This window comes from Mycobacterium sp. HM-7, from assembly GCF_053852335.1.
In genome coordinates, this window is record NZ_CM132657.1 from 5,159,248 (window position 1) to 5,216,918 (window position 57,671).

The window sequence follows — 57,671 nt, forward strand, 5'->3', positions numbered from 1 at the left end:
ATCTGATGCTGGCCGGATTGGCGATGCTGTGCGCGCACGCCATGTTCAAAGCGGCACTGTTCATGGTGGTCGGGATCATCGACCACGCCACCGGCACCCGTGACATCCGGAAACTGGCGTGGCTCGGCCAACGGAGCCCGGTGCTGTTGGGCATCGCCGTCGCCGCTGCCGCCAGCATGGCCGGCCTGCCACCGTTTCTCGGCTTCGTCGCGAAGGAAGCCGATTTCGAAACCCTGTGGCACAGCCCGACATTGGGCGCCGCGGCCCCGTTCGTGCTGGCGACCGTGGCGTTCGGGTCGGTGTTCACCATGATCTACAGCCTGCGGTTCCTGTACGGGGCGTTCGCCCGAAAAGGCCATGAGGAACCGACGATTCGCGTTGCCGAGATGCACCGCCCCAGCCTCGGTTTCCTGCTGCCGCCGGGCATCCTGGCCGTCGCCGGCCTCGGGTTCGGGTTATTGCCGAACGCGCTGGACCACGCCATCGCCGACTACACCGCCACCATGCCGGGCAGCACCGGGTACCACCTGGCGCTGTGGCACGGCGTCAACATGCCGCTGCTGCTGTCGGCCGTGATCCTCGCCGCCGGCGGAGCGGCATTCGGCCTGCGGCACCGCCTCGAGCGCATCCGGCTGCCGTATCTACCGCTCGGCAACGCCGACCGGATGTACGACGCCGCCATCCGCGGCGCGGACCGCTTCGCCGTGCGGCTGACGGCGTTCACCCAGCGCGGCTCGATCCCGACGACCCAGTCGATGATCCTGTCCACCCTGGCCGTGCTGCCCATCGCGGTGCTGATTCTCGGCCAGCGTGACCAGCCCGAACTTCGTTGGTGGAACTCGCCGATCCAGGTGGTCGTCGGCCTCATCGTGTTGGCGGCGGCGATCAGCGCGACGGTGATGCGCAACCGCCTCGCGGCGGTGCTCGTCGTCGGCGTCACCGGTTATGGCTGCGGCACGCTCTACATCTTCTATGGGGCGCCGGACCTCGCGTTGACCCAATTCCTGGTCGAGACACTGACTTTGGTGGTCTTCCTGCTGGTGCTGCGCACGCTGCCCGCCGAATCGGACGCCACCTACATGAAGCGCCACCGGCTCCCCCGCGCCCTGCTGGCCACCGCCGTCGGCTCGTCGGTCACCGCGCTGGCCGTCTACGCCATGGCCGCCCGCAACACGCGCCCGCTGGCCGAGCTGCTGCCCGACGCGGCCTATTACCGCGGGCACGGCGCCAACACCGTCAACGTGCTGCTGGTGGACATCCGGGCCTGGGACACTCTCGGAGAGATCTCGGTGCTGCTGGTCGCCGCGACAGGTGTGGCATCGATGGTGTTCCGGCACAGGCGTTTCGGCTCGGCACCCCGGGTACCCAGTGCATCTCGGCGAGCTCACCGGCCTGGTACCACCTGGCTGCGAGGCAGCGACCTGCGCGATCCGCGACACCGTTCCCTGGTCCTCGAAGTCGCGACGCGCATGATCTTCCCGCTGATCATGGTGCTGTCGGTGTACTTCTTCTTCGCCGGACACAACACTCCGGGCGGCGGGTTCGCCGGCGGCCTGACGGCCGGCCTGGCCCTCGTCCTGCGCTATCTGGCCGGCGGCCGGTACGAATTGGGCGAGACCCTGCCGCTGGACGCCGGCAAGATTCTGGGCGTCGGCCTGGCCCTGTCCGCCGGGACGGCGACGGCCTCGCTGCTGCTGGGTGCGCCGGTACTGTCCAGCGCGGTCGTGAAATTCACGCTGCCCCTGCTCGGTTCGGTGAAGGTGGTGACGGCGCTGTTCTTCGACCTCGGGGTGTACCTCATCGTCGTGGGCCTGGTGCTGGACATCCTGCGCAGCCTGGGCGCAAGAGTCGACGAAGAGTTGTACGCACCACGTGAGGCGGCCACCCGATGACGACCTATCTCGTCCCGCTCGTGCTCATCGGCGGCCTCACCGGTACCGGTGTGTACCTGCTGCTCGAGCGGAACCTGACCCGAATGCTGTTGGGCCTGTTGCTGATCGGCAACGCGGTGAACCTGCTGATCCTGGTGATGGGCGGCGACTCCGGCAATCCACCGGTGCGCGGCCGCACCAGTCACGGCCGGACGGGTATCGCCGATCCCCTGGCTCAGGGCATGGTCCTCACCTCGATCGTCATCACGATGGGTGTGGCCGCGTTCGTACTGGCGCTGATCTATCGGGCCTACCGCCTGACCACGGTCGAAGAGGTGGGCAACGACCCCGAGGACAGCCGCCTGGTCCAGTTGTCGTCCACCGACGAGCCGGCCGTCGACGAAGACCGCGGCGCACCGTCCGTCGTCACCGACGCCGACGCGCCGGCCGAACTCGACGCACTGCCCGCCGAACCACAGGAACAGGCGTGACGGCCGGCGCGGCGCTGGCACCGCTGCCCGTCCTCATCCCGATCCTCGGTGCCGCCGCGACGCTGTTCGCGGGCCGCCGTCCGCGGCTGCAGCAGGTCATCGCGCTGGTGGCACTCATCGCGGTGACGGCCGTCTGCGCGGCGCTGGTCTACGTCGTCGACCACAGCGGCACCGTCGCGGTCCACGTCGGCGGCTGGGGCCAGACCGAACTGGGGATGGGACCGCTCGGCATTGTCCTTGTGGTAGACCGGCTTTCGGCCCTGATGCTGGTGGTATCGGCAATCGTGCTGCTGGCCGTGGTCTGGTACGCCATCGGGCAGGGTATCCGCGACGGCGGTGACGAGCAGCCGGTGTCGATCTTCCTGCCGACCTACCTGGTGCTGTCTGCGGGGGTGTGCATCGCCTTTCTGGCCGGCGACCTGTTCAACCTCTTCGTCGGCTTCGAGGTGCTGCTGGCCGCGAGCTTCGTGCTGCTCACGGTCGGGGCCAGCGAGGAGCGGGTCCGGGCCGGCATCGGCTACGTCATGGTGTCCATGGTGTCGTCGGTGATCTTCCTGATCGGCATCGCGTTGATCTATGCGGCCACCGGCACGCTGAACCTGGGTGAGCTGGCGAGCCGGCTGGACGGCATCACGCCGGGCACCCGCGCGGCACTGTTCGCGGTGCTGCTGGTGGCGTTCGGCATCAAGGCGGCGGTGTTCCCACTGTCGGCCTGGCTCCCCGACTCGTACCCCACCGCCCCGGCGCCGGTCACCGCGGTGTTCGCCGGCCTGCTCACCAAAGTCGGTGTGTACGCGATCATCCGGGCCCACAGCCTGTTGTTCCCGGGCGGCGCACTGGACGGCGTGCTCATGGTCGCGGCGCTGCTCACCATGTTGATCGGCATCTTCGGCGCCATGGCCCAGAGCGACATCAAGCGACTGCTGTCCTTCACCCTGGTCAGTCATATCGGCTACCTGGTGTTCGGCATCGCGGTGTCCAACCGGATCGGGATGGCGGGCGCCATCTACTACGTCGCGCACCATATCGTCGTGCAGACCACGCTTTTCCTGGTGGTCGGACTGATCGAGCGGCAGGCCGGGGCGTCGACGCTGCAGCGCCTCGGCGGGCTCGCCGCGGCCAGCCCGCTGCTGGCGTTCGTGTTCATCATCCCGGCACTGAATCTCGGTGGTATTCCGCCGTTCTCGGGGTTCATCGGCAAGGTCGCGTTGCTGCAGGCCGGCGCGACGAGCGCGTCGGTCCTCGCCTGGGCCCTGGTCGCCGGCTCCGTGGTCACCAGCCTGCTGACGCTGTACGTGATGGCACGGGTGTGGACGCTCGCGTTCTGGCGGGCCCGCGCCGACGCGCCGGAGGGCATGCTGTCGACGGCAGCCCCGGCGGGCCTGTTGGAACCGGTGGCGAACGTGGCCGTCGACGACCGGCCGGACGTCGGCCGGATGCCCGTCAGCATGCTGGCACCGACAGCGGTTCTCATCGCGGTGGGCCTCGCCTTGACGGTGTTCGCCGGGCCCATCTTCGGCTTCGCCGAACGGGCCGCCGATCAGGTCGCCGACCGCGGCCAGTACATCGCGGCGGTGCTGACGCCATGAGGCAATGGTTACCGCGTGTCGGCATCCTGGTCTGGCTGACGGCCGTGTGGATTCTGTTGTGGGGCAACATCTCCGCCGCGAACATCCTCGGCGGACTCGCCGTCGGGCTGCTGATCACCGTGCTGTTGCCGCTGCCGCAGGTGCCCGTGGCGGGCCGGTTGCATCCGCTGTCGCTGGCGTGGCTGACACTCAAGGTCGCGTACTACCTGGTGCTGTCCTCTGTCCAGGTCGCCTGGCTGGCGATCAGACCCGGTCCCCCGCCGCTGACCGCGGTGCTGCGGGCCCGGCTCGCCCTCAAGTCCGACCTGGTACTCGCGCTGGCCGTCAACGTCATCAACCTCATCCCCGGCTCGATCGTGCTCGAGATCGATCAAGCCCGGCGGATGATCTACGTCCACGTCCTCGACGTGGGATCCGAGCGTGCGGTGCAGCAGTTCTACCGTCAGATCGCCGAAGTGGAGCGGTTGATGATCGCCTCGTTCGAGCGTGAATCCCATTGGCAGCCTGTGGAAGTGGACCCGCTATGAGCATCGTATGGATCGCCGCAGCGATCATGCTGGTGGCGGCCGCTGCCATCACGGTATTCCGGCTGCTGGCCGGCCCCGGCACCCTGGACCGACTGGTCGCGCTGGACACCATCGTCGCCGTCACCATGTGCGGCATCGGCACCTGGGCGGCGTACAGCCTCGACACCACCGCGACCTACAGCTTGACGGCACTGGCACTGATCACCTTCGTCGGCTCGGTCAGCGTGGCCCGGTTCCGCGTCCGCGATACCGATCAGGAGCCGCCGCAGTGAACGTATTCGATGTCGTCTCGGGCGCTTTGGTGCTCTTCGGTTCGGCACTCGCGCTGACGGCCGCGATCGGCGTCGTGCGTTTCCCCGACACCTTGACGCGGATGCACTCCGCCTCCAAACCCCAGGTGCTGGGATTGCTGCTGGTCCTGACCGGCGCCGCACTGCGGCTGCGCGGGCAGGCCGACGTCGGCATGCTGATCCTGGCCGGGTTGTTCACCCTCATCACCGCGCCGGTGGTGGCCAACCGCGTGGGCCAGCTCGCCTATCGTGAACAGAGCTTCCGCGACGACCTGCTGATCCGCGACGAATTGGACGACCATGGCGCGAACTGACGACGATTCTTGGGACATCACGGAAAGTGTGGGCGCCACCGCCCTCGGCGTGGCCATGGCGCGGGCCGCCGAATCCGCCTCGGAGAACCCACTGTTCGACGATCCGTACGCGCAGCTGTTCATCGACGCCGCCACCGAGACGGGCTGGTCCTCCCCGTTCTCCGGCGGTGCTGCCGGTTCGGTGCAGGCCGAGCGCGTTCGCATGGTGTGGGCATACGCCGCTGCCCGCACCAAGTGGTTCGACGAGTTCTTCGCGTCGGCCAGCGCCGACGGCATCCGGCAGGTGGTGATCCTGGCGGCCGGGCTGGACGCGCGCGCCTGGCGCCTCGCGTGGCCCACCGGCACCGTGGTTTTCGAGATCGACCAGCCGAAAGTGTTGGCGTTCAAGGAGGAAACCCTGGCAGCCCACGATATTCAGCCCGCTGCCCGGCACGTCGCCGTTCCCGTCGACCTTCGACAGGACTGGCCGGAAGCCTTGCAGCAAAAAGGTTTTGACGCGACCCAACCGACGGCCTGGCTCGCCGAGGGGTTGCTGCCCTATCTACCGGCAGCAGCCCAGGACCTGCTGTTCGAGCGACTGCACGAGCTCAGCGCGCCGGGCAGTCGGGTCGCGGTGGAAGGGTTCGGCGCGGGCTACTTCAGCGAAGAGAACCAGCGCCTGCGCAAAGCGCGGATGGATGCGATCCGAGCGGAAGCCGCCAAGGCCGGTCAGCCGATGACCGATGTCTCCGAGCTGTTCTACAGCGAGCCCCGAGAGGACGTCGCCGAGTGGCTGACCCGCCACGGCTGGCAGACCAGGGTCGAGACCTCGGCCGAGGTCACCGCCCGCTACAAGCCCGAGGTCGCCGGCGAGGTGCCGGACATCGGCAGCGAGTTCGTCGACGCCAAGCTCAGTTGAACTTGATCTTCACCTGCTCGCCGCTGACGTCGGCGGTGGTGCCGGTGACGTACGAGGTCACCGTGCCCCGCGTGGTGCCCCCTCGGCGGCCCTGGCCGCTGACCTCGTAGTGCACCTCGCCGGAAATGCGTACTTCCATGCGGTATTCGTCCAAGTCACCGACCTTGACGGCGCTCATGTCGGGCTGGCTCCAGGTCACGGTGCCGTCGACCAGTTCCCGGTCACTGATCTTCACCGGGCAGGGTGCCGGCGGAACCAGTGAGCGCGACGAGGAGCAACTGCCGTACGCCGCGTCCAGCAGCTTGGCGATGGTCTTGGTGCCGGAATCGTTGAGGGCGAACTTCGGCTGCAGGTACGAGCTCGCCGAATATCCCTCGATGGAGTCGAGCAGCAACGGCTTGCTGTTGGTCACCGACACGTACGGGCTGGTGCTGCCGAGGTCCAGGAAGCCCGGGAACACGTAGATCGCGGACTCCTCGCTGATCTCCTTGCCGAACACCGTCATCGTTTTCCGCGCGGCATTGTCGCTGCTGCTCAACGACGACAGATCGAGCTTGACGGCGGCGTGGGCCAGTTGCCACTTGCCGCCTTCTTTCTTCACCTGGATCGTGGCGTCGGAGTTCTTGTCGCCGAACTTGGCGGCCACATGGACCTCGGCGCGGCCGATGGACTCCATGGTCTTGTCTTCGTTCAGGATGCGGATGTCACTGATCGGCCATTCGCCGGTCTGCTTCTTCAGCACGTCGCTGGAGAGGAACTCTTTCGACGCCGGCTGGTCGTTGCTGAAGGACAGCGCCGCGTCGGCATTGCCGTTCGACAGCGCTTCCAGGTAGCCCTTGACGACCTCACTGGCCGAGCCCGAGGCAGCGCTGTCGCCCGAACCGAACGAGTCGTAGACGTAGTAGATGCCGCCACCCACAACGACGAGCGCCACCACGATGGCCGCGATGATCAGCGGCACCTTGTTCTTCTTCGGCGGGCTGACGAACGGCTGTGCGCCGTAGGCCCCGGGCGCTGCCGGCCCTCCTGGCCAGCCCATCGGGGCGGTACCGGGCGCGCTCGGGGCCTGGCCCCAGCCTCCGGTCTGCGGTGCGGCCGGCTGGCCCCAGGCCGGGGTCTGCGGCGAACCTGCCGGCGGCTGGCTCAGTGGCGGCGGCGTCTGCTGCGGTGCCTGCGGGGGCCAGCCCGGCGCGGCCGGCGGCTTGGTCTGGTGAATCGCCGTCTCTTCTTCGTCGGACGACCTGCCCGCGCCCCCACCCGGGTTGGGACCGTTGTAGTTGGGACCGTTGTAACCGCTCCCCTGCCAACCCGTCATCGTGCACCCTCCCCGTAACACAAGAAACTGTGTCCAGGATAAGCGGTGCGGCACCACCCTCGCTGCACTGAACGTGCCGGATACCGCTAGTCCTCGGAAAGCTGGAACTCCACCATCGCGGTGAGGCTCGCCACCGCTTCGTCGAGCGCGTCCAGCCGGGCCGCGGCATTCGGCGCAGCCAGCACCGAATACTTGTCGGCCTGACCGATCGGCAGTAGCGACGCCAAGGCGTACAGACGTTGTCCCACATCGGGTTTGACGGTCCTGGCCAGAATCGAGTCCCGGTCCCGCAGCCGCGCGCCCTGAATCGACGCGATGCGTTCGAACACCGCGATGATCCGGTCCTCGACCGCCACGATGGCCGCCTCGGGCACCACCGGCCCCGGCTCGTCGGGCCACCTCTCGATTTCGGCCCGCGGGTACGGATCGTCGTTGTGCCACTGCACGATTCGGATGCGGTCGGTCACGCTGCAGTTCAACATGTACCGGCCGACGCCCTGCGACTGACACCGGTCGATGTGCGCGAGCGCCCCCACCGAGCACCGGGCGTCGCCGCCGCCCACCTCACGGCCGGCCGAGATCAGCACCACACCGAACACCTGCTCTGTGGCGGCCATGCAGTCCCGCACCAATTCGCCGTACCGCGGTTCGAAGATGCGCAGCGGCAGTTCGTCACCGGGCAGCAGCGCGGATTCCAGCGGGAACATCGGCGTGATGGGCACGGCTACAACTCCAGCTCCGACACCAGCGCGTCGACGACTTGCAACAGGTCCCCGTCGGTCTCCTCGGCGACCCGGCGCTGCCGTTGATACGACCCACCCAGCGTGTAGATGTCCGCGACCCGCGCCAGCTCATCGGAGCAATTCAGCGATGCCGCAACGGGTTCCAGCCGGTTGAGCAGTTCGTCCAGATCTTCGGTGACCAGCCGCTCGTTACTGTCGGCGTCCAGGATGATCTCGGCGTCCAGCCCGTAACGCGCCGCGCGCCACTTGTTTTCCTGCACATGCCAGGGCGGCATGGTGGGCAGCTGCTCGCCGGCGTCCAGCCGGCGGTCGAGGTCGACGATCAGGCAGTGCGTCAGCGCGACCAGCGCGCCCAGCTCGGCGATGTTGGACACGCCGTCGAAAATCCGGACCTCGATCGTCCCCAGATGTGGCGACGGCCTGATGTCCCAACGGATTTCGTTCATGTGGTCGATGATGCCGGTCTTGCGCTGGTCGTAGACGAAGCGCTCGAAGTGCGACCACTTCTGGAAGTGGAACGGCAGGCCGGCGGTCGGCAGTTGCTGGAACATCATGGCCCGGTTGCTGGCGTAGCCGGTGTCCTCACCGTCCCAGTAGGGCGACGACGCCGACAGCGCCAGCAGATGCGGGTAATGGTTGAGCAGCGACGTGATGATGGGCATCACCTTGTGCGCCGACGAGATCCCGACGTGGACGTGCACGCCCCAGATCAGCATCTGCCGACCCCACCACTGGGTGCGTTTGATCAGCTCGGCGTAGCGCTGCCCTTCGGTGAGTTGCTGACTCTCCCATTCCGCGAACGGGTGGGTCCCGGCGCAGAACAGCTCCATGCCGCGTTCCCGCACGATCCGGCGTACCGGACCGAGCGTGGATCGCAGATCGTCCATGGCCTCGCCGACGTTGTCGCACACGCCGGTGACGACCTCAACGGTGTTGCGCAGCAATTCTTTGTGCACATGTGGCGTCTCGCCGATCTCGGCAATGACCTCGGCGGCCTCGTTGCTCAGGTCACGCGTGTCGGCGTCGACGAGGGCAAACTCCCATTCGACGCCGAGGGTCGGTCGTGGCGACCCGGCGAAATCGATCCGCGGCGGGGTGTGGCTGTCCGCGCTACCCGGCAGCGATGACACCGCACGCCACGCGCTTACCGGAGTCACCGGTGTTCATCGAAGCCTCGTCCGCACCCGGTGCGGCGCCCTGAATCTGCTGGTACCGATCAGCCGGGATGTTGCCGAAATTGTCGGCCTTCTCGTGGATGATCAGCGCGGTCTTGTTGCCGGCGAGCAGCTGCTCGGCGGTAAACGCGTCGGTGGTGGTCACCAGCGAGCCGGTGCCGTCGGCCCGCACCTGCAGCGACGCCAGGTCGCCGCTCATCGGGTAGCCGGTGTGGCCCGGAGCCTGGAAGTGCCCGCCGGCGGACAGGAAGTCGCCGGGTGCGCCACCGGCAGGCGCCACCGAGTTCGGCTCACACTTGCCGGCCGAGTGGATGTGCAGGCCGTGGAATCCGGGGGTCAGCACGCCCGTGCTGGTGGTCTTGACCGTCAGCGTGGCGAATCCGCCGTTGAACAGGAACTCGGCGGTCGCGACCGTCGTGCCCTCGGGGGTCTTCAGCTCGGTGACCAGCTTCTCGCCCATCGGGGCGGCCTGCGGGGCGGCCTTTTCGCCGGCCTTCTCACCGTGGCCCTGGGGGGCGTGCTCGACGCCGGTCCAGACCGCGGGCGTGGTGCCGGGCGTGGTCGCGGGCACCTGTCCGGGAGGGGCACACGCAGCGACGACGGGGGCGATGACCGCAGCGGCGGCAAGGAAGCGAATCGGAGCTGAGATCGGCATGCCGGAGAGCCTAACCGGTCACCAGAACGATGACGCCCGGTCCCTTGTCATTGAGCGCCGGGATGCGTGGTTCGACGGGCGCGTCGAGGATTTTGCCGACCGCTTCGGCGGCTTCCTTCTCCCCCGCGGCCTCACCGAAGTACACGGTCGTGGCCGCCGGCGGGGTGTCCACGCTGAGGTTGTCGGTCTCGGAGACGTTCCACTGCGCCTCGTGCAGCTTGTTCGCGACGGTCTGGGCGGCGCCGGCAACCTCAGAGATGTTGAACACCTTGACGTCGGCCTTGGCCGGCGCGGGCGTCGTCGACGTCGTGGCGGCCGTGGTGGCCGTGGCGCTGGTCGAGCTGCTCGACGAGTTCGACTCGGAACTGCTGTCCGAGCTCAGCGACTGGAAGGCCACGAGCAGGAAAACGACGCCGAGGAACAGCAGCACCATGACCATGGCGCGCAGGGGTAGTCCGGAAGACTCTCGCTGATTCATTGCTCCCCACCTTATCGAGGCGAACCCTCAGGGCAGAAAAGCTAGGTGATTTCGAAACCGAGACGACGCGCGGCCTTGGCCTTCTGCCGGCTGGCGCGCTGCCGGCGCAGTCGCTTGACCAGCATCGGGTCTGCGGCCAGCGCCTCAGGCCGGTCGACCAGCGCGTTGAGCACCTGGTAGTACCGGGTCGCCGACATCGAGAACAGCTCCTTGATGGCGTCCTCTTTGGAACCCGCGAATTTCCACCACTGACGTTCGAAACCAAGAATGTCGTGTTCGCGGCGGGTCAACCCGTCGGCGAGCTCAGAGTCGTCCCCGGATCGCTCAGTACGCGCAATAGCGCCGTCCATTTCGCCCCTGGACCCTTTCTCTGATCTCGGTATATGCCAGTCTGTTTCGTGCGTCACAACGGATCTGGGACGCATCAAGTGGTTCGGCGAACATTCAACCACGGCGAACGGTATTGAGCCGTGATCGTTACCCGCGAGTCGGATCACTAAGATTGCTCGTCATGGCTGTCCGTCCAATCTGCATCGTCGGTGACCCTGTTCTGCATACCGCGACCACTCCGGTGGCCGTCGGCGCCGACGGCTCCCTCCCTTCCGATCTCGCTCCTCTGATCGATGACATGTACGAAACGATGGACAAGGCCAACGGGGTGGGCCTGGCCGCCAACCAGATCGGTGTCGGGCTGCGGCTGTTCGTCTACGACTGCGCCGACGACCGCGGCCAGACCGCGCGCCGTCGCGGCGTGGTGATCAACCCGGTGCTGGAAACGTCGGAAATCCCCGAGACCATGCCCGACCCCGACTACGACGACGAAGGCTGCCTGTCGGTCCCCGGCGAGTCGTTCCCGACCGGCCGCGCCACGTGGGCCAAGGTCACCGGCGTGGACGCCGACGGCCGGCCTGTCGAACTGGAGGGCACCGGCCTGTTCGCGCGCATGCTGCAGCACGAGACCGGGCACCTCGACGGTTTCCTGTATCTCGACTGCCTGATCGGCCGCAACGCGCGGGCAGCCAAGCGGATGGTCAAGTCGAACAAGTGGGGCGTGCCCGGACTGAGCTGGATGCCGGGCGAGGTCGACGATCCGTTCGGGCACTGATGCCCACCAGCGGGCGCGTCGGTAGCCGCGTCTCGCTGCGCTACCGGTTGCCCCAGCCGGAGGCTGAAGCCTTCACCGATGTCGTCGGCCACATCGAGGCGCTCACGCCGCTCGTGGTGGTGCGGACGAAATCGGGTGATCGGGTCGAGATCAGCCCGGCCGATGTGATGTCGGTCCGCGAGCTGTCGCACGCCCCGGTCCGCAATTCAGAGATTCGGGCGGTCGAGCATGCCGCCGCGCTGGCCTGGCCGGGTACGCAGCAGCACTGGGTCGACGGCTGGCTGCTGCGAGCCGGTGGCCCGGACATGCGGACCAACTCGGCTGTGCCACTGCTCTTTTCGTCGGACCTGACGGCACTGCCCGCGATCGCCGGCTGGTACGCCGCGCGCGGGCTGCAACCGTGGGTGGCGCTGCCGGAGCGGCTGTTGCCCATCCGTACCGAGGGCGTCGAGCCCAATCGGATTCTGACCATCGAATTGCCGGGCGGCGCGGGTGCCGAACTGCCGTCGCAGCCGGACGCCCGGTGGCTGCAGATTCACGGACAGGCCGTGCCGGTCGAGGTGCTCACCGCCGTGATCGACGGCGACGTGGCGTTCACCACCGTGGACGACGCCGCCGTCGGGCGTGCGGCGGTGACCACGGCACCCGACGGCAGAGTGTGGGCGGGCCTGTCGGACGTCGCCGCGCTCGGGCCGGAGCGTCGGCGTGGACTGGGCCGCGCCGTGTGCGCGGAACTGATGGCCTGGGCTTCGGGGCGTGGTGCGACGCATGCCTACGTGCGCGTCCCCGACGACGATGCGGCCGCGATTGCGCTGGCCGAGTCGATGGGTTTCCGGCTGCATCACCGGTCTCGGTACGTGCTCCTGTAACGCCGAGACCACGGCTTCTCGCGCGACGTCGTCGGCGCGCGAGAAACCGTGGTCTCGGCAAACTGGTGGCTAGTGCGCGTCGGCACCGGCGTGCGTCGAACCACCTTGACTGGCAGCGGATTTCGCCGGAGCCGGCTTCTTCACGGGCTTCGGCTTCTCCGACTTCTCCGACTTCGGCTTGCTCGGCTTCTTCTCGGGCTTCTTGGTGTCGGACTTGGTCGTCTCGGACTTCGTCGTGTCGGACTTGATCTCGGACGTCTTCGTCTCCGACTTGGTGGTGTCCGGCTTTGTGTCATCCGACTTCTGGTTGTCGGTCTTGGTCGGCGTGGCCGGGGTGGCCGGAGTGGCCGGGGTCGCCGGAGTGGCCGGCGTCTCCGAGGTGGCCGGGGTCGCCGGGGTCGCCGGCGTTGCGGGCGTCGCCGGGGTGGCCGGCGTCTCGGACTTGGCCGGAGCTGCAGGCTTTGCAGGCGACTCCGCCGCGGTCGCCTTCACCTGCGTCACCGCCAACGTGGACTGCGGGATCGACGTGATCGAGTTGTCCGTCTCCGCTTTGGTCACCGACACCTGGGTGGCGGCCGCCGGAGTTGCGGCGGGCAGCTTCAGCGGATTACCGGTGCCACTCCAGCCGATGGCCTTGGCCAGGATGCGGCCGAGCGACACCATGGCGCCGATGGGCCCGATGCCCAGACCGTCGATCTGCAGGTCCGTCCCGATGATGTCGGCATAGACGGTCTGCCCGAGCGAGTTCAGGATCGAGCCACCGAGGCCCATCTGGTCCCAGCCGGTCGATCCGGCGGTGAACAGTCCGCCGAACTGGATGTTGAGCGCCTTGACGACGGCATTGTCGCTGAGCGGAATGGTCTTGTTGATCAGCTTTGCCACGAGGTCCAGGTTGAGGTTGGCGCCGTTGAGGACGCCGTTCACCATGGCAGCCGGGATGTTGATGGCGGTCTGCAGCGCTTTCGCCGCGTCGCCTTGCGACAGGGACGCACCGATGCTGGTGAGACTGTTCGCCAGCGCCACCGCCGGGCTGATCGCCGGTCCTGCCAGGCCGATCAGGACCCCGCTCAGCGGCGATGCCAGGAAGTTGAACACTTCCTGCACGACCCGGTTGGCCATGGCGTTCGAGGCCGTCGGAAGCAGCTTCGGAATCACCTGAAGCAGGATGAAGTGGAAACCATCGTTCGAGTCGACGGACTGCGTGTTGTTCCCGGGGTCGGTGCCCAGCAACGTCGCGGCGGTGATCGCCGACTGCACGTTATGCCCGATCTCGCCCAACACGGTGCCGATGTTGCCGGGATTCTGCAGGATGGCCCCGACGTGGCTGATCTGATTCGCCAGGAACTGCTGCAGCAGCACCGCAGGTGCCTCGGAGATGGCGTCACCGAGGCGTCCCGCATTCGCCGCGGCGGTCTTGAACGCGTCCTGCCACGGCTGCAGCGGGTTGTAGGCCGCGGTCAGCTGCACCGCGGCGGTGCTGACCGACGGCAGCGCCGGCAGGTGGGTGGCGGCGGGTGCCGACGCCAGCAGTGGACTGACCACGACGGCCGCCGTGGTCACTGCGCAGATACCCGCCTTCGTATGGCGACGGACCGCTGAATCCATGAGAACGACTCCTCTTTCCGAGTGATTGGCTTGATTTGGGCAGGACAAAATGAGGTCGGTATGTCGACGGAGAGTTTCCGACGGGAATCGGTGGGCCTCCCCCGAGCAGGGAGACCCACCGACTGCTGACTACTTGCTCGACGCGCTCGAGTGAGTCGAACCACCCTCGCTTGCAGTGGATTTCGCCGGTGCCGGCTTCTTCACGGGCTTCGGCTTCTCCGACTTCGGCTTGCTCGGCTTCTTCGACTCGGACTTCTTGGTCTCAGGCTTCGCCGTGTCCGACTTCGTGTCCGACTTCGTCGACTCCGACTTGGTCGAGTCGGTCTTGTGGCCATCCGACGTCTGGTTGTCGGACTTCGTCGGGCTCGCCGGTGTTGCCGGAGTTGCCGGAGTCGCCGGGGTGGCAGGCGAAGCCGGAGTCTCCGAGCCGGCCGGCGTCGCAGGCGTAGCCGGGGTGGCGGGCGTAGCCGGAGTGGCCGGAGTGGCAACCGTCTCAGACTTGGCCGGCGCCGTCGTCTTCGCGGGAGTCTCGGGCTTATCGGCAGTCACCTTCACCGGCGTCACAGCCAACGCAGGCTGCGGGATCGAGGTGATCGAGTTGTCCGTGGCCGCCTTGGCCACCGACACCTGCGTGGCAGCCGCCGGAGTCGCCGCAGGCGGGTTCAGCGGATTACCGGTACCGCTCCAACCGATGGCCTTGGCGAGCAAGTGGCTGAGATTCACGAGTGCACCGATCGGCCCGATGCCCTGGCCATCGATGGTCAACGGGTCGTTCGGGGCAAGCGACGTGAGGGCGGTGAGCCCGAGGGAGTTCAGGATCGAGCCACCGATGCCGCTGAGATCCATGCCCGTCACGCCGGCGGTGAACAGACCACCGAACTGGATGTTGAGTTTCTGCAGCTCGTTGCCGGCCGGCATGGTCTTGGTGATCAGCGGCGCCAGCACGTCCAGGTTGAGATTGGCTCCGTTCAGGAAGCCGTTCACCATGGCGGCCGGGATGTTGATGGCGGTTTGCGCCGCGGTCATCGCGTTACCGGCGGCGAGCGAGGTGGCAATCTTGGTGATGCTGTTGACCAGGGCCACCACCGGGCTGATGCCGGGACCCACCAAACCCATCAGGACGCCGCTGAGCGGCGACGCCAGCACGTTGACCACCTGCGTGACGATCGCGGACGCCTGCGGGTTGCCCGCCGTCGGGAGCATGTTCGGGATCATCTGCGCGACCAGGCCGTGCCAGATGTCATTCGAGTCGGCGATGGTCCAGTCTTCTGGCTTGGTCCCCAGCAGCGTGGCAGCGGTGATCGCTGATTTCACGTTCTGCCCGACGTCCTGGATCACGGCGCCGATGTTGCCGGGGTTCTGCAGGATGGCCCCGACGTGGCTGATCTGGTTCGCCAGGAACTGCTGCAGCAGCACCGCCGGCGCTTCGGAGACGACGGCGCCGATTCGCTGCGCATTCGCCGACGCGGTGTTGAAGGCGTCGAGCCACGGCTGGAGCGGGTTGTACGCCGCAGTCAGCTGTACCGCGGCGGTGCTGACCGACGGGAGCGCCGGAAGCTTGGCGGCGGCAGGCACCGACGGCAGCAGTGGACTGACCACGAGGGCCGCCGTTGTCGCTGCGCAGATACCCGCCTTCGTATGGCGACGGACCGCAACATTCATCAAGTGACTCCTCAGTGTGGGCTGCTTACTGGCGGGTAATTTACCGACGAGTAACTCAGTTAATCCAGAGTTTTTGACGAAGTCGTAACGAATTGATAGCGACGTCGTGCGACTCACAGCCCACACCAAGGCGGTTTGCGTATTAGCCGGTAAACCGCCGTTTATGGGCCGGCCAACCACCCGGCAAATGGCCAGTCGGCAAACCCATTTAGGTGGCCGAGCGACCGCCCAGCACGCCCGCCGGAAAGCAGGCGGACCAGCTCGATATATTCCGATTAGTAATGCTCACACGTTATTTTTTCGTTATGGCCCAGCCCACAGACCGCGGCCATCGTGACTCACATCTCACAACCGGCGGCGGCTGCCAGTGATCTTGACTGGGACACCCCGTACCCGCGTGGGGCAAATCGGCCACGGTGCAGATCGCCGTCCCGGCACAGTTGCTGCGGCGGCCCATACGAGCGGTGGCCGACGCGCCGGCCAGTGTCCACATACTGAGACAACATGTGGGACGGGGCGTCCCCGGCAATAACAGCAATCGCCGTTCTGGTCCCCGCGGGGCCCGACCGCCGACGCCGACCGACACTTCGCCAAGTATCTTGGACCGGCGGTGGAACGCACCGAAGTGTCAGGCTGGTCAGGGGTTGCGGGTGCAAGAGAATGCGGCGCTGTCGGCCGCCGAGTTGCTCGAACTCAACCGTGACGTTCAGGGCTCGCGCGCGGTCCGGCTGCTGGCCACCAACAACCTCGGCGTCTATGCCACTCTCATGGAGCGGCACCTCAGCGACGGCATGATCTCCGAAACCGACCTGGTGGTCCGGCTGGAACGCGATCTGGCGGCCCTCGGCGAGACCGACGACCAGCTCGGACAGTCCGGCCTCGCCCTGATCAAGTCGTGGGCCAGCCAAGGCTGGGTGCACCGGGTCGTGGACCAACGCAGCGGCTCAGGCGATTTCGCCCGCAACGTCTGTTACCTGACCCAGGACGCCCGGCGCGCCCTCGACTTCGTCCGCGGCATGCGCCGGGGCGACAGCATCGCAACGGGCGGCTCGATCTCGGGCATCGCCTCCCGCATGCGTCAGATAGCCACTCGTGCCGGCAATGACCCCGACCGCATCAGGGCAGGCATCGAGGCCGAGATCGCCGAGCTGCACCGCGAACTGGACGAGTTGGAAGCCGGCCTGCGGCCCGAACCCGACGTCACCGACATGTACGACGAGGCCCGCGCCATCGCGATTCAGATGGAACGGCTGATCACCGACATCGGCCTCTACGGCACCATGATCGAACAGGCCACGCAGGCGCTGGACGATCCGATCGACACCAACATCGAGTACCGCGACCGGCAGCGCCAGATGTACGCCGACTACCAGGCGGCATGGGATTCGGCAGGCCGCGATTCGCACCGCGCGTTCCTGCGGATGATCAACGACCCGGACCAGCGCGCCGAGTTCGAGACCGACATCGCCACCGTCGCGTCGGCGCTGCCCGAGCTGGACCCGGCCCTGCGCAAGGTGATGGCCGGCTTCTTCGAGTTGATCGGCCACCAGATCGACGAGGTGGAACGCATCCAGCAGCGCTGCGCGCAGCGGGTCAAGCGGTTCACCGCGTTCGGCACCATGGAGTCCAGCCGCGGTGTCGCCCGCCAACTCAATGAGGCCATCGGCGCGGCCCGGACGCTGCTGAAGTCGTCCCTCACCGATTCCCGGCTGGACATCGAGGTCCCCCTGGCGCGCCACGCCATCAGCTCGATCGGCGCGCTCAGCTTCAAGATCGGCGACCTGTCCGCGCCAAAGCCGGCCGAGGCGGCGCAAGGCGACGTCGACCTGTCGAGCTTCGCCGCATTGACCACCCAGGTCGATGCACCTGCGATGTCCGAGATGCTCAATGCCGCGGTCGCGCGCCGTCCGGTGTCACTGGCCGAGGCCGTCGCACTACTCGATTCGGCGTACCTGGGCCACGTCATCGTGTTGTGGTCCTGGGCCCTCAAGCAGCCCGCAGGGCCAAGCGACCCGCGTGACAACACGATGTCCGTGCGATTCCGCTCCCTCGATGGCCGGGACCGCGAGATCGAGGTGCCATATCTGATGTTCACCGAGCCTGTTGCCGTGGCGGGAGCCCTTCATGACTGACTCACCTATCGATTTCGCCTCGCTACCCGAGGTCGACGGCGCCAGCCGGGTCGCCGGGCAGCGTCGACCCCGGTTCGACGGCGACGTCAGCGCCATGCCGGACCGGGCCTGCTGGGCACTGCAGCATCTGCTGACCCGCCGCTACATCAGCAGCGAGTCCGACCGCGACATCTACAGCTGGATCCTGGAGTACCGCAACGAATTATCGGTACGGCTGTCCGAACTCGATCTGCAGCTGCGCATCTCGGAAGGCGTCGACATCGCGTTCATCGAGCAGGCCCGCTACGAGTCGGCCAAAGGCATCAAACTGCTGCGCCGTGAGCCCCTGGGCACCTACGACTCGATTCTGGCGTTGCACCTGGCGCAGATGATGCGCGCCGGTGGGGACCAGAGCTTCCTGATCACCCGCGACGAGATGCACGGCATGTTCACCGGAGTGCTCAACGAAACCGACCGCGACGCAGTGACTTTCGTCGCCCGCATCGACGCCGCCATCGCCCGCCTGACGGGTCTCGACATCCTGCGCCGCAGCCGCGACGACGAGGACAGCTACACCGTGAGTCCCGTCATCACCGCCGTGATGACGGCTTCGGTGATCACCGAGCTGCAGCAGCAGTTCGAACAACTCACCGGTGGAGGGGCGGAAACCGATGTCTGAGCAGTTCCATCTGTCGCGGCTCCAGATCATCAACTGGGGCGTGTTCGACGGCTACCACACCATTCCGTTCAGCGCCGGCGGTTCGCTGGTCGCGGGCGCTTCCGGCAGCGGTAAATCGTCACTGCTGGATGCCATCTCGCTCGGCTTCCTGCCGTTCAACAGACGCAATTTCAACGCTTCCGGCGACAACACCGCGGCGGGCTCGAGCGCGGGCCGCCGCACCGTCGACAAGTACGTCCGCGGCGCCTGGGGCCAGCGCAGCGAAGCCGGCGCCAGTCAGGTCATGTACCTGCGCGGCGAAGGCACCACCTGGTCCGCGGTCGCGGTCACCTACACCAGCAACACCGGCCGCACCATCACGGGCCTGGTGCTCAAATGGCTTACCGGAGAATCGCGTTCGGACTCGTCGAGCCGGTTCGTCATCGGCGACGGCGACCTGGACATCGAGGACGTCTGCAACCGGTGGGCCGCGGGCCGGTTCGACACGGGCGTGTTCAAAGACAGCGGCTGGCGCTTCACCACCAAGGTCGAGTCGCAGTATCTGGCGCAGTTGTACGCCTCGATCGGCATCCGCGCCTCGGACGCCGCACAGCAGTTGCTCGGCAAGGCCAAGTCACTGAAAAGTGTTGGCGGGCTTGAGCAATTCGTCCGTGAGTTCATGCTGGACGAACCGGACAGCCTGGCCCGGCTGCCCGAGGCCCTCAAGCAGATCGACCCCCTCGTCGAGGCCCGGGAACTGCTCGCGGTGGCTCAGCGCAAGCGCAAGATCCTCGGCGACATCGAGGCCATCCAGGTGCGCTACGCCTCCGAGTCGACCGACCTCGGGATCATCGATCTGGTCGACCTGCCGATGGTGCGGGCCTACACCGACCACGTCCGGCTGCGGCACTGCCCCACCGAGATCGAGACGCTCGACGCGACCATCGACCAGCTGGAGCACGAGCATTCCGACCTGACCCGGCAGCTGAATCTGGCCAAGGCCGAAGGCGATTCACTCAACGCCCAGATCAGCGGCGCGTCGGCGAACGTGGGCCCGCTGCAGGCGCAGGTCAACGCGGCCGAGGCGCAGGCCGACGACGTGGCCCGGCGGCGTGCGGGCTACGAAGAAATGGTCGCGGCCCTGGGCGTCGAGGTGCCCGACACGGCCGACGAATTCTGGAACCTGCGCGAGGAACTCACCCGGCAGGCCACCGAGATGCTGGGCAAACTGGAGTGGGGGCGCGACGCGTCCACCGACGCGGAGTACGCACAGAAGTCGGCGCGAATCCTGCGCGACAACGCGGCCAAGGAACTCAAGCGAGTCGAGCACGTCGGCTCGGCGCTGCCCGAGTCCGCTGTGACGATGCGCGACCAGATCTGTGCGGGCGTCGGCATCGACCCCGCCGAACTGCCCTATGTCGCCGAGCTTTTCGATCTGCAGCCCGAGCACAGCCGGTGGCGCCTGGCGGTGGAGAAGGTATTGCGCTCGGTCGGCCTACGGCTGCTGGTGCCCGACCAGCATTACGCCAAGGTCCTGCGATTCGTCAACGAGACCAACATGCGCGGACGGCTGGCACTGCACCACGTCCGGGCCGGCGCTTCTGGCCGCGAAGCCGAGCCGAACACGTTGGCGGGCAAGCTGTTCCTGGTCAAGCCGAAGCACGCCTGCGCCGCCGAAGCCGCCGATGTGATCGCCGCGGCCGGTGACCACATCTGCGTGGACACTCCTGACGTGTTCGTGCGGTTCCGCCGCGCGGTCACCGATGCGGGTCTCTACAAGGACTCCGACCGGCTGGCCATCAAAGACGACCGGCGCCCGATCAAACCCTCCGAGTACATCTATCAGGGCGACATCGGCGCCAAGCTGGAAGCGCTGCACGCCGAACTCACCGAGGCCGAGGAGGCCTTCAGCAGCGCCCGGCGCGCCGCCGATGAGATTGCGGCACAACGCCAACGCTGGCGCGACCGGGCCGCCGCGTGCAAGGCGGTCTACGAGCAGTTCCCCCAGTGGAGCCAGATCGACACCGACACCGCCGAGGGCCACGCCGACCGGCTCCGCGAACAGTACGAGCTGCTGCTGGCCGACCACCCCGACATCGAGGCACTGTCGGCCCGCGCCGAGGAGTGCTGGGTCGACATCCAGACCCTGATGACCCGGCGCGGCGCCATCCAGACCCGGCGCGACGATCTCGACGCGCGTCGGACCAAGCTGATGGACCTGCAGGACCGCCTGTCCCCCGCCGCGGTGTCGGAGCAGGCGACGGATCTGTTGCGCCGCTACGCAGCTGAGGTTCCCGTGCCGCTGGAACTGCTCAATCCCGAGCCGCACCGCGAGGCGCTGTTCGCGGCGATCCGCCGCGAACGCGACCAGCTCACCGAGAGCCGCAGGCGTTCCTACGACGAGCTGTCCCGCATCGTCGCGACGTTCGACACGTCGTTCCCGGACGCGATCCCCAACGACTCGGACGACTTCGACGAGCGCATCTACGACTACGTCGCGGTCTGCCGCCACATCGACGAGCGCGAGCTGCCCGACGCCTATGACCGCATGATGCGACTCATCACCGAGCAGGCGCCCGATGCGATCCTGACCCTGCACCGCGTCGCCGAGCAGGAGACCCGGCGGATCAGCGAGCAGATCGATCGCGTCAACACCGGTTTGGGCGCAGTGGAATTCAACCGCGGCACCCGCCTGACACTGCGCGCCAACCCGCGCAGCATGGTCGCCGTCTCCGAGCTCACCGACATCGTCAAGGCCATCTCCCGGCGCATCGCCGAGGTGGGGCTGGGTGACAAGAAGGCGATCCTCGACCAGTACGCCGACATCCTGCGGTTGCGAAACCGGTTGGCCGGCAACAACCCCGAGGACCGGACCTGGACCCGCGATGCGCTCGATGTGCGTAACCGGTTCACCTTCGACTGCGCCGAGTGGGACGTGGCGAACGACGAACTGATCCGCACGCACAGCAACGCCGGTGACAACTCCGGTGGCGAGCAGGAGAAGCTCATGGCCTTCTGCCTGGCCGGGGCGCTCAGCTTCAACCTCGCCAATCCCGAAAGCGGCGACAACAAGCCGGTTTTCGCGCAGCTGATGCTCGACGAGGCATTCTCCAAGTCCGACCCCCAGTTCGCCTCGCAGGCGCTGCAGGCGTTCCGCAAGTTCGGTTTCCAGCTGGTGATCGTCGCAACGGTGCAGAACGCCACGACCATCCAGCCGTACATCGACGGCGTGGTGATGGTGTCCAAGTCCGAGGCCACCGGCCGCAACGCCCGTCCGGTCGCGAACGTCGCCACCAAGACCATCACCGATTTCACCGCCCTGCGCCGGGAACTGAAAGTCCCCGAACCTGTCTGATCGGAGCGTCATGCGTATCGCCACCTGGAACGTCAACTCCATCCGCACCCGGGTCGACCGGGTCACGGACTGGCTGTCCCGCGCGGACGTCGACGTGCTCGCCATGCAGGAGACCAAGTGCAAGGACGAGCAGTTCCCGACCATGCCGTTCGCGGCACTCGGTTACGAAGTCGCGCACGTCGGACACAGCCAGTGGAACGGCGTGGCCATCGCGTCCCGCGTCGGACTCGAGGACGTGCAGATCGGTTTCGCCGGCCAGCCGCAGTGGCAGGACGCCGATGAGGCCCGCGCGATAGGCGCCACCTGCGGCGGGGTCCGGCTGTGGAGCCTGTACGTACCCAACGGCCGGACGCTGGAAGACCCGCACCTGCCGTACAAGCTGAAATGGCTTGCCGCTCTGCGGGACACGGCGACCGGCTGGCTGGCCGACGATCCGTCGCTGCCGCTGGCGTTGATGGGTGACTGGAACATCGCACCGACCGACGAGGACGTGTGGGACATGGCGGTGTTCGCGAACTCGACGCACGTCTCGGAGCCGGAGCGGGCAGCGTTCCGCGCCATGAACGACGCCGGATTCGCGGACGTGGTGCGCCCGTTCACGCCGGGTCCGGGGGTCTACACCTACTGGGACTACACCCAGTTGCGCTTCCCCAAGAAGCAGGGCATGCGCATCGACTTCGTACTGGGCTCACCGGAATTCGCGGCGCGCGTCGAGCACGGCGAGATCGTCCGTGAGGAACGCAAAGGCAAGCAGCCCAGCGATCACGCGCCCGTGCTCGTTGAATTGGCGAAGTAGATGGCAGCCCTACCGGTTGTCTACGCCGCCGGGCCCACGAGCCGCCGCGCCCGCGTCATCCACTTCTTCGCGAATCTCCTGCTGGCCCGCATCCTGATTCGTGCCCTCACCGCGGCGGAGTTCGAGGCCACGTCTCTGCGCATCGAGCGCGTGGGACGCCGGGTGAACGGGATCGCCCGACTACAGCGGGTCCGGCCCTACCGGAAGTTCCGGCTGGTCGCAGAAAGCTGGAACGGCCTGCCGGTCGAGTCGGTGTCCCTTCTGAAACTGCCTGCCTCGACGGCGGACGGCGTCATCCTCTACTTCCACGGCGGCGGTTTCGTCCTCGGCGATCTGAACACCCATATCCCTGCCGTCGCCACCCTGGCCCGGGTCACCACGTTGCCGGTGGTGCACGTCGAGTACCGGCAGTACCCCGAAGTCGATCTGGAGACGTCCATCCAGGACTGCCTCGGCGCATACCGGCACCTGTTGAGCCAGGGCATCGATCCGGCGAAGGTCGTCATCGCCGGCGACTCGGCCGGCGGTTTTCTGGCGTTCGCCACCGCACAGCGCGCGCCCGAGCACGGCTTGCCCACTCCCGCAGGGGTTGTCGGTATTTCGCCGTTGCTCGAATTGGACAACGCGGCACGCCGGGTACATCCGAACGCCGTGACGGACGTGTTCGGGATCGCCACGGCCCTGCCCGTCATCACCGCACGGGTCTGCGCCACAGAAGATCTGATTGCGCGATTGGAACCCATGTCGGGACCCATGGAGACGATGCCGCCGTCACTCATCGTGGCCTCGGCGTCGGAGGCGCTGCTGTGTGACGCCATCCGGATGCAAGAGAAGCTGAGCCAGGCCGGACGCACATGCGAGGTCGCGGCCTGGCCGCGCCAGCTGCACGCGTTTCCGGCCATATTTCCGGGGCTGCCCGAAAGCCGCCAGGCGTATGCCCGGATCGCGCGGTTCATCTCCGGCTGCCTGGCCGACTAACCGTTCAGGAGCTGCTCCACCGACTCGACGAGCGCTTCCTCGACCCTGCGCAGCGGCAGTTCCGACCGGGTCGCCTGCGCAACGATGATCGCGCCTTCGACGGCGGCGACCGTCAACGTCGCCTGCCGGGCCGCCTGCTCGGCCGTCAAACCCGCGGACTCCAGCCGGGCGGCGATGCGGTTCTCCCAGTCGACGAAGACCGCACCGGCCGCGTCGGCCGCCTCAGGAGCCTCGCTGCGGCCCAGGGCGGCAGCGACGATCGGACAGCCGATGGCGAAGTCGTTGCTGGTCAGAGTGGCTATCCACATCTCGACGAAAGCCCGGACCGCGCCAATGGGCTCGCGATCTTTCATCAGGCCGTCGATGACATCGGCCATCATGCGACCCGCGGATGCGGTCGCATCGGCGACCAGTTCGGCCTTGCCGCCGGGGAAATTCAGATACAGCGACCGGCGCGCGGCGCCACTGCGTTCGAGCAGCTGACTGAGCCCCATACCCGAAACACCCTGGCGCCGAATCAGATCGATGGCTGTGACGACGAGCCGATCGCGGGCACTCATGTGACGTAACTCCCTGTCCTACAGCATTGTTTGCATACCGATTGGTCTACTAGCGTCTGCCCTCAATAGTAGACCGAACGGTGTAGTTCGGGTCTCGAATCGAGGGGGTCCGGGTGGGACACAACAGCCGGTTTTTCGGCACCACCAGCCGTTTCTGTGCGAAATGGGCGTGGTTGATCATCGGTTTCTGGGTGGCGTTGGCCGGCCTCCTGAACGTGACCATCCCGCAGCTCGAGCAGACCGTCGCAGCGCGCTCGGCGCCGTTCATGCCGACCAACATCAAGGCGGCGCAGACCCTACGTGAGATGTCCGACGCCTTCGGCGTCCCCCGGTCGTCCGCTGTCGGCAGCGTGGTGCTGGTCGATGAGCACGGCATCGACGCGGCCGACGAAGCCCTGTACCGGAACATCGTCACCACCCTGCAGCGGGACAAGACCAACGTCGCCTACGTGCTCGACACCTACGACAATCCGCAGTTGCGCGACATCGCGCTCAGCCCGGACCACAAGGCGATCAACCTGGTCCTCGCCGGCACCGGTGACGTCGGATCGACCAAGGCGCACAAGAACACCATCGATATCCGCGATCAGCTCAACGCGCTGCCCAAACCACCCGGAGTCGGGGTGTATCTCACCGGGCCGTCACCGACGCTGGCAGATCTGTTCAGCGCCATGGATTTTTCACTGCTGATCATCACCGCGGTGTCCGTCCTGCTGATCACACTGGTACTGCTGATGGTCTATCGGTCCCTGCCCACTGCCATGGTTCCGTTGCTGACCATCGGCATCGCCCTCGGCGTGGCCCGCCCGATCGTGTCACTGCTCGGCATGACCGGGGTCCTCACCGTCTCTAACTTCACCATCTCCCTGATGACGGCGATGCTGCTCGGTGCCGCCACCGACTACGCCATCTTCATCCTGGCGGGCTATCACGAGGCCCGGCGTAGCCAGGTGCCCGTCACCGATGCGATAGCGCAAGCCGGACAGCGGGTTTCGGGCATCCTGATCGCGTCGATGCTGACCATCGCAGCGGCCGCCACGGCGATGGGGTTCACCGAGCTGGGCATGTTCAAGGCCGCCGGTCCGCCGATCGCCATTGCCATCGTCGTCGGCCTGGCCGTCTCGATGTCACTGCCCTACGCCCTACTCTCGCTTCTGGGAAGGCGTGGCCTGGCCGAACCCCGGCCCCTCAACGACCGCCGGTGGCGCCGGATCGGATCGACCATGATCCGCCGCTCCGGAGTGCTGGTGACGGCGTCGATGGTGCTGTTGCTCGCTGCCGCATCGGTTCTCACGACCTTCCGGGTGAACTTCGACGAGAACTCCATGCAGCTCGACAACACCGAGAGCGCCATCGGTTACCAGAAGACCTACGCGCACTGGGGCGTCAACGAGGCGGCGCCCGAATACCTGATCGTCTCAGCCGACCACGACATGCGGAACACCGACGATCTGGCCGCGCTGGACCGGGTCGCCGGACGCCTCGCCGGCATGCCCGAGATCGCGTACGTCCGCTCGATGACGCGGCCGGCCGGAAAACAGTTGCCGCAGACCACCATCGGCTACCAGGCCGGCATCGTGGCAGACCGGCTCGGCGACGCCAAGACTCAGGTCACCAAGGCTGTCCCCGACATGCACCGGCTGGATTCCGGCGCCGCCCAGTTACGCGACGGCGCCGCCTCCGCGGTGACCCAGATTCCTCAATTGGTCTCGGGCATAAAGCAAGTCACCGGACTGGCTCATCAGGTCCTGGACGGATACCAGGCCGCAGGCGCGGGCCTCGCCACTCTGACCGACGGCACCGTGGACGTGCGCTCGGCCTTGGCCGATCTGAGTTCGTCCACCGGATTGCTCGATGCGGCATTGCAGGCCATCGACGGCAACGCGCAGGTCGCCGACGCCGGCCGACTGGTGAGTTCGGCACTCGGCTCGGCACTTTCGCCGGAGCCCGGTCCGGACTGTCTGCTGAACCCGGTGTGCAGCCGGGCCCGCGCGGACATCGCCGACCTCGACGCGATCTCCAATGGCGCGGTCAGCCGAGCGCTGCTGCAGGCCCAGCACCTCTCCGCGATCCCGCAGGTCACCGTCGACAAGGTTCGGGCCGCCGAGCCCGCCATCCGGGATGCGTTGGCCACGTTGCAGAAAATGGTGTCGAACCTGCCCGGCGGCTCACCGGCGCAGGCCCGTGTCCAGCTGACCGAGCTGGTGCGCGGCGCCGATCAGCTCAGCGCCGGGATGACCCGCCTCGCCGTCGGGCTCGACCAGGTCAAGGGCGGCGTGGACCGGGTGGTCGACATGTCCGGCCGACTCACCGACGGACTCGGCCAGGCGACGGACTATCTGACGACCTTGAGCACGCACACCGCCGAGGGCCCGGCGAGCGGCTTCTACCTTCCGCCACAGGGCTTTTCCGACCCGAAGTTCCGGGCCGCCCAGGACCTGCTGTTCTCCCCTGACGGCAAGACAGCGCGCATGCTGGTGATCTGGAAGATCAATCCGTACAGCGCCCAGGCGCTCGACACGTCCCGCGCACTGGCCCCGGCCGCGACTCAGGCCGCCTCCGGAACCTCCTTGCAGACAGCACGTTTCGCCACCACCGGTCTGGCCACGCTGTCGGCCGACATGCGGGACCAGGTGTGGCACGACTTCGCCCTGTACGGCATCGTCGCGATCCTGGGCGTGCTACTGGTGTTGGTCGTGCTGCTGCGCAGCATCCTCGCGCCGGTGTTCATGGTCGCGGTGGTGACGCTGTCATTCACCGCCGCCGCCGGAGTCAGTGTGCTGGTGTGGCAGCACATCATCGGCGTCGACGTGGACTGGTCGGTGTTCCCGGTGTCCTTCATGGCGCTGATCGCCGTCGGCGCGGACTACAGCATGCTGTTTGCCGCACGCATCCGGGACGAGTCCGGCGACGGGATGATCCGCGGGATCATGCGCAGTTTCGGCAGCACCGGCAGCGTCATCACCACCGCCGGAATCGTCTTCGCGCTCACCATGTTCGCGCTGATGAGCGGCCGGGTGATCAACCTGCTGCAGATCGGGTTCACCATCGGCATCGGCCTGCTGATCGACATCACCGTGGTGCGCACCGTGCTGGTCCCGGCGGCCATGGCCATGATCGGCAACCGCATCTGGTGGCCGAGCAAGCCCAGCGCGCACCCCTAGGCGATCCTCGACGGTTAGGTGGGCTCGGCATTTCTTGCCGAGCCCATCCCGCCTTGGGCTACAGCACTCCCCCGTCCGCGCAACGATCCTTGACGATTAGGTCGACTAACCGGTACGTGCCGGTCCGACTGTCGCGGTCCGTGGATTGTTCGGTGGGCCGTCCTCCCCTGGCGGGTCGCCCCGAGGCCTGGGTGGCTAGCCGAGCTAACCGTCGACGATCCAGCCCCACCCTTCCCGCAGCGGTCTGTCGGTTCCAATCACGCTGCGCCCCTTCTATTTAGACACCCTAACCGTCGGCGATGACACGCTCGCCGCGACCGCCATTTCATGTCGGCGGGCGAGCGTATGTTCGAACACATGAGCGAATCATTTGGTGGTCCCCACGCCGCGGCCGCGGCGGTCGACGCGATCACCCTCTCGACCCGGGAGGAGAACGCCGCCGGCGCCCGCCGACTGGCGGCGATCGGTGACCTGTGGGAGCTGCGAGCCCCCGACGATGACATCGAGAAGAGGTATTGGGCGATCGACGGCTATGCCGGGCTGGTGGTCGAGGTTGCCGCCGCGTTGGGGGTGTCCCGCAAGCGGGCGCAGGCGCAGGTGGATCGGGCGGTGATGCTGCGCACCCGCCTGCCCAAGGTGGCGGCCGTCTACGCCAAAGGCCTGATCGATGCGGTGATGGTCGCGATGATCGTCGCCCGCACCGACCTGATCATCGACGACGACGTCGCCGGGCAGGTCGACGCCGACCTGGCCGCCAAGATCGTGGCGTGGGGGCGGTTGTCGAAACCGAAAATGGAACAACGCATCGACGCGATCATCGCCGCGTCCGACCAGGCGGGCGTGCACGCACCTCGACCACCGTCGCAGGCCCGCTACCTCGACATTCGCCCCTGCGGCCCGGGGGCGGCGAGCATCTGCGGAACGGTCGATGCCGCGACCGCCGCCGTGCTGGACGCTGTCCTGGATGACTTGGCCCGCGGGGTCTGCACGGACGATCCGCGCAGCCATGATCAGCGGCGTGCCGCGGCCATCGACGTCCTCGCCCGCGGCGGTCGGTTGCGGTGCGAGTGCGGGCAATCCGACTGCCCCGCCGCGGCGGTCGCGGCCGAACCGCTGGGCCCGACCGTCGGCACCCGCGCGGTCATCCACGTAATCGCTACGCCTGGGGCAGCGGATGGGCAGGCCCCAGGGTTCCTGCCCGGGTACGGGCAGATCCCCGCCGAGCAGGTGGCGCGGCTCGCCGAGGGGGCGACCATCCGCGAGGTGGACCTACCGCCGGATGCCGCCGAACCCCGCTACCGGCCCTCGGCCAAGCTCGCGGAGTTCGTGCGCTGCCGGGACCTGACCTGCCGGTTCCCGGGCTGTGACCGGCCCGCCGAGGCCTGCGACCTCGACCACACCGTGCCATATCCGGCCGGTCCGACGCATCCCTCGGACCTCAAATGCCTATGCCGGTTCCACCATTTGTTGAAAACGTTCCACGGCTGGAGCGACCACCAATACCCCGACGGAACCGTCGTCTGGGTCGCCCCCACCGGGCACACCTACATCACCAAACCCGAAGGCGCCCACTGGTATCCACAACTGGCCATACCCACCGGAACACCCGAGATCGCCGAACAACCGGTACGCACACCCGCGCGCGGCTACTGCATGCCCAAACGCCAACGCACTCGGGCCCAAGAACGCCAACAACTCGTCAACCAAGCACGCATGGTCAACGAAGAACGCATCGCCGGCGAGGAATGGCGCCGGTGCCGCGAACTCGAAATGGCCTTGGCCGCAGAGGAATGGGATGAACCCGCACCATTCTGATTGCAGAAATGCAGCCGCTCACAATCGATTTCACTACGGGCACCCCAAGAATTGGCAGGTCGCGTTGGTGTTCTCGCCCGCGACGGTGCGGTAGTGGGGGTGGCCGCCGTACCAGCCGTCTTCCGCGGTCATGCCAACGACCTGAGGTGGCGTTCCGCGATGTACCAAGTTGTACCGGTGGCAGGTCGTCCAGTCCCAGTCGACCTCGGTGAAGCCTCCGGGGACCGGCTGGCCCGGACACCAGGTACCCGAGGAGGGTTCTGCTTGGGCGGTGCCGGCGCTCAATCCGAAGGCGGCCAGACTCATTCCGCCGGACAACAGTGCCGCCGCGGCCAGTCGTGTGATTCGTCGCGTCATGTGACTCGACCTCTCTGTTTGTTCGGCGACACTGTCGTCGATCTGCTGCTTTGTGGTGAATGAAGCATGCAGCCCGGCGCTTGGGACATTCTTGGTCTGCACGCCGCCGGGGTCAGTGACCTGGTGTGCCACTCACCGTCGCTCGAGAACAAACGTCTCGATTTGCCGGTTCCCGGCCCACTCCCGTTCCTTGGTGAGGCCGGGGTAGAGATCGATACCTCTCGCCCAGATTTCTTCGCGCTCGCCGGGCCTGGCCAGGCGGGCGGTGGCGTCCCAGGTATCACCGTCGAGCGTCACCGTCGCGGCCGCATTCGCGTTGAGGTTGTGATACCAGCCGGGGTGTCTGGCATCGCCGTAGTTGGCCGCGACGACGGCGACGCCGTCGGAGTGTGGAATTCCCAAAAGTGCTACGGTGCGCGGCTTTCCCGACTTTGCGCCGGTGGTGGTCAGGATGACGGTCGGCAGGCCCGCCGCAATCCCGGCGAAACTACGCTTGCCACCGGTCAGCTTGCTGACCAGCTGGTCCAGGTGATGCGCCGTCGGCCGGAACAGCACCCGGCCGGCCTTTGTGGCCGCAAGACCGCGCATCGCCCGGTGCAGCATGTTTGCATCGTCGAAAGACTCGACTGGCATGTCAGCATTGTCTCCATGTCGACGCCGTCCGATTCCGCATTTCGCAATATTGGCGCGAGGCGGCCACTCACACGGGTTCACCGTCGTGAGCGGCCGTCGTCGCCCAGGTAGTGGCTAAACGAGTTCCGGCACCCTCAGATGAGCGAAGGCCACGTCGAACTCAGCCTCGTCGAGTTCGTCGGCGCCCGCTTCTTTCATGCGCATCTGCTTCATCGTGCGCGCCCCATCCCGGTTGCGCTCCATGGCTTCTCGGCTGTCGAACGTCGTGCAGCCCACGCCGCGGCCGGTGTTCCGATCGACCAGCAGGCTGGTACTGCAGAAGCCCTCGAGCGCCTCGCTGTCGGGCACGATGTTCATCTTGAAGTGGTCGATGGCGGCGTCGGCGTGGGCCGGGTCGACATGTCCCCATGTCACCCGCGCACATGCGCCCTCCGGGATCTGACGAGCGCGGTGCAACACGGCGATGTCCCACTCGTCGACGGTCGCGGCGCCGCCGAACATCTCGATCGCCTGTTCGCGGATCGGCCGAACCTGCTCGGCGACAGCGTTCATTTCCTCTTCTGACTGCCACGCCGTCACCGCGATGCAGCGGCCAGACTGATGGTCGGTGAGCAGCGACATGCCGACGAAGCCGTCCAGCTCTTGGAGTTTGGGCATCACTTCATCGCGGAGGTGAGCCACTCCCGCGTCGATGGCCGAGGGTTGTGCGTGAATAGTGGTAGAGCGTGCGTACACGGCCCACCCCCTCTATATCGGGGCAGCGCCCCAGCGGCGCCGCCGGTCCACCGAATACGTTCCTCCGATCTCCAGCGGGTAGCAATAGCCGATCGGCACACCTCATCGCTTGAGGTATTTCCTTGACGCCCAAGGCAAATTGCTGCCGAACTATGCCTCGGATACCCGGGTAATTCTGGCGGCCGACTGACCGTGATCGTAAATTTCGACGACGGCACCATTGGCCACCATGTTCAGGTAACGACCAGCCGCGGCACGGAACGCCGGAAGGGCTACCCGAATCGCCAAGTAGCCTGGCGAAGGCAGCCGACGGCGCCGTTCCTGAATCGGACGCTCCGGGGGATGGATCGACGCCACATCAATGCCTCTACGTCTGACCGTGATTGACTCACCACTTGCGGCAAGTTCGAGATAATACCTTGTGGCACTGCGCAGTTGACCGATGCCGATGGTGCGGTTCATAGCCGTTCGCCGCCAGGCCTGTCAGCCGAACACGCCGGTCACGGGGACCAGGGATCTAGTTGCGGGCGTCTCCACATCAGCCAATGACGTTCCCCTATTCCCTTGGCGCCGTTGACACCCCGGCAGCAGTATACCGATCGGTCTACTCGCTACTCGACGCTAACGCCCCGCCGCAACGGTTGTCAATGGGGTTGTGCTAGCTCCGCTTGCCGCCGGGTATCCGGTCGACGAACCACCCGAGCCGAGCCACCGTGTTGTCGAGGGGCTCCACGACTTCGGCGAGTCGCTGCAGGCTCGGCAGGGTCGCGGCAATCGAATTCGCGCCGAACGCGATCTTCTCGGCGGACGTGTCGATGCCGGCCGCGGCCTCGGTCAGGGTCGTGATCTGGCTGGCGATCAATTCCGCGTGCCGGTCGATACCGGCAGCACTCACGCTCAGAGCAGCGATGTTGTCGGCGATGTATTGCGACGACTTCCGTAGCTCGGCGACGTCATCCATCAACGCGAACACTGCTTGGACGAGTGACTTCGGTCCGCGTCGCTTCCGTTTGCCGGACTCAGCCCCAGCTTCGTGTGCCCCTGCCATGACTCACGCCTTCCGTTCGGCAGGAGCCCCCTGATCCTTGGCCTCCTGCTGGTACTGCCGAAGCTCGGCCCGCACCGCTTCATCTAACGCGCGGTCAAGGCTAGCGTGGGCAGATCGGCGAGATACGCGGCGCATGGCGTCGATGAGATCGGCGGCCCAGGCAAGCTCGACGTCGTTGCTGGGGTACCAGCCCGGCCCCCGCTGCCGGACCACCTCGGTGTGTCCGGCCCGGGTCATGGCCCGGGCCGCGTCGTCGAGCTTCTTGTCGACCGCCGTAGTGGTCTTCAGGATCGCCGCCAATGGCATGCCGCGGGAGATGAGCCTGGCGAAGTCGTCGATCACGCGGCGGTCGGGGACCAGGTAGGTGTCCTTGTCGTCCGTGGACTCGATGATCCGACCGGCGACCAGCCGGCGGATGGTCGCACCGTCCAGCCGGCCGAGCTGCATCTCCAACTCTTGGCGCGTCATGGTCTGTGCCTCGGGATTCGACCACGGCGCGATAACCAGCTCCTCGAGCTCGGCCAGGTCCAGCACCTCGACGAGCCCCTCACCGCGCTGCAGGCCGGTGAGGAACTTGAGGATGTGTTTGACGGTGAAGCCCTCGCTGAGCAGGCGGACGATCGCCTGCAACTGGCTCAGGTGCCGGTCGGTGTAGATCGCGACCCGGCCCCGGCGCTGAGGCCGGGGCAGCAGGCCGCTCTCCTGGTAGACGCGGACGTTCCGGGTTGTCGTCCCCGCTTCGCGCGCGAGGTCGTCGATCCGGTACTCAGCCACCAGCGGATTCTATGCGGTCAGGACTGACGCACCGCTGGTCTGTTCAGCAGTGATCTTGAAGTCGTGCAGATTGACGCTCTTCAACTGGTTGACGTACTGGGTGGCGAACCCGGGGAACATCGTCGCGTTGAAACCGTCGTCGGTCAGGTACCAGCTCTGGCAGCCGGAGTTCCACGTCGTGGATTGCAGCCGCTGCTGGATGTCCTCGTTGTAGCTGGCCTGCACCTCGGGCCGTACGTCGAGCGCCTTCCAGCCGAACTGCAGCAGCTTCGAGATGGCCTCGACGATGTAGTCGATCTGCGCCTCCATGTACACCAATGCGGAGCTGTGGCCGGGGCCCGAGTTGGGTCCGAAGGTGAAATACAGGTTCGGATAACCGGATACCGCGACACTGCGGTAGGCGTACGCGCCCCGGCTCCATTCCGCGGCCAGCTCCCTGCCGTCGATGCCGATGACGGGGAACGGGGTGCCGGCCTTGGACACCTCGAAGCCCGTGGCGAACACGATGGCGTCGAATTGGTGCTCGACGCCCTCCACAGTGCGAATTCCCTTGGGCGACAACCGGGCAATGGGCCAGGTCACCAGCTTGCAGTTGTCGGCCTGCAGTGCCGGGTAGTAGTCGCTGGTCATCAACAGCCGCTTGCAGCCGGCCGAGAAGTCCGGCTTCAGCTGGCGACGCAGCCACGGATCCTTGACCTGCATACGCAGGTTCGCCAGGCTCAGCGCCTCGACCACCCGCGTGAACGGGCTGTCCCAGACCACGCCGAGCGCGACCGACTCATGGCCCCAGAACCAGGCAGAGCGGGCAAGCTTCTCGGCGAAGGGCACGTCTTTGTAGATTCGCTTCAGCCAACCGGAGGTGGAGCTGTTGGCACGCGGGATCACCCAACCCGGGGTGCGCTGAAAGACCTTGACCGACTTGGCGACCTTCACCAGCTCCGGCACGATCTGCACACCACTGGCGCCGGTGCCGACGACCGCGACCTTCTTATCGGTGAAGTCGTAGTCGTGATCCCAACGGGCACTGTGGATCTTGTGACCCTCGTAGGTCTCGATACCGGTGATCTTCGGGAAGCTCACGTTCGCCAGCGGCCCCGAGGCGACGATGACGGTGCGCGCCCGGACCGGCTCGCGTCCCTCGAAGTTGACGGTCCATTCCCCCGCCACCTCGTCGTACTCCACACCGGTGACGTTGTGGCCGAAGCGGATGTGCGGCGCGATACCCGCGGACTCGACCATCGTGTCGATGTAGCCGAGGATTTCGGCGCTGCCCGAGTAGGTATGTGACCATTCGGGGTTGGGCGCGAAGCTGTACGAGTACAAACGCGACGGAATGTCGCACGCCGCACCGGGATACGTGTTGTCACGCCAGGTGCCGCCGACCCGGGTACCGCGTTCGAAGATCTCGAAGTCGCTGATGCCCTGCTCTTTGAGCCGGATGGCGGCGCCGATGCCGGCGAACCCGGCACCGATGATGGCTGTCGAAAGTGTCATTGCTGTATTCCTTTACGCGACCGGCTCGTAGGTCATCTCGTTCGACCAGCTCGGCGTGTTGCGCACCAACGGCATCGGAATGGCGCCGGTGACCACCACCAGCGAGTCAGCCAGCCAGTGGTACTTCGAGGTGCGGTCGATCACCTTCTTTGCGTGCCATGAGACGAACCGGTACATGGGCACCCGGCGCGCGAAAGCGCTTCGCTCACCGACACTTTGGAAGCGGCGCATCGCCTGGTACAGGCGCTCCTCGTCGACGCCCATCGCGACGATGTTGTCGCGCATCTTGTTGAGCAGGGGGAAGTAGCTCAAGGTGCCGACGACCAGCGCCGGGTTCATCCAGCTGCCGACGAAATCGACGGCCAGCTTGCGCATGCCCGAGTGCCCGATGATGTCCATCACCTCGAAATCGACGGCGAGGTGGCGGGATTCGTCGGAGTTGATCCGCTTGAACACTTCCTGCGCCACCGGATCCTTGACCTCATCGGTGATGAATTTGATGAGCGCGCCGTCCAGCGCCACTTCGAGCATGGGGATGACGGTGCCGAGGATCGACAGCGACATGCCGTCGGAGAACTTGTCGAGCCAGGTGATCACCAGCTGCACGTTGACGCTCGGCGGCGGCACCTCGTCGTTCTCGAGCATGCCCCAGCGCCGCATCAGCGCCAGCTCGGCGTTGGCGTGCTTCTGCTCCTCGGCATGGAAGTGCTCGTAGATGCTCTTGAGCGTCGGCGTCGGGGCCTTCTTGGCGAGCGCGGCGAAGCCACGGGCACCGACGTTCTCGATCCACATCAGATCGGTCATGAACGGCTTGAGCTTGGCCCACAGTTCGGGCTCGATCAGCTCGGCTCCCGGGGCATCCCAGTCGATGTCGGCCAGGGCCCACTGCTTGTCTTTGATCCGCTGCAACATCTCATCGAGATCCATTGCCATGATGTGTCCTTTCAGTTCTCGGGAAGAAGTCGGCCGAGCAGTCCGGCGCCGCGGACGTACAGGGCGGGGAAGTGTCGCTTGAGGTGCCAGATGACGGTGGCGTCGAGTTGGGGCACCACGTACAGGCGGCCGCCGTCGTGCGCGTCCAGGGTGCGGGCGGCGACGTTGTCTGCGGACAGGCCGGTCCAGCGGGCCAGCTGTTGGCTCAGGCTCATCGAGCCGGGCGTGATGCGGCCGTCGGTGAAGACGTTGGTTTTCACGAAGGTTGGGCACAGCACGGTGACGGCGACGTCCGTGCCGTCGAGTTCGGCGGCCAGGGTTTCGGACAGCGACATCACGCCGGCCTTGGAGACGTTGTAGGCCGCCATCGACGGCGCGGCGGCGAATCCGGCCGCCGAGGCCACGTTGATGATGCCGCCCTTGCCGGCCTCCCGCAGCAGCGGAGTGAAGACCTCGCAGCCGTAGACAACGCCCCACAGGTTGATGCCGAGGGCCCAGTCCCAGTCCTCGAAGCCGATGTCGCCCACCGGTTTTCCGCCGATGCCGACACCGGCGTTATTGATCACCAGGGTCGGTGCGCCGCCGAAGATCTCCTGCGCCTGCTTGGCCAGCAGTTCGATGGCGGTGCGGTCGGACACGTCGCACTGCACGGCGTGACCCTTGCCGGTCGGCAGCTGCTCGATCAGCGCGACGGTCTCGTTGGCGCGCTCCATGCTGATGTCGGCACAGATGATCTCGCCACCCCGCCGCGCCAGCTCCAGGGCGAACGATCGCCCGATGCCGCTGCCGGCGCCGGTGACCACCGCCTTCGCCTTGTCCGAGCGGCGTTGGCCGCGAAAGACATTGAGGATCGTATCGAGGCCGATCATCAGCTCACCTCTTCGAGTTTGTTGGATCGTCTGTAGGCATCGGCAATGAAGGCCGCGGCACGGCCCAGAGCCGGTGCGGCTTCCGGGGCCAGATGCGGCAGGGCCTGGAAGACGTGCACCATGCCGGGCCAGACCTCGAGCGTGCTGGCGCCGCCGACCCGCCGCAGCTCCGCATCGAGGTAACGGGCGTCGGCGCGCAGCATCTCGAAGCCACCGACCTGAATCAGAATGGGCGGCAACAAGTCCGCTTTCGTGAAGTCGAGTCGCAGTCGCGGATCAGCCAGGTTCTGGCCTTCGGTGTACAGCCCGACCATGCGGGCAGCCGCGCTCGCCGACATCGCCGGATCGCGGTACGTCGCCTTCTCCTGTTCCAGGGCGAGCCCGAGCGTCACGTCGATCAGTGGCGAGAACAACACCACTCCCGCAGGCCGGAAGTTCGCGTCGCCGGCATGCGCCAGCAGCATGTCGCACGTCAGGTGGCCACCGGCCGAGTCGGCGCCCATCACGATGTCGGAGGCCGCATAGCCTTCCGACAGCAGCCAGCGGTATCCGGCTTCGACGTCTTCGGCCGCAGTCGGGAAGCGGTGTTCAGGGGCCAGGCGGTAGTCCACCACGAACATCGGCAGGCCGGTCGCCTCGGACAAGCGCGCCACCAGCTTGCGGTGGGTACGTGCCGAGCAGATGACGTACGCGCTGCCGTGCACGTAGTAACCGGCACGGTTGCCGAACTCCACGCCCGGGCCCAACACCCATTCGCCCCGCATCGCGGGCGTGCGAACGGGGATGATCCGGGTGCCGCCCGGCATGGACCCGAAGGTTTCCATGATGGTGGCGATGAGCCCGCGCCCGAACCACACACCGGGCTGGTTCATGGGGATCACACTGGTCAGATTCCCCAGCGTCCACCGGGCCACCGTGGCCGAAACGGTCGCACGCAGCGACGCACGGGTAGGTACTTCGGGCAACGTTGCCCGATCGGTTTCCGTCACGGCAAAAGGACACCATCGACTGTGCCATTTGTCAATGGCACAGTCAGCGGCGACAATCTGACCTGGCCCTACGACGGAAGGAATTCCCATGACCGCAACGCACGAGTTGACCGTGGTCGAGGTGATCACCGAGACGCGCGACGCCGTGTCGCTGGTCCTGGCCGCCGCGCACGATGCCCGTGAACACTTCGCCTATCAGGCCGGGCAGTTCCTGACACTGCGTATCCCGGCGTCGGACGGCGCGGTCTCGCGGTGCTACTCACTGTCGAGCAGCCCCACTACCGACGAGCACCTGAAAGTGACTGTGAAGCGCACCTCGGGCGGGCTCGCATCCAATTGGCTGTGCGACCACGCCACGGCCGGAATGACGCTGGAATCACTCACGCCCGCAGGCGCTTTCACTGTCCGCCCCGCCGAGACCGAGCTGATTTTCGTGGCCGCCGGCAGCGGCATCACGCCGGTCATCTCGATGATCCGCGCCGTACTCCTACAGTCCGCCCGCCGGGCGACACTCGTCTACGCCAACCGCGACCGTGATTCGGTCATTTTCGACGCCGAGTTGTCGGAACTGATTGCCGCGCATGCGGACCGGCTGACCATCGCCCACTGGCTCGAGTCGGAGTCCGGCCTTCCCACCGAGGCCGGGCTGCGCGCATTGCTGCCCGAGACGCCGGGCGCAGGTACCGCGGCGTATCTGTGCGGTCCGGCCGCATTCATGGATGTGGCCGCGGCAGCCCTGCACCACGCCGGCGTCGCCCGCGAGCACGTGCACCGCGAGGTTTTCGTCTCCCTGACCACGGACGCCTTCGCCAACCCAGAACGGAGTCCTTCGAGCGCCGCCGCAGAGTCCGCGGCCGCGACCGTCGAAATCGACGGCGAAACCCACGAAATCACGTGGCCCAAGACCGAAGTGTTGCTCGACACCCTCCTGGCCCGCGGCATCGACGCACCCTATGCATGCCGTGAAGGCAACTGCGGCGCCTGCGCATACACCGTCCGCGAGGGTGAGGTCAGCATGCGGATCAACGACACCCTCGACGACTACGAACTCGGCATCGGGGTCCGGCTGGCGTGCCAGTCGATACCCGAATCCGATTACCTGTCAGCCATTTTCGACCGCTGACCGGCGTGACGGAAACTAAGCCTGGTTGTCGGCGCCGGGCTCCGTCGCGTAAGTGCCCGGGTTGAACATCGACGCGACCGCGCCGAGCAGCATCATGACCGCCGCCGCGCCGAACACCACGACCAGGCCGGAGTGGAACGGTTCGGTGATCAACTGCGGGAAGAAGCTCTGGCCGGTCAGCGTGGCGGCGTTGACGCCGGGCTGTTGCAGGGCGTGGAACGGGGCCAGCAACTCGCCCACCGGGTTGTAACCCAGGAACGCCGCGAACAGGCTGCCGACGGGCGGCAATTCCGCCACCTGCTGCGCGACGTCAGCCGAAACCCCCTGCTGCTGAAGGCCACTGGACAGCGCGGCCGGCAGGGTACCGGCCAGCCCGACGACCATCAGTGAGAAGAAGATGCCGATCGACAACGAGCTGCCGGCGTTGAAGAACGTCGACCGCACACCTGAGGCCGCGCCCCGCTGATCGGCCGGCACGCTCGACATGATGGCCGCGGTGTTCGGCGCGGTGAAGATGCCACCGCCGACGCCGTTGAGGAACACCAGCAGCGCGAATTCCCAGTACTCGAAATTGACCGGGATCAACAGCAGCGCAACGAAGGTCACCGCCATGAGCAACATGCCGCCGACCGCCAAGGGCCGGGCACCGAAGCGGTCGGACAGGGTGCCGGCGACGGGCGCCGCCACCAGGAAGCCGATGGTCGCCGGCAACAGGTAGATGCCCGCCCACAGCGGGGTCGATTCGAAGTCGTAGCCGTGCAGCGGCAGCCAGATGCCCTGCAGCCAGATGATCAGCATGAACTGCAGCCCACCGCGGCCCACCGAGGACAACAGCCCGGCCAGGTTGCCCATGCCGAAGGTCGCCGACTTGAACAGTCGCATGTCGACCATCGGCGACTCGACCTTGAGCTCGACGAAGCAGAACGCGACCAACAGCAGCAGCCCGACGCCGATGGACCCGAGCACCGCGGGGCTCCCCCAGCCCGTCGGCGAATTGCCGTACGGCTGAATGCCGTACGTGATGCCGAGCAGCAGCACCGTCAGGCCGAGCCCGAACGTCACCGTGCCGGCCCAGTCCAGCTTGCCGGGCGACCGCGAGCCCAACTCGCGCAGTGAGCGGTAGCTCCAGACGGTGCCGATCACGCCGATCGGGATGCCGACCCAGAACACGGCCTTCCACTCCCACTCGGAGAGGAAGCCGCCGATCAGCAGACCGAGGAAGGACCCGGCCACGGCGGCCACCATGTTCACGCCGAGCGCCATGCCGCGCTGATTAGCAGGGAAGGCGTCGGTCAGGATCGCCGACGACGACGCCATCAGCATGGCGCCACCGACGCCTTGGATGACCCGCCAGGCGATGAGCCAGATCGCGCCGCCACCGAGGTGGAACGGATCGAACGACAGCGCGACGGCCGCCAGGGTGAAGACGACGAAGCCGAGGTTGTAGATGCGGACCCGGCCGTACATGTCCCCGAGCCGGCCGAACGGCACCACCAGGACGGCGGTGACCACGAGGTAGCCCATCAGCATCCACAGCAGGTAGCTGACGTTGCTCGGCGCCAGCGGGTTCAGCCCGATGCCCCGGAAGATGGCGGGCAGCGAGATCAGCACGATCGACGCGTTGATGGTGGCCAGCAGCGTGCCCAGCGTGGTGTTGGACAGTACGACCCACTTGTAATGCGGGTGGTCGTGGTCCATCTGGACGCGGCGGCGGGCGGTTGCCGCGAGCGCGGTGTCACTCTGCTCGGTGAGCTCGGTTTCAGTCGTCATCAGTCGGGTTCGCTCCAATATCAGAAAAACATATGTTAGCTATACAAACGACCTCATGACAATTCGATTCCCGGTATACGGGCATCTCAAGCTGTGCGTTACGTACGAGTTGGTGTGACGCAGGAAACCATCCGTTACGGTGGACCTGTCCGCGCGGGAGCGCACACCTTGGTGCGCTGAGAGGACGGCTGTATGGCGCCGTCGACCGTATGAACCTGACCGGGTAATGCCGGCGTAGGGAGTAAGCAGATGTCCACAATTGCTGTATTCAACGACCTTTCCTGCGGCCCCATCCAGGGCAGCACCAAGGTTTACCGGGAGCTTCCCGACGGCGGGAAGGTCCCGTTCCGGCGGGTCAACCTGACCACCGGCGACCACCTCGACCTGTACGACACCTCGGGTCCGTACACCGACGAGACCGCCACCATCGACCTGGAGAAGGGCCTGCCCGCCCGCCCCGGCGTCGTCAAAGACCGCGGCACCCAGCTGCAGCGTGCCCGCAACGGCGAGATCACCGCCGAGATGGCCTTCATCGCCGAGCGTGAGGGGGTGCCAGCCGAATTAGTTCGGCAAGAAGTTGCGATCGGCAGAGCCATCATTCCTGCCAACCACAACCACCCCGAGCTGGAGCCGATGATCATCGGCAAGGCCTTCGCCGTGAAGGTCAACGCCAACATCGGCAACAGCGCCGTCACCTCCTCGATCTCCGAAGAGGTCGACAAGATGGTGTGGGCCACCCGCTGGGGCGCCGACACGATCATGGACCTGTCCACCGGTAAGGACATCCACCAGACCCGCGAGTGGATCCTGCGCAACTCCCCCGTCCCGGTGGGCACCGTGCCGATCTACCAGGCGCTGGAGAAGGTCAACGGCGATCCCACCCTGCTGACCTGGGAGCTGTACCGCGACACCGTCATCGAGCAGTGCGAGCAGGGTGTCGACTACATGACCGTGCACGCCGGCGTGCTGCTGCGCTACATCCCGCTGACGGTCAAGCGCGTCACCGGCATCGTCTCCCGCGGCGGCTCGATCATGGCGGCGTGGTGCCTGGCGCACCACCAGGAGTCGTTCCTGTACACACACTTCGAAGAGCTGTGCGAAATCCTGCAGCGCTACGACGTCACCTTCTCCCTCGGTGACGGTCTGCGTCCCGGCTCGATCGCCGACGCCAACGACGAGGCCCAGTTCGCCGAGCTGACCACCCTGGGCGAGCTCACCAAGATCGCGAAAAACCATGGCGTGCAGGTGATGATCGAGGGCCCGGGTCACGTCCCGATGCACAAGATCGTCGAGAACGTGCGCCTGGAAGAGGAACTCTGCGAAGAGGCCCCGTTCTACACGCTGGGCCCGCTGGCCACCGACATCGCGCCCGCGTACGACCACATCACCTCGGCCATCGGCGCGGCGATCATCGCCCAGGCCGGTACCGCGATGCTGTGCTACGTCACCCCGAAGGAACACCTGGGCCTGCCCAACCGCAAGGACGTCAAGGACGGGGTGATCGCCTACAAGATCGCCGCGCACGCCGCTGACCTGGCCAAGGGGCACCCCGGCGCCCAGGACCGCGACAACGCGCTGTCGCAGGCCCGCTTCGAGTTCCGCTGGCACGACCAGTTCGCGCTGTCGCTCGACCCGGACACCGCCCGCGAGTACCACGACGAGACGCTGCCCGCCGAGCCCGCCAAGACCGCGCACTTCTGCTCGATGTGCGGCCCGAAGTTCTGCTCGATGCGCATCACTCAGGACATCCGCGACGCCTACCCGGACGGGGTCGCACCCGATTACGCGGATGAGATCGCGCAGGGCATGGCCGAGAAATCACAGGAGTTCGCCGACCACGGGAACCGCGTGTATCTACCCTTGGCTCCGTGATGTCGAAGTGAACTTCCTGCCCTTGACCCCGCCGGGCCAGACGCCCCTGCGGGTGATGACCATTGCCGGTTCGGATTCCGGCGGTGGCGCCGGCATCCAGGCCGACCTGCGCACCTTCGCGATGCTCGGCGTGCACGGGTGCGTCGCCGTCGCCGCGGTGACGGTGCAGAACTCGGTGGGGGTCAAGGGTTTTCACGAGCTGCCGCTGGACATCATCAGCGGCCAGATCACCGCAGTGGCCGACGACATCGGCATCCAGGCCGCCAAGACCGGCATGCTGGCCTCGGCCGAGATCATCGGTGCGGTCGCGGACACGTGGCAGAGTCTCGACGGCGATATCCCATTGGTCGTCGACCCGGTGTGCGCGTCGATGCACGGTGACCCGCTGCTGCACCCGAGCGCGCTGGATTCGGTTCGCACCCAGCTGTTTCCGATCGCCACCCTGGTCACCCCGAACCTCGACGAGGTGCGGCTGATCACCGGCATCGACGTCGTGGACGAGGCCAGCCAGCGCGACGCCGCCAAGGCCCTGCACGACCTGGGCCCGAAATGGGCCCTGGTCAAGGGCGGGCATCTGCGGTCCAGCGATCAGAGCCCGGACCTGCTGTACGACGGCAGTGACTTCCACGAGTTCACCACCGAGCGCATCGACACCGGTCATGACCACGGCGCCGGCGACACGCTCGCCGCGGCCACGGCTTGCGCACTGGCACATGGTTTTTCGGTGCCCGACGCGGTGGCGTTCGGCAAGAGCTGGGTGACCGAATGCCTGCGGGCCGCCTATCCGCTGGGTCACGGCCATGGTCCGGTCAACGCGCTCTTCCGGTTGCAGCAGCGATGAGCGCTCGCGCGAAGAGCATCCAGTCAGCGCTTGAGACCATCGCGGGCGTCGCGCACGAGCCCTCCGGCACGCCCAAGGGCACGGTCCTGCTCACCCACGGCGCCGGCGGCAACCGCGATGCGCCGCTGATCATCCGGCTCTGCGACGAATGGGCCCGCCACGGCTGGCTCGCGATCCGTTACAACCTGCCCTACCGGCGCCGCCGCCCGAAGGGGCCGCCGTCCAACTCGGCGGCATCGGATCAGCAGGGCATCATCGAGGCCATCGAACTGGCGCACACGCTGACCGATGGGCCGGTCATCGCCGGCGGCCATTCCTACGGTGGCCGGATGACGTCGATGGTGGCGGCTCAGGGCGCCGACCTGGCGGCGCTGACGCTGTTCTCCTATCCCTTGCACCCGCCCGGCAAGCCCGAGCGCGCGCGCACCGAGCACCTCGGCCAGATCGAGGTCCCGACGGTCTTCACGCATGGCACGGCGGACCCGTTCGGCAGCATCGACGAGCTCACCGCCGCGGCCCAGCTGATCCCGGCGCCGACAGAGCTCATCGAGATCACCGGGGCCCGGCATGACCTGGGATCCAAAACCCTGGACGTCCCCGCGCTGGCGGTTGCCGCGGCTCTTGTGTTCGTGGCGCGAAGCGGTACCTGAGGTACCGTCTGACTATGACGACGCAGCAGTTCGACGCGGTCATCGTCGGCGCAGGGTTTGCCGGTATCGGTGCGGCCATCCAGCTCAAACGACTCGGGATCGAGAACTTCACCATCCTGGAGCGCGAGGACGACCTCGGCGGCACCTGGTACGTCAACCACTACCCCGGCCTCGCGGTGGACGTGCCCACCACCACCTACTCGTACTTCTTCGAGCCCAACCCGAACTGGTCGCGCCTGTTCACCCCGGGCCCCGAGATCAAGCGGTACGCCGACGACGTCGCGGCCAAGTACGACGTGCGCCGGCACATCCAGTTCAACGTCGTCGTCAACGGCGCCCGCTGGGACGAGGAGGCCTCGCTCTGGCGCATCAGCGTCGCCGACGGCGGGACCCTCAGCGCCCGCTATCTGATCACTGCCACGGGCTTCCTGTCGCAGCCGAACATCCCGGCGATTGCGGGTATCGAGAGCTTCGACGGCCGTGTCATCCACACCACCGACTGGGACGACGACTACGACCCGGCGGGCAAGCGCGTCGCGGTCATCGGCACCGGCGCCACCGCCGTGCAGTTGATCCCCGAACTGGCCAAGACCGCCGCCGACCTCACGGTGTTCCAGCGCACGCCGATCTGGGTGGTCCCCAAGATCGACCCGCGCTTCGGCGCCCGGGCCAAGAAGATGTTCGCCCGATTCCCGTTGACGCAGCGCGTACTTCGCTGGCTCACCGACTCGATCTACGAGGTCATGGTGTCCGTCGGGGTCCGGCACTACGGCATGTTCCGCGGCCGCTTCAACATCTCGGCATCCGACCTGTCGAAGATGCACCGGTTCTTCGTCATCCGCGACAAGGAGCTGCGCCGCCGGCTGACCCCGGACTACGACTTCGGTTGCAAGCGGCCGACTTTCAGCAACGGCTACTACCAGGCCTTCAACCGGCCCAATGTGCACCTGCAGGACGCCGGCATCGACCACATCGTCGCCGACGGCATCATCGGCAACGACGGCGTCAAGGTCGAGATCGACACCTTGGTGCTCGCCACCGGTTTCGACCTGTGGGAGGCCAACTTCCCGGCCATCGAGGTGATCGGCCGCGAGGGCCGCGATCTCGGAAAGTGGTGGCGCGAAACGCGTTTCCAGGCTTATCAGGGCGTTTCGATGCCGTACTTCCCGAACTACCTGAGCCTGGCCAGCCCGTACGCCTTCCTGGGGTTGAACTTCTTCAACACCATGGAGTACCAGATGCGGCTGATGGACCGGCTTTTCACCGAGGTCAAGCGGCGCGGTGCGACGACGTTCGAAGTCACCGAGGAAGCCAACACGACATTCCTCGACCGGATGACCGAACTGCTCGGCGACTCGCTGTTCACCCTCGGCAACTGCGCCAGCGCCCACTCGTATTACTTCAACCCCGCGGGCGAGCCCACGCTGCTGCGGCCGTCGTCGACCGAGACGGCGATCCGCGAAGCATCCGAATTTCCGTTGAGCGACTACAAGATTTCGTGATCAGAGAGGACCACAGTGACCGACGCCGCTAAGAACACCGCTGGGAAGAAGGGCCTGCTTGCCGGGATCGGCTTGGCCCTGGCCGGGCTGGCGCACTTCGTCAAGCCGGAGCTGTTCCAATCCATCACCGCGACGGCGTTCCCGCAGGACATCGACAAGCACCTCAAGATCAACGGATCGATCGAGACGGCGCTCGGCGTCGGCCTGATCGTGCCGCAGACCCGCAAGGTCGCGACCGTCGGCGTGATCGGCTACGTCCTCTACCTGGCTGCCAACGTCTTCCGTAACCGCTAAGCGCGGGCCGGCAGGTGTTTGGACCAGCCTGCCGCGCAAATCACGGTGCACACTGCCGCCAGTAGACCGACCACGGTGAGCATCGCCGGGTAGCTGACGTAGTGGGCCAGTGCGGCGAGCACCGCCGGCAGCAGGAAGCCCACGTACGCCAACGAGTAGTACACGCCGGACACCCCGGCCAACTCGTGGGGTTTGGCGATGCGCTGAATCTCCAGCAGCCCCGACACGATGGCGATGCCGTAGGCACTGCCCAGCAGCATGGCCACCAGCACCGCGATGGCCGGTGAGCGCGTCACCGCGGTGGCAACCGCGGCGAACACTCCCGCAGACATCAGCACCATGGACACCACGACAGCGCGGGCGCTGGAATGGTCATCGAGCCGCCGGGCGACCGGCTGCACCAGCACGCCACAAGCGAGCGTCAGCACCGTGAGGCCCGCGGTGTACAGCAGCGCCCACGAGCCGAGTCGGTCGGCGACCAGGGCCGGCACGATGGCATACGCGATGGCCGCGGAGCCGAACACCCACGGCGCCATCGGAGCCACCACGCGGACGAAGCGGCGGTGCGTGGCAGCCGGAACCCGCAACTGGGACAACAGGTCTCCGCTGACGCGAGCACCCCGGGTCTCCACCGTGCGGGTCAACACCAGCCAGAGCGCGGGCGCACACAGCGCCGCCTGTACCAGATATGTCAGGGTCAACGGCAACGGCGCGAACTGCGCCAGCAGACCCGAGCACAAGGGGCCGATCGCCAGCCCCAGCGACAGCCAGATCGAAGCCCGGCGAGCGCCGGCGCCCGACGGGGCCGTGTCATACGGCGGTGCGGACAACTCCGCGATCCAGGTCGAGCCGACAGCCATTGCGACGCCGACACTGAGCCCACAGAGCAGCCGGCCCACGAAAAGTGCTGGGAATCCGCCCAATTCGCCGGTCGCGAGAATCAGACTGCCCAGTGCCGAGCTGAGCAGCCCGGCGATCATCAGTGGGCGCCGGCCGTAGCGGTTCGACATGGCGGCCGCGACCAGCAGGCCCGGGATCAGGCCCAGCACGTAGGCACCCAGCAGGACGTCGACATCCACGCGCGAGTATCCGGCGCGGTGCACGTATTCGATCAGCATCGGGGTGAACTGGTTTCCGCCCCAACCGATGCAGAAGACCCCGGCGGCAACGGCGAGCCACGGCTTCATCGCAGCACCACCTCATACGTCGACTCGAGGTGCGCCAGCAGTCGGGCGTCGAACGCCGCCGCGTCGCGGGCGTCGATGGTCTGGGCCAGCTCGGCGTGCTCGGCGATGAGCCGGTCCACGAGGGTTCGGTCGGCCTGCACCGCGTCGGCCATCATCCGGCGCTGCCGGTCCCCCAGCGAGCCGTAGAACCGCTGCGCGATGCAGTTGCCCGCGGCGTCCACGATGTGCCGGTGGAAGGCGTCGTCGAGCTCGGCGAACCGCACCAGGTCGGCAGCGGCGTCGCGCTGCTGGTCGATCAGACGGGCAAGCTCGGCCGCGGCCGCCTGCGCGGTGACCTCGGAACGACAGAGCCGGCGCACCGCGCTGCCCTCCAGCGCCAGGCGCATCTCGAGCAGGTCGGTGGCTTCGCGCGGCGGGATCGGCACGACGACCGCGCCCCGGCGGGGCAACAGGTCGAGCAGGTCCTCGGCGGCCAGGCGCAGGAAGGCCTCGTGCACCGGGGTCCGGCTCACGCCGAGCTCCGCCGCGACCTCGACCTCGCTCAGCAGCTGCCCGCCTTTTACCGCGCCGACCAGGATCTTGGTTTTGGTATCCCGGTAGGCGCGCTCGCTGGCGGGGGTCTGCTCGATGGCCACCTGACGACGCTATCAACTTGCATGCAAGGTTGCATACAAGTTGCGGTCGAGATCACAACCGGCCCTACCAGGGTTATTCTGGCCTTGTGGCCCAGGCGCCGAGAACTCGCTACGCATCCAACGGCGACCTGGACATCGCCTATCAGGTGCTGGGCGAAGGGCCCGTCGACCTACTGATGATGCCCGGGCCGTTCGTTCCGATCGACTCCATCGACTCCGAACCGTCGATGTACCGCTTCTTCCGGCGGCTGTCCTCGTTCAGCAGACTGATCCGGTTCGACCATCGCGGCATCGGGATGTCGTCGCGCATCGGGACCGACAGCATCACCCAGAATTGCTGGGCCCAGGACGCGCTCGCCGTATTGGACGCCCTCGACGTCGAACGCGCGACGATCTTCGCGTCGGGGTACAACGCGATGGCGGCGCTCCTGCTCGCCGGTGAGCGACCCGAACGAGTGGACAAGCTGGTGATCGTCAACGGCGCGGCGCGGGCGACGTGGGCACCGGACTACGAGGCGGGTGCCCGGCAGAATCGTTCGAATCCGTTCACCACGGTGGCCCTCGAACCGGACGCTGTCGAGCAGGGCTTCGACGTACTGCACGAGGTCGCACCGTCGATCGCGGGCGATCGCGCCTTCCGAACCTGGTGGGACGCGGCGGGAAACCGCGCGGCGTCGCCGAGCATGGCCCGCAGATCGAGCCAGGCGCTCGTCGACGGCGACGTGCGCGACAAGCTCCCGTCCATCGTCGCGCCGACACTGCTTCTGCACCGCACGGACGCGACCTTCGTGCCGCTTGCCCACGGCCGATACCTCGCCGAGCGCATCGCGGGCTCGCGACTGATCGAGTTGCCGGGCCAGGACACGCTGTACTGGGTCGGCGACAGCACCCCGGTCCTCGACGAGATCGAGGAGTTCATCACCGGTGTGCGCGCCGGCGCCGACTCCGAACGTGTGCTCACCACAATCGTTTTCACCGACATCGTCAGTTCGACGCAGCACGCCGCCGCACTCGGCGACATCCGCTGGCACGCACTGCTCGACAACCACGACACCACCATCCGCCACGAACTCGAACGTTTCGGCGGTACCGAGGTCAACACTGTCGGCGACGGATTCGTCGCGATCTTCACCAGTCCCAGCGGTGCGATCAACTGTGCCGAGGCCATCGTCGACGCCGTGCTGCCGCTCGGTATCGAGGTGAGGGTCGGCATTCACGCGGGTGAGGTCGAACTGCGCGGCAACGACATCGCCGGCATGGCGGTACACATCGGAGCCCGCGTCTCCGCACTTGCCGGGGCGAGCGAGGTGCTGGTCTCCTCCACGGTGCGCGACATCGTCACCGGCTCCCGCCACGGTTTCACCGATCGTGGCGAGCACGACCTCAAGGGCGTCCCCGGGCGCTGGCGGGTGTGCGAGGTCGTCCGCGCCACGGCCGACGTACGAGTCGCCGAACCCCGCTAGTGCGAGGGCTGCTGTTGCTGCGGTCCGAAGTTGGAGCCCCAGCGCTCGCGCGTCGGGGTCTGATAGACGGTCGACGTCTGCACCGACGTCGACGTCTCCGTCGAGGTCTGCACCGACGTCGAGGTCTGGGTCTCGGTCTGGGTGGCCGTCTCCGTGTTGGTCACCGTCTCCGGAGCAGGTGCGGGCGCCTGCTGCTGGCCACCGCCGCCCGCGCTGCCGCCGCCACCACCACCGCCACCACTGTGGTGCTGCTTGGCTTCGGTCGTCGTGGTGGTCGTGGTGCTCGACGGGGTGACCGTGACGGTGGTCGGGGCGTTGCTGCTCTGCGAACCGCAGGCGACGGTCAGCCCGCCCATGGCCAGGACGGTCATGGCGCCGGCCGCGGCCGACCACAGGCGATAGGTGCTTGTCATGGGCACCATTACTAGCCCCGCAACCTGGCAACCCGACTCTCAGACAACGCGATTCCGGTTATGAGGTCGCTGTGAAAACCGACTACTTGCCTGCTTGCCGGTGCCGCTGGTCGTGCAACGGCACGCCGTTGGGCCCGGTCAGCGACTGTGCGTAAGTGCCGACCGCAAACGCCACGGCCGGCCCGGTCACGGCCAGTGCGGTCCGGTTCAACTGCTCGACGGTGTCGCCCGTCGGCCCGTACGCGGGATCGAACGCGACGCCCACCTGCCCGCCCCACAACCTGGCCTGGATCGGCGACTTGCGTTGCGACGTCCCCGTCGAGATGCCTCCGACCGGAATACCGGCAGTGAGGAACGGACCGTAGCCGCTACCCAGATCCAGTGTCATGTCCGCGGGCCGCTTCCCGGCGAGATACAGATATCCGGCCAGGGTGCGCTCGAGACCCGCCGACCCCGCCGGCACCGCGTCGAGAGGGATCTCGGGGTTCGACTGGCCGGACTGATCCCCGTCGAACGTGAAGAACCCGGCGTTGGGTGAGCCGAGGATGTCGAAATCCAGGTACAGCGCAATGTCGTTCAGCGGTTCGGCAGCCAAGCCGCGCACGTACTTGGTGGCACCTTCCTGGCCGACGGCCCCCGAGCCCCAGAAAGTGAATCGCACCGCGTTCTCGATCTTCGGCGAACCGCCCAGCGCGACGGCGGTCTCCAGCAATGCCGACACGCCGGTCGCCGCGTCATTGATGCCGGCACTCGTCGGTGCGCTGTCGAGGTGGGCACCCGCCAGCACGACACTGTGCGGATCGCCGGTCTTGGTCTGGGCCAACACATTTCGTGATTTCACGCCGGTGTTCTTGGCGTCGAGCGTGAGTTTCACCGGCGCGTTGGTTTTCAGCAGCGCCGCGTCGGCGTCCTTGCCGATGATGCCAACCGGCGTGTTGAGGTGCTCGTAGTAGCCGGGACTAAACAGCCCGCGTGGGGCGCCGTTCGCGCTGGGCGGGCTGACGACGAGAACTGCAACCGCGCCCCGGGCCACCGCCGCGTTCTGTTTGTCGACCACCGAGCAGCCCAGGTCATCGACCACCGCGATGGCCCCGCGCAGGTTCAATGTGCCGTAGTCGTCGGGCGCGCAGCCGGCCGGCTTGACCGCGTGCAGGGTCGGCGCGCTCAAGCCACCGGGCGCGGTGGACGTGAGCAGCGACGCCTGCACGACCGACCATCGGCCGCCGCCGACGTCGAGCACCGGGTTGCCCGGCGCACCTCGGACCACGCGCACGTACTCCGGGGTTTGCACATCGAAACCCTTGTCCCGCAGCAGGTTCGCAACGTAGTCGACGCTGGCCTGGTAACCGGGCGTGCTGTCGGCGCGGGTGCCCTTGTTCTCCGCGGCGATCGCCGCGAACTTCTTCAGGTGGGTGTAGATACCGTCGGCCCCGACCTTGCCGGCCAGGTCGCGAGCGAGGTCAGGGGCGGGCGGTGGCGGCGGGGGCGGTGGCTGCGGCGGTGGCGCACACGACGCCAGGACAGCGGTCAGCAGACCGGCGGCCAGTACCCGCCTCATGATGCCGAGACCACGTGCCGGGTCCGGTCGGCACGGACCGGAACTCCGTTGCGGCCACCCAGATCCTGGGCGTACCGACCCACGCCGAAAGCCACTCCGCGGCCCATGATGTCCATTGCCGTGCGGTTGATGTGCGCCAAGTCGTCCGTCTTCTTGTGGTAGTTGGAGTCGAAAGGTTTTCCGGCAGTACCGCCCCAGAGCCGTGCCTGCTCGTCGTTCATGCTTTCCTCGTCGCCGGTGCCCAACCCGCCCGCCGGGATACCGGCCTTGGTGAAGGCGGCGTAGTCCGACCGTCCGTTGAACGGATAGTCCTGCGGCGGCTTCCCGGCATCGGACAGATATGCCGTCAAGGTGCGATCGATACCCGCCGAGCCCTCCGGGATACGCGGCACCAGGTCGTCGGCCAGCGGCGGGCCGGACAAGTTGCCGTCGTAGCTGAAGTAGCCGGCGTTCTCCGAGGCGATCATGTCGAAATTCAGATACAGCGCAATGTCTTTCAAGGCCTCGACGTCGAGGGACTCGATGTATCGGTCCGAGCCGATCGTGCCCTCCTCCTCGGCACCCCAGAATGCGAACCGCACCGCGTTCGCAACTTTCGGAGCGCTGCCCAACTGCAGTGCCGTCTCCAGGACCGCGGCGACCCCTGACCCGTTGTCGTTGATCCCGGGGCCGTCCTTGACGCTGTCGAGATGCGCGCCGACCATCACGACGTCATGCACGGACCCGGTCTTGGTCTGGGCAATCACGTTGCGGGTGTGCTCGGTCCGCACTCCGGCATCGAGTTTGAGGGTCACCGGCCCAGGAGCGGCACGCAGCCGAGCTCCGTCCGCTTTCGGAATGAGCACTGCCGGAATCTTCACCGTCGCCTTGGCGCCGAGAGTGCCCCCACGCACCGGGACGCCCGTGTCGTCGACGTCGTCCTTGTTGTCGGCCACCACCAGCGCGACGGCGCCGTGAACTGCCGCGGTCGCCTCCTTCACCGCGAAGGGGCACGTACCGCGGTCCACCAGCGCGACCGCGCCCTTGATCGGGAGACCGTCGTAATCGGCGCTGTTGCAGCCTGATCCGGGTCCACCCTTGACCGGCACCAAAGGCGCGGTGAGCCCCGGCGTGCCGACCGAGTACTCCAGCGCCCGCGCCGGTATCCGGGCGCCGGCGACCATCAGCTCGGGCGCGTTGTTGTACGCGACCTTGACTTCCATATCCGGGGTGCTGACATCGAAACCCTTGGCGCGCAGCGTATTCGCAACGTAGTCCACGCTCGCCTCATAGCCGGGCGTGCCGAACGCCCGGTTCCCGCCGTTGGCGTCGGCGATGGCCTGCAACTTGGCCAGGTGACCGGTCGTCGCGTCGACGGTCACGCTCTTGGAGAGTTCCGCGGCGAAGTCGTCAGCCGTGGGTGCCGACCGCCCACACCCCGAGATCCCGACGGCCAGCACGAGCGCAAGCGCGACGGGGGTACGGACCATGGGCACCACCGTAGCGTGAAGGTGGAGCGCTGTGGCCCATCCCGCTAGTGGTGCCGCGGGCCGGGTCGCCTCAGCACATATCGGAGGAGGGTCGCCTCCGCGTCGCCCGAGCTCAACCCGTACTCGGAATGCACCGTGATACCGCGGAGCGGTTCGTTGATGATGCCGCAGTCGACGATCTCGAAGTCGGCTTGAGTGAACATCGAATCCCACTGCCGCCGCTGCACCCGGTTCACGTATTGAACGGTGCTGTTGAACCACCGCTCCCAGGTGCTGGGTGAATACCGCAGGTAATTCTTGGCGGGCATGGCCGGATCGAAATACGAGAGGTGATCGGCCAGGTCGATCTGGTGAATCGCGTACCCGCCGGGCCGCAACAGCCGATACGTCTCCCGGATGACTTCCGGGAGGACACCGCGTTCCACATGTTCAAGAGTGTCGGCGCTGACGACGAGACCGTAAGACTCCGACGGCAGTGGACCGAGGGAGGCGTCGCGCTGCAGGCAGTACTCGGCCCCCAGCACCTGGTAGGCACTGTCGAAAGACTCGGCAGCCAGCAGGTCGTCGATCAACTCCGCCCCCGCCAGCCTGCGCTCGTCAGATAAATTCAGCTGGGGCAGTACATTTCGTAAATCTGACAGGTACCGACGGAAGACGGGCCACAGTCTCATGTCGTCGACATCGAACATCGTGGGCCGAACGTCCGCGAGTAACCTCATGACCACGGATTCGAAATGCACCCAGCCGGTACCGAGTTCGAGAACGCGATCACCCGCGACGACAGGTTGGTGCGCGGCGACGAGATTCGACAGGGCGACGGCACGGTCCAGATAGCGCTCCGGCAGGCCGGACCGCATCCGACGCATCGTCTCGACGGCATTGCCGAGCCTCCGGTAGGCGGTCCGGGTCTGCGGGGTCAGCGAGAATCCTTTGGCTGCTGTAGCCACGAGCGCGTACCGGATCACCTTGACGCCTCTCGAGAATTGATTCGGCGGGATCGCCAGCGACTCACGCCGTAGGCGAGCGGGCCGGACAGCATGCCGAGCTTCTCCCACCGGGCCAGTTCAACCGGCCAGTCGTCGGAGGGCCGGCGATCTCGCGTCGACACCGAGGACGCGGCGAAAGCGACACCTGCGGGCAGCCGGCGCAGCAGAGTCCCGAGCATCCTGGGCTCGTGCACGATGGAACTGGTCATGTACGCGCCGAAACCGACGCCATACCGAAAAGCCTGTTGGCGCAAGGCCGACATCTCTTGCGGGTGCCGATGCCACACCACTGCGGCAGGCTGATAGACCAATTGGTGGCGCACCACCACGCGGAAGAACGCGGCCAGGTCGTCGCCCCCTTTCGCGGTCGTTCCGATCCCGATCGCCGGGTCGAACCCGCCGAGCTCGCGAAGCACATTCGTATCGAAGGCCATGTTGGCTCCCGAACCCAGACGACCGATCGCGAACGGGAACAGCGGGTCATCCGGACGGTTGTTGCTCATGTCGTAGGTGCGACGTGCGAAGCCTTTGGCAAATCCGCCATGCCATTCCAGATTCAGCTGGGCAGGCGTTTCGAGTTCAGACGGCAGGATCAGACCGGTGACGCACCCGACGTCCTCGCCCGCGGCGAACCCTTCGGCGATGGCGGTCAGCCAATGCCGGTCGACGATGACGTCGTCGTCTGCGAAAGCGACAACGTCGGTTGCCGTCTCCTCGAGCCCCCGGTTGTGCGCCCACGACAAACCTCGTCGATCTTCCCGGATATACCGGACCCGGTGGGCGAATTCCTCGGTAATGACGATCTTCGTGGCATCACTGGAGGGATCGTTGTCGACGACCAGCACCTCGAATTTCGGATAATCGACGGCCAGCAGAGTCTGCAGGCACGCTCGCAGCGTGTCGGGCCGATCACGCGTGGCCACGATGACGGTGATCGCCGGCGGATCTGTCAGGACTGCGGTACGTTCCCGGCGGCATCGCGGCTCGGCTGACGGTTCGGCGCGGAGCGCGTCGATGCCGTCCTCGAACGACAGGCCGTCCGCCATGAGATGCGCGTTGATCTGCTCCCCGAGCGCTGCCCACACCGCAGATGAGTGCGCCTGCCAGGCAAGACCTTTGGTGCCGTCCAGGACCAGTGTGCCAATGGGCTGCGCATGCAGGCGTACCAGGGCGTAGATGTGCTGGTGCGGCCGCGTGGCGTTCGTCAGCGGGATCTCAGCCGGCGGGTCACTGAGCTCGATCTCGGTGCGCGCCAAGGGCAGTTCGGTAGTGGCGACTGCCCGCAACGGCAGGTGGTTACCTCCCATCACCACGGCTTCTCCCCTACCGAGCGCAACATCGAGTAGCCGTAGCCGACCGTGGTGACGACAAGGCCCACCAGTACGGTTGCGCTGCGTGCGCACGCGGCGCGACGACTGCCATGCCCGGCCAGGGCATCGCGCAGCCCTCGGAAGAATGCAAGCGGCAAAACACTTGTGACGTACCGGCGTTCGGTGCTCAACGCATCGGACGATCCGACCATGCCGCTCACCCGATGCTTCGACAGGCCCTCTGAGAAACATCGGTCCAGGAAGTACCCGACTCGTGCGCGTTCCTGGGTCACCGAGTGCCGAACGGCAATCGCGGGATCGAACAACAGCCGAGCAGTCGGACGCGCCTGGGTGAGTCGGATACACAGTTCGGTCTCTTCGCAGCCGATCGGACGCGACCCGACCCGTCCGACATCGACGTTGAAATCACCGACCTCCGCAAACACCGAATTGTGGAAGGACATATTGCATCCGATGAAGTTGCGAACGGGGGTGACCGTGACCGGCAGACCACGGTGACTGCAGCCGACCACCCAGTCGTATTCGTCGGGGAACCACGTCGGCCGGCCGGCACCAGGCCACACCGGTTCGGCGTAACCGCCTACGCCGGCGACAGTCGGATCGCTGTAGTGGGCACGGAGTCTGGCGGCCCATCCCGGCTGAATCTCGGCGTCGTCGTCGATAAATGCCAAGACATCGCGGCAGGCATGCGCGATACCACTATTCCGCGCACCGGACAGCCCTCGTACCCGCGAGTTCGCGATGACACGGTCGCCGTATCGGCTCGCCATGAATTCGAACAATTCGGCGTTGTGATCGATGACGACGACGACTTCATCGCAGGAATGCAGCTGCTCCAGGATTGCGTCAACGCAGTTGACGAGCTGAGCAATTCTGTCGTTGGTGTAGGCGCAGACGATGACAGACAGCGACACATCACAGTCAGGCTTGGTCGCCGTACCTCCTGGCAAACCATCGTTTCCGCTCGGCATCGACGACCCCCGTCGGCTTCCGTCGCACACACATCAACTGTCGCCCTGGCCCTGCGCGCTGGCGGAACTCGGGACAAACCCAGCGACGTGGCTACTGTTTCAGGTCACATAGTAGCTATAAGAGCCAGTTAGTGGGCAATACTGGCAAATATTTCAACCGGCGCAGATGTGCTCGCACCCCTTTCCAGGAAGCCTGCCGTACACCCACTCGAATCGCCGCGTCCGGTGGTAAGGTCAGCCGCGACGCGATAACGGGGTCGGATGAACACAGCAAACTTCCACCGCTTCCAGACGCCGCGGCGCCACGTGGCGCAGATGGCAGTCGGAATGGACAGCCGTCACCACCGCCCGGCCAGCCGCTTTACGGGTGAGTTGTAATTCATGACAAGCCTGCGCGTGCAATTCCGCGACGCCGTCCGCCGTCTCCCGGATACGCACGTGGCAGTGCATTCCGCAGCCTTGATAACCACGTGGATCATTACCGCCGCCACCGGCATAATTTTCTGGTCGATCGCCGCCAGGGTGATGTCACCGGAGCGACTCGGTGTCGACACCGCCGTCATTTCGCTGATCTCGACCGCGGGCATCGTCGCGGCGACCGGTACCGCGAACTCGTTCGTGGCCTTGCTGCCGGCCCCGGGGTGCGACCGGCAGAAACGACTGGCTGACGGCTACCTCATCGTCGGGCTGCTTTCCACGGTGATCGGTGCGGCGATGGGCGTCGTCGCATCAGCGACCCTCCATCTGGACCTCGTCACTGCCATGTGCTGGACCACGGTCGGCTCGGTGGCGGCCGCCGTATACATCTTGAAGGACTCGGCCCTTGTCGGACTTGGTGGCACACCGAAACTGCTCGGGCTGAATCTGGGTGCCAGCATCGGCAAGATCGGGCTGGTGCTCCTGCTTACGTCGCAGGTTTCGCATCCCGCCGTCCTGGCAACTGTCGTGTCGTCGGCCGTCGCCAGCACGGTGGCGCTCGGGGTCGTGATTCCGCGACTCCTTTCGTCAAGCACTTCTGATTCGTCGGCCGGCGCGGCCTCCGGACCCACCAGACGGGACCTCGCGATCTTCTCTGTTCGCGACGGGGCCGGCAGCGCGATGGCCAACGGGGTGTTCCTGATCTTGCCGTTCCTCACCACATGGATAGCCGGGGCGATACAGGGAGCCGTTGTCGCACTGACACTTTCGTTCTCACTGTCACTCGAGTTGGTATCGGGCGGCGTTGGCACCGCGCTGACTGCGGGCCTGTCCGCGTCGCCCGAACGGTTGTGGGAGCGGGGGCGCCGGGCGTGGCTCATCACGCAAGCCATCGCGATGGTCACCGCCCTCGGGCTCGTCGTCGCCGGACCCGCGGTCGTCGCAATCCTCGGCGCGCAATATCAGCACCTGCCCGTGGTTTCTGTACTGGTCATTCTCACCGCCGGATCCGTCGCGCGCGTCCCGTTCGTCATCTGGTCGTCAGTCGTGCGTGCCATGGGCCGGACGGGTTCGATCCTGCTCACCAACGCCTTCGGGACCGCCCTGGCGATACCTCTCATCATCTGGTGCACCATGCAATGGGGCGCCGTCGGGGCCGCCGTGGGCTTGAGCATCGCCTCGACCGCAACGGGATTTATCGGCGCCGTCGGCATCCTGACCAACGAACGGTCTGCGATTCATCCGTCAAAGAACCGCGCATGAAATGGGGCCACCCGTGACCAGACCCAATCCACTCCGCCGGGCGTGGAACTTCTTCAACAAACCCGACCCGCCGTGGTGGATTCCCGCCACGGCCACCGCGCTTTTCATCGTGGTGGCTGTGGTCGGCGCGATGGCGATCGTCGACGATCGACGGGCCGATCGCGACAACCTTCAGCACGATGCCGACATGAACCAGGCCCAAGTGCTCGAGAACCTTCGGTTCGTCCGCGAGTACGCCAACTCGCAACGGCAATCGGCTGCCGCCCAGGCCGGCGGGACGAACGCCGGCAGCGGTCCGTGCCCGCCGTCGCGTCATCCGAGTGCCGCGATTCGGCAATCGTTCGAGAGCATCAACCTCTCGGGGCAGAATCTCGCCTTCCTGCAGCTGCCGAACACGAACTTCGCGCGGGCCAACATGGACGGCGGCCGTCTCGTCGGTGTCGTACTCACGCCCAATGTCGACCTGGCCGGCGCCTCCTTGATCGAGGCGATCCTCGTCGACGGCGATCTCAGTGATGCCAGCCTGGTCGACACCGACCTGACCAACGCCGATCTGCACGGTGCGCGTCTGTGCGGGGCCAACCTCGCCGGGGCGAAACTTGCGGGAGCGAATCTGAGCAATGCCGTGCTGACGGGCATCGACTTCAGCGACGCAAATGGCACGTGGATACCGCAGGAGGGCACGCCCGACGTCGGTTTCGTCGTCCACGGAAAGGTGAACCTCAGCCGCGCCGACCTCGCCGGGGCCGACCTCACCGGTGCCTCCAACCTCGACGCCGCGATGCTGTACGACATCTACTACGACAACGCGACAAAATGGCCCGCAGGCTTCTCACCCCAGCCCAGCCGTGAAAAGCGCTGTGTCCGCGCCGACAAGTTCAGCAACCCCGACAGCCCGTGCCTCGAGGGTGAAGAGGGGGCTTCCCGTTAGCGCGGAACCCGACCAGATGCGCCGGACGTCGTTGCGGCCGGGGCGGGGCCGGCACCGCTCCATCCGGGATACGGCTCGTCAACCACAGATGCTTGCCCAATTGGCGGTGCTTTCCGGTGCCGCAGGAGCCCTGTCCTCG

Annotated in this window: 54 protein-coding genes and 1 riboswitch (2 of these 55 only partly in view); of the genes, 26 read left to right on the forward strand and 28 right to left on the reverse strand. The window is 66.6% G+C overall.

Annotated elements, in window-relative coordinates:
• The 7 genes in view from ACWW1C_RS24920 to ACWW1C_RS24950 are tightly spaced (each overlapping or abutting the next) and all read left to right on the forward strand, a layout consistent with a single transcriptional unit that may run on beyond the window.
• Positions 1-1,892: the 3' portion of a Na+/H+ antiporter subunit A gene (locus tag ACWW1C_RS24920; protein WP_455980747.1), read on the forward strand. 949 nt of this gene lie to the left of the window's left edge; only the last 1,892 of its 2,841 coding nucleotides appear in the window; the start codon falls outside the window, past its left edge; it ends in the stop codon at positions 1,890-1,892.
• On the forward strand, positions 1,889-2,362 hold the full coding sequence (locus tag ACWW1C_RS24925) for a Na(+)/H(+) antiporter subunit C (protein WP_455980748.1): 474 nt from the start codon (positions 1,889-1,891) through the stop codon (positions 2,360-2,362). Before ACWW1C_RS24920 ends, ACWW1C_RS24925 begins: the two co-directional genes overlap by 4 nt.
• Entirely contained in the window at positions 2,359-3,951 is a 1,593-nt protein-coding gene (locus ACWW1C_RS24930) for a Na+/H+ antiporter subunit D (RefSeq protein WP_455980749.1), read from the forward strand. The genes ACWW1C_RS24925 and ACWW1C_RS24930 overlap by 4 nt, the downstream gene beginning before the upstream one ends.
• A complete protein-coding gene (locus ACWW1C_RS24935) occupies positions 3,948-4,478 on the forward strand; it encodes a Na+/H+ antiporter subunit E (protein WP_455980750.1) in 531 nt (176 codons plus the stop codon). The genes ACWW1C_RS24930 and ACWW1C_RS24935 overlap by 4 nt, the downstream gene beginning before the upstream one ends.
• A complete protein-coding gene (locus tag ACWW1C_RS24940) occupies positions 4,475-4,750 on the forward strand; it encodes a monovalent cation/H+ antiporter complex subunit F (RefSeq protein ID WP_455980751.1) in 276 nt (91 codons plus the stop codon). The genes ACWW1C_RS24935 and ACWW1C_RS24940 overlap by 4 nt, the downstream gene beginning before the upstream one ends.
• Positions 4,747-5,082, forward strand: a complete 336-nt coding sequence (gene mnhG, locus ACWW1C_RS24945; protein ID WP_455980752.1) for a monovalent cation/H(+) antiporter subunit G — start codon at positions 4,747-4,749, stop codon at positions 5,080-5,082. The genes ACWW1C_RS24940 and mnhG overlap by 4 nt, the downstream gene beginning before the upstream one ends.
• Entirely contained in the window at positions 5,069-5,980 is a 912-nt protein-coding gene (locus ACWW1C_RS24950) for a class I SAM-dependent methyltransferase (protein WP_455980753.1), read from the forward strand. The genes mnhG and ACWW1C_RS24950 overlap by 14 nt, the downstream gene beginning before the upstream one ends.
• On the opposite strand, the gene ACWW1C_RS24955 is transcribed toward ACWW1C_RS24950, so the two are convergent.
• The 6 genes from ACWW1C_RS24955 to ACWW1C_RS24980 form a co-directional block, all read right to left on the reverse strand.
• Complete coding sequence (locus ACWW1C_RS24955; protein ID WP_455980754.1) at positions 5,973-7,295, reverse strand: hypothetical protein; 1,323 nt, start codon at positions 7,293-7,295, stop codon at positions 5,973-5,975. The genes ACWW1C_RS24950 and ACWW1C_RS24955 overlap by 8 nt on opposite strands.
• Before the next feature lie 86 nt (positions 7,296-7,381).
• Positions 7,382-8,017, reverse strand: coding sequence for an LON peptidase substrate-binding domain-containing protein (locus ACWW1C_RS24960; RefSeq protein WP_455980755.1), 636 nt, complete (start codon positions 8,015-8,017; stop codon positions 7,382-7,384).
• Between the two features lie 2 nt (positions 8,018-8,019).
• Entirely contained in the window at positions 8,020-9,168 is a 1,149-nt protein-coding gene (locus tag ACWW1C_RS24965) for a glutamate--cysteine ligase (RefSeq protein ID WP_455984429.1), read from the reverse strand.
• Positions 9,149-9,868 (reverse strand): superoxide dismutase[Cu-Zn], encoded by a 720-nt coding sequence (gene sodC, locus ACWW1C_RS24970; protein ID WP_455980756.1) that lies wholly within the window; start codon positions 9,866-9,868, stop codon positions 9,149-9,151. The genes ACWW1C_RS24965 and sodC overlap by 20 nt, the downstream gene beginning before the upstream one ends.
• Before the next feature lie 10 nt (positions 9,869-9,878).
• Positions 9,879-10,346 (reverse strand): LytR C-terminal domain-containing protein, encoded by a 468-nt coding sequence (locus ACWW1C_RS24975; RefSeq protein ID WP_455980757.1) that lies wholly within the window; start codon positions 10,344-10,346, stop codon positions 9,879-9,881.
• A gap of 41 nt (positions 10,347-10,387) precedes the next feature.
• Positions 10,388-10,696 carry a DUF3263 domain-containing protein gene (locus ACWW1C_RS24980; protein WP_138232568.1) on the reverse strand — a complete coding sequence of 103 codons (309 nt, stop codon included), beginning with the start codon at positions 10,694-10,696 and terminating at the stop codon, positions 10,388-10,390.
• A 161-nt stretch (positions 10,697-10,857) separates the two neighbouring features.
• Between ACWW1C_RS24980 and ACWW1C_RS24985 the strand changes: the two genes are divergently transcribed.
• Together ACWW1C_RS24985 and ACWW1C_RS24990 are read left to right on the forward strand one after the other, a co-directional pair.
• A complete protein-coding gene (locus tag ACWW1C_RS24985; protein ID WP_455980758.1) occupies positions 10,858-11,451 on the forward strand; it encodes a peptide deformylase in 594 nt (197 codons plus the stop codon).
• Positions 11,451-12,320, forward strand: coding sequence for an N-acetylglutamate synthase, CG3035 family (locus ACWW1C_RS24990; protein ID WP_455980759.1), 870 nt, complete (start codon positions 11,451-11,453; stop codon positions 12,318-12,320). The genes ACWW1C_RS24985 and ACWW1C_RS24990 overlap by 1 nt, the downstream gene beginning before the upstream one ends.
• Positions 12,321-12,389: 69 nt before the next feature.
• On the opposite strand, the gene gjpA (ACWW1C_RS24995) is transcribed toward ACWW1C_RS24990, so the two are convergent.
• Entirely contained in the window at positions 12,390-13,925 is a 1,536-nt protein-coding gene (gene gjpA, locus ACWW1C_RS24995) for an outer membrane porin GjpA (RefSeq protein WP_455980760.1), read from the reverse strand.
• 129 nt (positions 13,926-14,054) lie between these two features.
• A complete protein-coding gene (gene gjpA, locus ACWW1C_RS25000; RefSeq protein ID WP_455980761.1) occupies positions 14,055-15,587 on the reverse strand; it encodes an outer membrane porin GjpA in 1,533 nt (510 codons plus the stop codon).
• Positions 15,588-16,237: 650 nt separating this feature from the next.
• Here gjpA (ACWW1C_RS25000) and ACWW1C_RS25005 point away from each other — a divergent pair.
• From ACWW1C_RS25005 to ACWW1C_RS25025, 5 genes are read left to right on the forward strand one after another with little or no spacing between them, the layout of a single operon-like run.
• The gene (locus ACWW1C_RS25005) at positions 16,238-17,719 is read left to right on the forward strand and encodes a DUF3375 domain-containing protein (protein ID WP_455980762.1); all 1,482 of its coding nucleotides are present in this window, start codon (positions 16,238-16,240) and stop codon (positions 17,717-17,719) included.
• Positions 17,712-18,377 (forward strand): DUF4194 domain-containing protein, encoded by a 666-nt coding sequence (locus tag ACWW1C_RS25010; protein WP_455980763.1) that lies wholly within the window; start codon positions 17,712-17,714, stop codon positions 18,375-18,377. The genes ACWW1C_RS25005 and ACWW1C_RS25010 overlap by 8 nt, the downstream gene beginning before the upstream one ends.
• Positions 18,370-21,711 carry an ATP-binding protein gene (locus ACWW1C_RS25015; protein ID WP_455980764.1) on the forward strand — a complete coding sequence of 1,114 codons (3,342 nt, stop codon included), beginning with the start codon at positions 18,370-18,372 and terminating at the stop codon, positions 21,709-21,711. The genes ACWW1C_RS25010 and ACWW1C_RS25015 overlap by 8 nt, the downstream gene beginning before the upstream one ends.
• Positions 21,712-21,721: 10 nt before the next feature.
• Positions 21,722-22,507 (forward strand): exodeoxyribonuclease III, encoded by a 786-nt coding sequence (locus ACWW1C_RS25020; protein WP_455980765.1) that lies wholly within the window; start codon positions 21,722-21,724, stop codon positions 22,505-22,507.
• On the forward strand, positions 22,508-23,485 hold the full coding sequence (locus ACWW1C_RS25025; RefSeq protein ID WP_455980766.1) for an alpha/beta hydrolase: 978 nt from the start codon (positions 22,508-22,510) through the stop codon (positions 23,483-23,485).
• Here ACWW1C_RS25025 and ACWW1C_RS25030 read toward each other — a convergent pair.
• Positions 23,482-24,045, reverse strand: coding sequence for a TetR/AcrR family transcriptional regulator (locus tag ACWW1C_RS25030; RefSeq protein WP_455980767.1), 564 nt, complete (start codon positions 24,043-24,045; stop codon positions 23,482-23,484). The genes ACWW1C_RS25025 and ACWW1C_RS25030 overlap by 4 nt on opposite strands.
• A 113-nt stretch (positions 24,046-24,158) precedes the next feature.
• On the opposite strand from ACWW1C_RS25030, the gene ACWW1C_RS25035 reads away from it, so the two are divergent.
• A complete protein-coding gene (locus tag ACWW1C_RS25035) occupies positions 24,159-27,209 on the forward strand; it encodes an MMPL family transporter (RefSeq protein WP_455980768.1) in 3,051 nt (1,016 codons plus the stop codon).
• 357 nt (positions 27,210-27,566) lie between these two features.
• A complete protein-coding gene (locus tag ACWW1C_RS25040; RefSeq protein WP_455980769.1) occupies positions 27,567-29,024 on the forward strand; it encodes an HNH endonuclease signature motif containing protein in 1,458 nt (485 codons plus the stop codon).
• A gap of 33 nt (positions 29,025-29,057) precedes the next feature.
• Here the strand turns inward: ACWW1C_RS25040 and ACWW1C_RS25045 are convergent, their stop codons facing one another.
• From ACWW1C_RS25045 to ACWW1C_RS25090, 10 genes are all read right to left on the reverse strand, one after another.
• Positions 29,058-29,381: a hypothetical protein gene (locus ACWW1C_RS25045; RefSeq protein ID WP_455980770.1), complete on the reverse strand. Its 324-nt coding sequence runs from the start codon at positions 29,379-29,381 to the stop codon at positions 29,058-29,060.
• A 132-nt stretch (positions 29,382-29,513) separates the two neighbouring features.
• Positions 29,514-30,014, reverse strand: coding sequence for a nitroreductase family deazaflavin-dependent oxidoreductase (locus tag ACWW1C_RS25050; RefSeq protein ID WP_455980771.1), 501 nt, complete (start codon positions 30,012-30,014; stop codon positions 29,514-29,516).
• 114 nt (positions 30,015-30,128) lie between these two features.
• The gene (locus ACWW1C_RS25055) at positions 30,129-30,749 is read right to left on the reverse strand and encodes a hypothetical protein (protein ID WP_455980772.1); all 621 of its coding nucleotides are present in this window, start codon (positions 30,747-30,749) and stop codon (positions 30,129-30,131) included.
• Positions 30,750-30,899: 150 nt separating this feature from the next.
• A complete protein-coding gene (locus ACWW1C_RS25060) occupies positions 30,900-31,211 on the reverse strand; it encodes a type II toxin-antitoxin system Phd/YefM family antitoxin (protein ID WP_455980773.1) in 312 nt (103 codons plus the stop codon).
• 196 nt (positions 31,212-31,407) lie between these two features.
• Entirely contained in the window at positions 31,408-31,710 is a 303-nt protein-coding gene (locus tag ACWW1C_RS25065; protein ID WP_455980774.1) for a hypothetical protein, read from the reverse strand.
• Positions 31,711-31,800: 90 nt separating this feature from the next.
• Entirely contained in the window at positions 31,801-32,571 is a 771-nt protein-coding gene (locus tag ACWW1C_RS25070) for a MerR family transcriptional regulator (RefSeq protein WP_455980775.1), read from the reverse strand.
• Positions 32,572-32,580: 9 nt separating this feature from the next.
• Positions 32,581-34,065, reverse strand: a complete 1,485-nt coding sequence (locus tag ACWW1C_RS25075; RefSeq protein WP_455980776.1) for a flavin-containing monooxygenase — start codon at positions 34,063-34,065, stop codon at positions 32,581-32,583.
• A 12-nt stretch (positions 34,066-34,077) separates the two neighbouring features.
• Positions 34,078-34,998, reverse strand: a complete 921-nt coding sequence (locus ACWW1C_RS25080) for a ferritin-like domain-containing protein (protein ID WP_455980777.1) — start codon at positions 34,996-34,998, stop codon at positions 34,078-34,080.
• Positions 34,999-35,009: 11 nt separating this feature from the next.
• On the reverse strand, positions 35,010-35,867 hold the full coding sequence (locus ACWW1C_RS25085) for an SDR family NAD(P)-dependent oxidoreductase (RefSeq protein WP_455980778.1): 858 nt from the start codon (positions 35,865-35,867) through the stop codon (positions 35,010-35,012).
• Positions 35,867-36,856 (reverse strand): alpha/beta hydrolase, encoded by a 990-nt coding sequence (locus ACWW1C_RS25090; protein WP_455980779.1) that lies wholly within the window; start codon positions 36,854-36,856, stop codon positions 35,867-35,869. The genes ACWW1C_RS25085 and ACWW1C_RS25090 overlap by 1 nt, the downstream gene beginning before the upstream one ends.
• Before the next feature lie 88 nt (positions 36,857-36,944).
• Here ACWW1C_RS25090 and ACWW1C_RS25095 point away from each other — a divergent pair, with 88 nt between their 5' ends.
• Entirely contained in the window at positions 36,945-37,979 is a 1,035-nt protein-coding gene (locus ACWW1C_RS25095) for a 2Fe-2S iron-sulfur cluster-binding protein (protein ID WP_455980780.1), read from the forward strand.
• A 15-nt stretch (positions 37,980-37,994) separates the two neighbouring features.
• Here the strand turns inward: ACWW1C_RS25095 and ACWW1C_RS25100 are convergent, their stop codons facing one another.
• Positions 37,995-39,749 carry an MFS transporter gene (locus ACWW1C_RS25100; protein WP_455980781.1) on the reverse strand — a complete coding sequence of 585 codons (1,755 nt, stop codon included), beginning with the start codon at positions 39,747-39,749 and terminating at the stop codon, positions 37,995-37,997.
• Between the two features lie 143 nt (positions 39,750-39,892).
• A riboswitch (TPP riboswitch) is annotated at positions 39,893-40,007 on the forward strand.
• Between ACWW1C_RS25100 and thiC the strand changes: the two genes are divergently transcribed.
• The 5 genes from thiC to ACWW1C_RS25125 all read left to right on the forward strand — a co-directional run bounded on the left by thiC (position 39,999) and on the right by ACWW1C_RS25125 (position 44,908).
• A complete protein-coding gene (gene thiC, locus ACWW1C_RS25105; RefSeq protein WP_455980782.1) occupies positions 39,999-41,621 on the forward strand; it encodes a phosphomethylpyrimidine synthase ThiC in 1,623 nt (540 codons plus the stop codon). It overlaps the preceding riboswitch by 9 nt.
• Before the next feature lie 7 nt (positions 41,622-41,628).
• On the forward strand, positions 41,629-42,462 hold the full coding sequence (gene thiD, locus ACWW1C_RS25110) for a bifunctional hydroxymethylpyrimidine kinase/phosphomethylpyrimidine kinase (RefSeq protein WP_455980783.1): 834 nt from the start codon (positions 41,629-41,631) through the stop codon (positions 42,460-42,462).
• Entirely contained in the window at positions 42,459-43,112 is a 654-nt protein-coding gene (locus ACWW1C_RS25115; protein WP_455980784.1) for an alpha/beta hydrolase family protein, read from the forward strand. Before thiD ends, ACWW1C_RS25115 begins: the two co-directional genes overlap by 4 nt.
• A 14-nt stretch (positions 43,113-43,126) precedes the next feature.
• Positions 43,127-44,614 (forward strand): flavin-containing monooxygenase, encoded by a 1,488-nt coding sequence (locus ACWW1C_RS25120; RefSeq protein WP_455980785.1) that lies wholly within the window; start codon positions 43,127-43,129, stop codon positions 44,612-44,614.
• A 15-nt stretch (positions 44,615-44,629) separates the two neighbouring features.
• Positions 44,630-44,908 (forward strand): hypothetical protein, encoded by a 279-nt coding sequence (locus tag ACWW1C_RS25125; protein ID WP_455980786.1) that lies wholly within the window; start codon positions 44,630-44,632, stop codon positions 44,906-44,908.
• On the opposite strand, the gene ACWW1C_RS25130 is transcribed toward ACWW1C_RS25125, so the two are convergent.
• Positions 44,905-46,095 carry an MFS transporter gene (locus tag ACWW1C_RS25130; protein WP_455980787.1) on the reverse strand — a complete coding sequence of 397 codons (1,191 nt, stop codon included), beginning with the start codon at positions 46,093-46,095 and terminating at the stop codon, positions 44,905-44,907. The genes ACWW1C_RS25125 and ACWW1C_RS25130 overlap by 4 nt on opposite strands.
• Positions 46,092-46,730 (reverse strand): GntR family transcriptional regulator, encoded by a 639-nt coding sequence (locus tag ACWW1C_RS25135; protein ID WP_455980788.1) that lies wholly within the window; start codon positions 46,728-46,730, stop codon positions 46,092-46,094. Before ACWW1C_RS25135 ends, ACWW1C_RS25130 begins: the two co-directional genes overlap by 4 nt.
• Before the next feature lie 86 nt (positions 46,731-46,816).
• On the opposite strand from ACWW1C_RS25135, the gene ACWW1C_RS25140 reads away from it, so the two are divergent.
• Positions 46,817-48,193 (forward strand): adenylate/guanylate cyclase domain-containing protein, encoded by a 1,377-nt coding sequence (locus ACWW1C_RS25140; RefSeq protein WP_455980789.1) that lies wholly within the window; start codon positions 46,817-46,819, stop codon positions 48,191-48,193.
• Here ACWW1C_RS25140 and ACWW1C_RS25145 read toward each other — a convergent pair.
• From ACWW1C_RS25145 to ACWW1C_RS25170, 6 genes are all read right to left on the reverse strand, one after another.
• Complete coding sequence (locus ACWW1C_RS25145) at positions 48,190-48,606, reverse strand: hypothetical protein (protein WP_455980790.1); 417 nt, start codon at positions 48,604-48,606, stop codon at positions 48,190-48,192. The two genes, ACWW1C_RS25140 and ACWW1C_RS25145, sit on opposite strands and share 4 nt — an antisense overlap.
• Before the next feature lie 82 nt (positions 48,607-48,688).
• On the reverse strand, positions 48,689-50,164 hold the full coding sequence (locus ACWW1C_RS25150) for a M28 family peptidase (RefSeq protein ID WP_455980791.1): 1,476 nt from the start codon (positions 50,162-50,164) through the stop codon (positions 48,689-48,691).
• Positions 50,161-51,633, reverse strand: a complete 1,473-nt coding sequence (locus tag ACWW1C_RS25155; RefSeq protein ID WP_455980792.1) for a M20/M25/M40 family metallo-hydrolase — start codon at positions 51,631-51,633, stop codon at positions 50,161-50,163. The genes ACWW1C_RS25150 and ACWW1C_RS25155 overlap by 4 nt, the downstream gene beginning before the upstream one ends.
• 44 nt (positions 51,634-51,677) lie before the next feature.
• Positions 51,678-52,580, reverse strand: a complete 903-nt coding sequence (locus ACWW1C_RS25160) for a class I SAM-dependent methyltransferase (RefSeq protein ID WP_455980793.1) — start codon at positions 52,578-52,580, stop codon at positions 51,678-51,680.
• Positions 52,581-52,594: 14 nt separating this feature from the next.
• Positions 52,595-53,926, reverse strand: a complete 1,332-nt coding sequence (locus ACWW1C_RS25165; protein ID WP_455980794.1) for a glycosyltransferase — start codon at positions 53,924-53,926, stop codon at positions 52,595-52,597.
• Positions 53,926-54,864 (reverse strand): glycosyltransferase family 2 protein, encoded by a 939-nt coding sequence (locus ACWW1C_RS25170; protein ID WP_455980795.1) that lies wholly within the window; start codon positions 54,862-54,864, stop codon positions 53,926-53,928. The genes ACWW1C_RS25165 and ACWW1C_RS25170 overlap by 1 nt, the downstream gene beginning before the upstream one ends.
• A 438-nt stretch (positions 54,865-55,302) precedes the next feature.
• Between ACWW1C_RS25170 and ACWW1C_RS25175 the strand changes: the two genes are divergently transcribed.
• The 3 genes from ACWW1C_RS25175 to ACWW1C_RS25185 form a co-directional block, all read left to right on the forward strand.
• A complete protein-coding gene (locus ACWW1C_RS25175; protein ID WP_455980796.1) occupies positions 55,303-56,601 on the forward strand; it encodes a lipopolysaccharide biosynthesis protein in 1,299 nt (432 codons plus the stop codon).
• A 13-nt stretch (positions 56,602-56,614) separates the two neighbouring features.
• Positions 56,615-57,532 carry a pentapeptide repeat-containing protein gene (locus ACWW1C_RS25180; RefSeq protein WP_455980797.1) on the forward strand — a complete coding sequence of 306 codons (918 nt, stop codon included), beginning with the start codon at positions 56,615-56,617 and terminating at the stop codon, positions 57,530-57,532.
• 100 nt (positions 57,533-57,632) lie between these two features.
• On the forward strand, positions 57,633-57,671 hold the 5' end (the start) of the coding sequence (locus ACWW1C_RS25185; RefSeq protein ID WP_455980798.1) for a hypothetical protein. 2,019 nt of this gene lie beyond the right edge of the window; 39 of the gene's 2,058 nt are visible here — the first part of the coding sequence; its start codon is at positions 57,633-57,635; its stop codon lies off the right edge, out of view.

Coding starts and splice junctions, on each gene's coding strand:
- ACWW1C_RS24925 (WP_455980748.1), top strand. CDS start 1,889: ATGACGACCTATCTCGTCCCGCTCGTGCTCATCGGCGGCCTCACCGGT.
- ACWW1C_RS24935 (WP_455980750.1), top strand. CDS start 3,948: ATGAGGCAATGGTTACCGCGTGTCGGCATCCTGGTCTGGCTGACGGCC.
- ACWW1C_RS24940 (WP_455980751.1), top strand. CDS start 4,475: ATGAGCATCGTATGGATCGCCGCAGCGATCATGCTGGTGGCGGCCGCT.
- ACWW1C_RS24950 (WP_455980753.1), top strand. CDS start 5,069: ATGGCGCGAACTGACGACGATTCTTGGGACATCACGGAAAGTGTGGGC.
- ACWW1C_RS24955 (WP_455980754.1), bottom strand. CDS start 7,295: ATGACGGGTTGGCAGGGGAGCGGTTACAACGGTCCCAACTACAACGGT.
- sodC (WP_455980756.1), bottom strand. CDS start 9,868: ATGCCGATCTCAGCTCCGATTCGCTTCCTTGCCGCCGCTGCGGTCATC.
- ACWW1C_RS24975 (WP_455980757.1), bottom strand. CDS start 10,346: ATGAATCAGCGAGAGTCTTCCGGACTACCCCTGCGCGCCATGGTCATG.
- ACWW1C_RS24980 (WP_138232568.1), bottom strand. CDS start 10,696: ATGGACGGCGCTATTGCGCGTACTGAGCGATCCGGGGACGACTCTGAG.
- ACWW1C_RS24985 (WP_455980758.1), top strand. CDS start 10,858: ATGGCTGTCCGTCCAATCTGCATCGTCGGTGACCCTGTTCTGCATACC.
- ACWW1C_RS24990 (WP_455980759.1), top strand. CDS start 11,451: ATGCCCACCAGCGGGCGCGTCGGTAGCCGCGTCTCGCTGCGCTACCGG.
- gjpA (WP_455980760.1), bottom strand. CDS start 13,925: ATGGATTCAGCGGTCCGTCGCCATACGAAGGCGGGTATCTGCGCAGTG.
- gjpA (WP_455980761.1), bottom strand. CDS start 15,587: ATGAATGTTGCGGTCCGTCGCCATACGAAGGCGGGTATCTGCGCAGCG.
- ACWW1C_RS25010 (WP_455980763.1), top strand. CDS start 17,712: ATGACTGACTCACCTATCGATTTCGCCTCGCTACCCGAGGTCGACGGC.
- ACWW1C_RS25015 (WP_455980764.1), top strand. CDS start 18,370: ATGTCTGAGCAGTTCCATCTGTCGCGGCTCCAGATCATCAACTGGGGC.
- ACWW1C_RS25020 (WP_455980765.1), top strand. CDS start 21,722: ATGCGTATCGCCACCTGGAACGTCAACTCCATCCGCACCCGGGTCGAC.
- ACWW1C_RS25025 (WP_455980766.1), top strand. CDS start 22,508: ATGGCAGCCCTACCGGTTGTCTACGCCGCCGGGCCCACGAGCCGCCGC.
- ACWW1C_RS25030 (WP_455980767.1), bottom strand. CDS start 24,045: ATGAGTGCCCGCGATCGGCTCGTCGTCACAGCCATCGATCTGATTCGG.
- ACWW1C_RS25040 (WP_455980769.1), top strand. CDS start 27,567: ATGAGCGAATCATTTGGTGGTCCCCACGCCGCGGCCGCGGCGGTCGAC.
- ACWW1C_RS25045 (WP_455980770.1), bottom strand. CDS start 29,381: ATGACGCGACGAATCACACGACTGGCCGCGGCGGCACTGTTGTCCGGC.
- ACWW1C_RS25050 (WP_455980771.1), bottom strand. CDS start 30,014: ATGCCAGTCGAGTCTTTCGACGATGCAAACATGCTGCACCGGGCGATG.
- ACWW1C_RS25060 (WP_455980773.1), bottom strand. CDS start 31,211: ATGAACCGCACCATCGGCATCGGTCAACTGCGCAGTGCCACAAGGTAT.
- ACWW1C_RS25065 (WP_455980774.1), bottom strand. CDS start 31,710: ATGGATGACGTCGCCGAGCTACGGAAGTCGTCGCAATACATCGCCGAC.
- ACWW1C_RS25075 (WP_455980776.1), bottom strand. CDS start 34,065: ATGACACTTTCGACAGCCATCATCGGTGCCGGGTTCGCCGGCATCGGC.
- ACWW1C_RS25080 (WP_455980777.1), bottom strand. CDS start 34,998: ATGGCAATGGATCTCGATGAGATGTTGCAGCGGATCAAAGACAAGCAG.
- ACWW1C_RS25085 (WP_455980778.1), bottom strand. CDS start 35,867: ATGATCGGCCTCGATACGATCCTCAATGTCTTTCGCGGCCAACGCCGC.
- ACWW1C_RS25095 (WP_455980780.1), top strand. CDS start 36,945: ATGACCGCAACGCACGAGTTGACCGTGGTCGAGGTGATCACCGAGACG.
- ACWW1C_RS25100 (WP_455980781.1), bottom strand. CDS start 39,749: ATGACGACTGAAACCGAGCTCACCGAGCAGAGTGACACCGCGCTCGCG.
- thiC (WP_455980782.1), top strand. CDS start 39,999: ATGTCCACAATTGCTGTATTCAACGACCTTTCCTGCGGCCCCATCCAG.
- ACWW1C_RS25115 (WP_455980784.1), top strand. CDS start 42,459: ATGAGCGCTCGCGCGAAGAGCATCCAGTCAGCGCTTGAGACCATCGCG.
- ACWW1C_RS25120 (WP_455980785.1), top strand. CDS start 43,127: ATGACGACGCAGCAGTTCGACGCGGTCATCGTCGGCGCAGGGTTTGCC.
- ACWW1C_RS25130 (WP_455980787.1), bottom strand. CDS start 46,095: ATGAAGCCGTGGCTCGCCGTTGCCGCCGGGGTCTTCTGCATCGGTTGG.
- ACWW1C_RS25145 (WP_455980790.1), bottom strand. CDS start 48,606: ATGACAAGCACCTATCGCCTGTGGTCGGCCGCGGCCGGCGCCATGACC.
- ACWW1C_RS25150 (WP_455980791.1), bottom strand. CDS start 50,164: ATGAGGCGGGTACTGGCCGCCGGTCTGCTGACCGCTGTCCTGGCGTCG.
- ACWW1C_RS25155 (WP_455980792.1), bottom strand. CDS start 51,633: ATGGTCCGTACCCCCGTCGCGCTTGCGCTCGTGCTGGCCGTCGGGATC.
- ACWW1C_RS25165 (WP_455980794.1), bottom strand. CDS start 53,926: ATGGGAGGTAACCACCTGCCGTTGCGGGCAGTCGCCACTACCGAACTG.
- ACWW1C_RS25175 (WP_455980796.1), top strand. CDS start 55,303: ATGACAAGCCTGCGCGTGCAATTCCGCGACGCCGTCCGCCGTCTCCCG.